Annotated in this window: 47 protein-coding genes and 1 pseudogene; 16 read left to right on the top strand and 32 right to left on the bottom strand. The window is 52.3% G+C overall.

Features of this window, described 5'->3' with window-relative positions; all coding sequences use genetic code 11:
- Positions 1–254: 254 nt before the first annotated feature.
- From hemG to pepQ, 4 genes are read right to left on the bottom strand one after another with little or no spacing between them, the layout of a single operon-like run.
- Complete coding sequence (hemG, locus tag FC814_RS14295; RefSeq protein WP_000853955.1) at positions 255–800, bottom strand: menaquinone-dependent protoporphyrinogen IX dehydrogenase; 546 nt, start codon at positions 798–800, stop codon at positions 255–257.
- Positions 801–811: 11 nt separating this feature from the next.
- Positions 812–2,263 (bottom strand): Trk system potassium transporter TrkH, encoded by a 1,452-nt coding sequence (gene trkH / locus FC814_RS14290; RefSeq protein WP_000545681.1) that lies wholly within the window; start codon positions 2,261–2,263, stop codon positions 812–814.
- A 38-nt stretch (positions 2,264–2,301) separates the two neighbouring features.
- Positions 2,302–2,916 (bottom strand): IMPACT family protein, encoded by a 615-nt coding sequence (locus FC814_RS14285; RefSeq protein WP_001353706.1) that lies wholly within the window; start codon positions 2,914–2,916, stop codon positions 2,302–2,304.
- Entirely contained in the window at positions 2,916–4,247 is a 1,332-nt protein-coding gene (gene pepQ / locus FC814_RS14280; protein WP_137326084.1) for a Xaa-Pro dipeptidase, read from the bottom strand. Before pepQ ends, FC814_RS14285 begins: the two co-directional genes overlap by 1 nt.
- A gap of 189 nt (positions 4,248–4,436) precedes the next feature.
- Here pepQ and fadB point away from each other — a divergent pair, with 189 nt between their 5' ends.
- Positions 4,437–6,626: a fatty acid oxidation complex subunit alpha FadB gene (fadB, locus tag FC814_RS14275; RefSeq protein WP_137326083.1), complete on the top strand. Its 2,190-nt coding sequence runs from the start codon at positions 4,437–4,439 to the stop codon at positions 6,624–6,626.
- 9 nt (positions 6,627–6,635) lie between these two features.
- Positions 6,636–7,799, top strand: coding sequence for an acetyl-CoA C-acyltransferase FadA (fadA, locus tag FC814_RS14270; protein WP_137326082.1), 1,164 nt, complete (start codon positions 6,636–6,638; stop codon positions 7,797–7,799).
- Positions 7,800–7,982: 183 nt separating this feature from the next.
- Here fadA and fre read toward each other — a convergent pair whose 3' ends face one another.
- Together fre and ubiD are read right to left on the bottom strand one after the other, a co-directional pair.
- Positions 7,983–8,684: an NAD(P)H-flavin reductase gene (gene fre / locus FC814_RS14265; RefSeq protein WP_000209826.1), complete on the bottom strand. Its 702-nt coding sequence runs from the start codon at positions 8,682–8,684 to the stop codon at positions 7,983–7,985.
- A 45-nt stretch (positions 8,685–8,729) separates the two neighbouring features.
- Positions 8,730–10,223 carry a 4-hydroxy-3-polyprenylbenzoate decarboxylase gene (ubiD, locus tag FC814_RS14260; protein ID WP_000339815.1) on the bottom strand — a complete coding sequence of 498 codons (1,494 nt, stop codon included), beginning with the start codon at positions 10,221–10,223 and terminating at the stop codon, positions 8,730–8,732.
- A 166-nt stretch (positions 10,224–10,389) separates the two neighbouring features.
- Here ubiD and rfaH point away from each other — a divergent pair, with 166 nt between their 5' ends.
- Positions 10,390–10,878: a transcription/translation regulatory transformer protein RfaH gene (rfaH, locus tag FC814_RS14255; RefSeq protein WP_001192393.1), complete on the top strand. Its 489-nt coding sequence runs from the start codon at positions 10,390–10,392 to the stop codon at positions 10,876–10,878.
- On the opposite strand, the gene tatD is transcribed toward rfaH, so the two are convergent.
- The 9 genes from tatD to udp all read right to left on the bottom strand — a co-directional run bounded on the left by tatD (position 10,875) and on the right by udp (position 18,777).
- Positions 10,875–11,657 carry a 3'-5' ssDNA/RNA exonuclease TatD gene (gene tatD, locus FC814_RS14250; RefSeq protein ID WP_137326081.1) on the bottom strand — a complete coding sequence of 261 codons (783 nt, stop codon included), beginning with the start codon at positions 11,655–11,657 and terminating at the stop codon, positions 10,875–10,877. The two genes, rfaH and tatD, sit on opposite strands and share 4 nt — an antisense overlap.
- Positions 11,658–11,698: 41 nt before the next feature.
- The gene (gene tatC, locus FC814_RS14245) at positions 11,699–12,469 is read right to left on the bottom strand and encodes a Sec-independent protein translocase subunit TatC (RefSeq protein ID WP_000109945.1); all 771 of its coding nucleotides are present in this window, start codon (positions 12,467–12,469) and stop codon (positions 11,699–11,701) included.
- Between the two features lie 2 nt (positions 12,470–12,471).
- On the bottom strand, positions 12,472–12,987 hold the full coding sequence (gene tatB / locus FC814_RS14240) for a Sec-independent protein translocase protein TatB (protein ID WP_000459594.1): 516 nt from the start codon (positions 12,985–12,987) through the stop codon (positions 12,472–12,474).
- Positions 12,988–12,990: 3 nt separating this feature from the next.
- Positions 12,991–13,260, bottom strand: coding sequence for a Sec-independent protein translocase subunit TatA (gene tatA / locus FC814_RS14235; protein WP_001295260.1), 270 nt, complete (start codon positions 13,258–13,260; stop codon positions 12,991–12,993).
- Between the two features lie 78 nt (positions 13,261–13,338).
- On the bottom strand, positions 13,339–14,979 hold the full coding sequence (ubiB, locus tag FC814_RS14230; RefSeq protein WP_137326080.1) for a ubiquinone biosynthesis regulatory protein kinase UbiB: 1,641 nt from the start codon (positions 14,977–14,979) through the stop codon (positions 13,339–13,341).
- The gene (gene ubiJ / locus FC814_RS14225; RefSeq protein ID WP_137326079.1) at positions 14,979–15,584 is read right to left on the bottom strand and encodes a ubiquinone biosynthesis protein UbiJ; all 606 of its coding nucleotides are present in this window, start codon (positions 15,582–15,584) and stop codon (positions 14,979–14,981) included. The genes ubiB and ubiJ overlap by 1 nt, the downstream gene beginning before the upstream one ends.
- Positions 15,585–15,597: 13 nt before the next feature.
- Positions 15,598–16,353, bottom strand: coding sequence for a bifunctional demethylmenaquinone methyltransferase/2-methoxy-6-polyprenyl-1,4-benzoquinol methylase UbiE (gene ubiE / locus FC814_RS14220; protein WP_000227958.1), 756 nt, complete (start codon positions 16,351–16,353; stop codon positions 15,598–15,600).
- Positions 16,354–16,447: 94 nt separating this feature from the next.
- Complete coding sequence (gene rmuC / locus FC814_RS14215) at positions 16,448–17,875, bottom strand: DNA recombination protein RmuC (RefSeq protein ID WP_000347689.1); 1,428 nt, start codon at positions 17,873–17,875, stop codon at positions 16,448–16,450.
- 140 nt (positions 17,876–18,015) lie between these two features.
- Positions 18,016–18,777 (bottom strand): uridine phosphorylase, encoded by a 762-nt coding sequence (udp, locus tag FC814_RS14210; protein ID WP_000045177.1) that lies wholly within the window; start codon positions 18,775–18,777, stop codon positions 18,016–18,018.
- A 261-nt stretch (positions 18,778–19,038) separates the two neighbouring features.
- On the opposite strand from udp, the gene FC814_RS14205 reads away from it, so the two are divergent.
- Complete coding sequence (locus FC814_RS14205; RefSeq protein ID WP_010353608.1) at positions 19,039–19,854, top strand: dienelactone hydrolase family protein; 816 nt, start codon at positions 19,039–19,041, stop codon at positions 19,852–19,854.
- A 39-nt stretch (positions 19,855–19,893) separates the two neighbouring features.
- Here the strand turns inward: FC814_RS14205 and metE are convergent, their stop codons facing one another.
- Positions 19,894–22,155 (bottom strand): 5-methyltetrahydropteroyltriglutamate--homocysteine S-methyltransferase, encoded by a 2,262-nt coding sequence (gene metE / locus FC814_RS14200; protein WP_137326078.1) that lies wholly within the window; start codon positions 22,153–22,155, stop codon positions 19,894–19,896.
- Positions 22,156–22,272: 117 nt separating this feature from the next.
- Here metE and metR point away from each other — a divergent pair, with 117 nt between their 5' ends.
- Positions 22,273–23,226, top strand: a complete 954-nt coding sequence (gene metR, locus FC814_RS14195; RefSeq protein ID WP_000573621.1) for an HTH-type transcriptional regulator MetR — start codon at positions 22,273–22,275, stop codon at positions 23,224–23,226.
- On the opposite strand, the gene bioP is transcribed toward metR, so the two are convergent.
- The 3 genes from bioP to pldB form a co-directional block, all read right to left on the bottom strand.
- Positions 23,114–24,013: a biotin transporter gene (bioP, locus tag FC814_RS14190; protein ID WP_137326077.1), complete on the bottom strand. Its 900-nt coding sequence runs from the start codon at positions 24,011–24,013 to the stop codon at positions 23,114–23,116. The two genes, metR and bioP, sit on opposite strands and share 113 nt — an antisense overlap.
- A gap of 75 nt (positions 24,014–24,088) precedes the next feature.
- Entirely contained in the window at positions 24,089–24,889 is an 801-nt protein-coding gene (yigL, locus tag FC814_RS14185) for a sugar/pyridoxal phosphate phosphatase YigL (RefSeq protein WP_000285344.1), read from the bottom strand.
- A gap of 7 nt (positions 24,890–24,896) precedes the next feature.
- Entirely contained in the window at positions 24,897–25,919 is a 1,023-nt protein-coding gene (gene pldB, locus FC814_RS14180; protein ID WP_137326076.1) for a lysophospholipase L2, read from the bottom strand.
- 110 nt (positions 25,920–26,029) lie between these two features.
- Here pldB and rhtB point away from each other — a divergent pair, with 110 nt between their 5' ends.
- Positions 26,030–26,650, top strand: coding sequence for a homoserine/homoserine lactone efflux protein (gene rhtB / locus FC814_RS14175; RefSeq protein ID WP_000142514.1), 621 nt, complete (start codon positions 26,030–26,032; stop codon positions 26,648–26,650).
- A 60-nt stretch (positions 26,651–26,710) separates the two neighbouring features.
- Here rhtB and rhtC read toward each other — a convergent pair whose 3' ends face one another.
- The 3 genes from rhtC to pldA form a co-directional block, all read right to left on the bottom strand.
- Complete coding sequence (gene rhtC, locus FC814_RS14170; RefSeq protein ID WP_000928828.1) at positions 26,711–27,331, bottom strand: threonine export protein RhtC; 621 nt, start codon at positions 27,329–27,331, stop codon at positions 26,711–26,713.
- A gap of 63 nt (positions 27,332–27,394) precedes the next feature.
- Entirely contained in the window at positions 27,395–29,224 is a 1,830-nt protein-coding gene (gene recQ / locus FC814_RS14165; protein ID WP_137326085.1) for an ATP-dependent DNA helicase RecQ, read from the bottom strand.
- A gap of 132 nt (positions 29,225–29,356) precedes the next feature.
- Positions 29,357–30,226 (bottom strand): phospholipase A, encoded by an 870-nt coding sequence (pldA, locus tag FC814_RS14160; RefSeq protein ID WP_001259600.1) that lies wholly within the window; start codon positions 30,224–30,226, stop codon positions 29,357–29,359.
- Positions 30,227–30,388: 162 nt separating this feature from the next.
- On the opposite strand from pldA, the gene yigI reads away from it, so the two are divergent.
- Positions 30,389–30,856 carry an acyl-CoA thioesterase YigI gene (yigI, locus tag FC814_RS14155; protein ID WP_001277144.1) on the top strand — a complete coding sequence of 156 codons (468 nt, stop codon included), beginning with the start codon at positions 30,389–30,391 and terminating at the stop codon, positions 30,854–30,856.
- Between the two features lie 198 nt (positions 30,857–31,054).
- Positions 31,055–31,942 carry an EamA family transporter RarD gene (rarD, locus tag FC814_RS14150; protein ID WP_137326075.1) on the top strand — a complete coding sequence of 296 codons (888 nt, stop codon included), beginning with the start codon at positions 31,055–31,057 and terminating at the stop codon, positions 31,940–31,942.
- Positions 31,943–31,988: 46 nt separating this feature from the next.
- On the opposite strand, the gene FC814_RS14145 is transcribed toward rarD, so the two are convergent.
- The 3 genes from FC814_RS14145 to ysgD all read right to left on the bottom strand — a co-directional run bounded on the left by FC814_RS14145 (position 31,989) and on the right by ysgD (position 34,071).
- Positions 31,989–32,288, bottom strand: coding sequence for a hypothetical protein (locus FC814_RS14145; protein ID WP_000427365.1), 300 nt, complete (start codon positions 32,286–32,288; stop codon positions 31,989–31,991).
- A 624-nt stretch (positions 32,289–32,912) separates the two neighbouring features.
- A complete protein-coding gene (corA, locus tag FC814_RS14135; protein ID WP_000947145.1) occupies positions 32,913–33,863 on the bottom strand; it encodes a magnesium/cobalt transporter CorA in 951 nt (316 codons plus the stop codon).
- A gap of 151 nt (positions 33,864–34,014) precedes the next feature.
- On the bottom strand, positions 34,015–34,071 hold the full coding sequence (gene ysgD, locus FC814_RS23195; RefSeq protein WP_211180520.1) for a protein YsgD: 57 nt from the start codon (positions 34,069–34,071) through the stop codon (positions 34,015–34,017).
- Between the two features lie 161 nt (positions 34,072–34,232).
- Here ysgD and FC814_RS14130 point away from each other — a divergent pair, with 161 nt between their 5' ends.
- Positions 34,233–34,997 (top strand): phosphodiester glycosidase family protein, encoded by a 765-nt coding sequence (locus FC814_RS14130; RefSeq protein WP_000951199.1) that lies wholly within the window; start codon positions 34,233–34,235, stop codon positions 34,995–34,997.
- A 136-nt stretch (positions 34,998–35,133) separates the two neighbouring features.
- On the opposite strand, the gene uvrD is transcribed toward FC814_RS14130, so the two are convergent.
- The 6 genes from uvrD to FC814_RS14100 form a co-directional block, all read right to left on the bottom strand.
- On the bottom strand, positions 35,134–37,296 hold the full coding sequence (gene uvrD / locus FC814_RS14125) for a DNA helicase II (protein ID WP_137326074.1): 2,163 nt from the start codon (positions 37,294–37,296) through the stop codon (positions 35,134–35,136).
- Positions 37,297–37,379: 83 nt separating this feature from the next.
- Complete coding sequence (yigB, locus tag FC814_RS14120; protein WP_001213580.1) at positions 37,380–38,096, bottom strand: 5-amino-6-(5-phospho-D-ribitylamino)uracil phosphatase YigB; 717 nt, start codon at positions 38,094–38,096, stop codon at positions 37,380–37,382.
- On the bottom strand, positions 38,096–38,992 hold the full coding sequence (gene xerC / locus FC814_RS14115) for a tyrosine recombinase XerC (protein ID WP_105290666.1): 897 nt from the start codon (positions 38,990–38,992) through the stop codon (positions 38,096–38,098). Before xerC ends, yigB begins: the two co-directional genes overlap by 1 nt.
- Complete coding sequence (locus tag FC814_RS14110; RefSeq protein WP_000812782.1) at positions 38,989–39,696, bottom strand: DUF484 domain-containing protein; 708 nt, start codon at positions 39,694–39,696, stop codon at positions 38,989–38,991. The genes xerC and FC814_RS14110 overlap by 4 nt, the downstream gene beginning before the upstream one ends.
- Positions 39,693–40,517, bottom strand: a complete 825-nt coding sequence (dapF, locus tag FC814_RS14105) for a diaminopimelate epimerase (protein WP_001160645.1) — start codon at positions 40,515–40,517, stop codon at positions 39,693–39,695. The genes FC814_RS14110 and dapF overlap by 4 nt, the downstream gene beginning before the upstream one ends.
- 36 nt (positions 40,518–40,553) lie before the next feature.
- A complete protein-coding gene (locus FC814_RS14100; protein WP_000799886.1) occupies positions 40,554–40,757 on the bottom strand; it encodes a lipoprotein in 204 nt (67 codons plus the stop codon).
- A 197-nt stretch (positions 40,758–40,954) separates the two neighbouring features.
- Here FC814_RS14100 and FC814_RS14095 point away from each other — a divergent pair.
- Together FC814_RS14095 and cyaY are read left to right on the top strand one after the other, a co-directional pair.
- Positions 40,955–41,131 (top strand): annotated as a pseudogene (locus FC814_RS14095) (DKNYY family protein); the annotation flags it as partial.
- A gap of 47 nt (positions 41,132–41,178) precedes the next feature.
- Positions 41,179–41,499 (top strand): iron donor protein CyaY, encoded by a 321-nt coding sequence (gene cyaY / locus FC814_RS14090; protein WP_000999935.1) that lies wholly within the window; start codon positions 41,179–41,181, stop codon positions 41,497–41,499.
- Between the two features lie 39 nt (positions 41,500–41,538).
- On the opposite strand, the gene cyaA is transcribed toward cyaY, so the two are convergent.
- Positions 41,539–44,085, bottom strand: coding sequence for a class I adenylate cyclase (gene cyaA / locus FC814_RS14085; RefSeq protein ID WP_137326073.1), 2,547 nt, complete (start codon positions 44,083–44,085; stop codon positions 41,539–41,541).
- Between the two features lie 385 nt (positions 44,086–44,470).
- On the opposite strand from cyaA, the gene hemC reads away from it, so the two are divergent.
- The 5 genes from hemC to FC814_RS14060 form a co-directional block, all read left to right on the top strand.
- Positions 44,471–45,412, top strand: coding sequence for a hydroxymethylbilane synthase (gene hemC, locus FC814_RS14080; protein WP_137326072.1), 942 nt, complete (start codon positions 44,471–44,473; stop codon positions 45,410–45,412).
- Complete coding sequence (gene hemD / locus FC814_RS14075; RefSeq protein WP_000026036.1) at positions 45,409–46,149, top strand: uroporphyrinogen-III synthase; 741 nt, start codon at positions 45,409–45,411, stop codon at positions 46,147–46,149. Before hemC ends, hemD begins: the two co-directional genes overlap by 4 nt.
- 21 nt (positions 46,150–46,170) lie before the next feature.
- Complete coding sequence (gene hemX / locus FC814_RS14070; RefSeq protein ID WP_000139132.1) at positions 46,171–47,346, top strand: uroporphyrinogen-III C-methyltransferase; 1,176 nt, start codon at positions 46,171–46,173, stop codon at positions 47,344–47,346.
- 2 nt (positions 47,347–47,348) lie between these two features.
- Positions 47,349–48,545, top strand: coding sequence for a protoheme IX biogenesis protein HemY (gene hemY, locus FC814_RS14065; protein ID WP_000921807.1), 1,197 nt, complete (start codon positions 47,349–47,351; stop codon positions 48,543–48,545).
- Positions 48,546–49,019: 474 nt separating this feature from the next.
- Positions 49,020–49,086, top strand: a 67-nt coding sequence (locus FC814_RS14060) for an IS1 family transposase (RefSeq protein WP_096257578.1), incomplete at its 3' end; no start/stop codon positions are given.

The following is a 49,086-nucleotide window of genomic DNA, read 5'->3' as shown; positions in this document are numbered from 1 at the left end:
GTCTGATAAATTGTTAAAGAGCAGTGCCGCTTCGCTTTTTCTCAGCGGCGCGGGGTGTGCATAATACGCTTTCCCGCCACAGAGTCAAGCATTTTTTGCTTTTCTCTGTTGAGATCCTCAGGAGAACCCCGCTGACCCGGCGGCGTGTTTGCCGTTGTTCCGTGTCAGTGGTGGCGCATTATAGGGAGTTATTCTGAGCTGACAAGAGGAAATTTAAAATAATTTTCCGAATGCGCGTTTTTTATTCTTTATGCTTATTTCAGCGTCGGTTTGTCGGTTAAATGGGCGATTTCTCGGGCGAAATTCGCCACTTGCTCCCAATCGGTGTAGACAACTTCTTTGCGCGTATCCGTTTCTCCGCCTGACATCTTCATAATCAGCTTGATCATAAAGCGGTCGTACCAACGATAGCGTGGATAACGCAGCGCCCCGGCAATGACTGCACAGCGATCGGGACGCCATTGCGAGTTCATCAGAAACTTCCGCGCGTAGCTATTGGTCTGCACAGTACGCTTCTCCGGTTTGCGCGCCACCAGATTCACGGAGTAAAAGGCGCTCGGCATCGAGTTCAGCTGCGTCGCATGTTTTTTGACAAATTCCTGGAACGCAGAATGGTAGTGACCGTAGCGAATAGAAGCGCCAATAACCACGCGATCGTAGTTTTCCCACTGTGGCTCTTCAATGCGGTGCACATTAGCGACATCCGCCTGGATCCCCAGTTCTTTCAATTCCGAAGCCAGGTAGGAGGCAATCTCGCGCGTTTGTCCGTCCCTTGTTGAGAAAAGAATTAATGTTTTCACGTATTACTCCATCATTCACGCCAGAAAGTCGGGGTAAAGAGCACCAGCAATGTAAAGACCTCCAGACGACCAAACAGCATGTTGGCTATCAGGATCCATTTAGCCACCGGGTTCATACTGGTAAAGTTATCAGCAACCACGCCAAGCCCTGGCCCCAGGTTATTCAATGTCGCAACAACCGAGGCAAAGGCAGAAAAGTCATCCACGCCCGTGGCGATAATCGCCAGCATACTGACAATAAACACCAATGCATAGGCGGAGAAAAATCCCCAAACGGCTTCGAGGATACGTTCCGGCAGTGCGCGATTCCCCAGCTTAATGCTGTAGACGGCGTTCGGATGCACCAGTCGTTTCAGCTCACGGTTCCCCTGCTTGAACAGCAGCAGGATGCGGATCACTTTCAGGCCACCGCCCGTTGACCCGGCGCAACCACCGATAAAAGCAGAGCATAACAGCAGTACTGGCAAGAAGAGCGGCCAACGGGCAATGCTGTCTGTCGTAAATCCGGCAGTCGTCGCCATCGACACCACCTGGAAAAATGCCTGGTTAATCGTCATCAGCGCCGAACTGTAGACATTATGAAACCACAGAACGAGTGTACAAATAACCACCAGCGTAAACTGTACGCCGATAAACATGCGAAATTCCGGATCGCGCCAATAAACCTTCAGACTGCGCCCACTTAACAGCGAAAAGTGCAGACCGTAGTTACAGCCGGAGATTAGCAGGAAGATAGCAATGATGGTGTTAATCGTCGGGCTGTCGAAATAACCGACGCTGGCATCATGTGTCGAGAAGCCGCCGATGGCGATAGTCGCAAAGCTATGGCCGATGGCATCAAAGGCATTCATTCCGGCAAACCACAGCGCCAGCGCACAGGCGACGGTCAGCAAGACATAAATCAGCCACAAGGTTTTCGCCGTTTCCGCAATACGCGGGCGCATTTTGTTATCTTTCAGCGGGCCGGGCATTTCCGCGCGATAGAGCTGCATCCCACCAACGCCGAGGATAGGCAGTATCGCTACTGCCAGCACGATGATCCCCATCCCGCCAAACCATTGCAGCATCTGGCGATAAAAGAGGATAGCGTGAGGGAGTGAATCCAGCCCCACCAGCGTAGTGGCCCCGGTGGTGGTCAGGCCGGAGAAAGATTCAAAAAACGCATCGGTAATCGTAAGGTTCGGGCTTTCCGAGAAGATAAAAGGGAGCGCACCGACGCTACCCAGCACCGTCCAGAACAGCACCACAATCAGAAACCCTTCACGGGATTTCAGTTCGCCCTTCTCTTTACGGTTCGGCCACCACAGCATAGAGCCAATGGCGAGGGCGACAAAAAAGGTCTGGGTAAAAGCGCGGCCCGCCCCATCCCGGTAGATGAGTGCTACCAGCCCAGGGATAATCATCGTCCCTGAAAATAAGATGACCAGTAGTCCAACGATTCGGGTAATGGCGCGAAAATGCATCTCTGCCGCTTCCTTAGTTCTGCAAAATGAAGTGGGGATTATTCTTCAATCGCTAACAATTGCAATGAACCACGGCTAAAATCCGCCAGCTTTGCGGAAAATTCAGCCACTTTCGCCGCCGGAAGCGCCACCCGCAGCAGAACGAATGCCTGATAGTCACTGTTGATAATTTTGCCGCCACACTGCCCCAGCAACGCTTCAATGCCGGTTAACTGACTATATTCACATTGCAAAGTATATTCGGTTAATGGCGTCTTGCGTTGGGTCGTTAGCTGGCGCAGCGCCTGATTCACGCCACCGCCATACGCTTTCACTAACCCACCAGTGCCCAGCAAGATGCCGCCGTAGTAGCGCACCACCACAGCGGTAATTTCCCCGACGCCGCTGCCCATTAGTTGGGCGAGCATCGGTTTACCTGCCGTTCCTGCCGGTTCTCCATCATCAGAGAAACCCAGTTGTTGAGAATCATCCGGTGCGCCAGCTACCCACGCCACGCAATGGTGGCGGGCATCGGGGTGCTCTGCCCTTACCGATTCAACAAACGCTTTCGCCGCCTCGACGCCATCGGTATGTGCCAACAGCGTAATGAAGCGGCTCTTTTTGATCTCTTCAACAACCGTGACCGGTGCCGCAGGGATTAACCAGCTTTCCATCACGCCAGTTTCAGATCCCGGGTCATGTTTTCCACGTTGTTTTCGTGGATCACCACGTTGTCTTCGATACGAATGCCGCCGAACGGTTTCAGTGCTTCAATTTTCTGCCAGTTGAAATGTTTGCTGAACTGCCCTTCACGCCACGGCGCCAGCAACGATTCGATGAAGTAGATACCCGGTTCGATGGTTAAAACCATGCCTGGCTGGAGAATACGGGTGCAGCGCAGGTACGGATATTTTGCCGGTGCCGCGAGGTGCGTACCGCTATCATCCTGCATAAAACCGGCTACATCATGCACCTGCAGACCAAGCGGATGGCCAATACCGTGCGGCATAAACGGTCCGGTGAGATCGTTTTCGACCATCGCTTCTTCACTCATATCGGTGATGATTTGATGTTTACGCAGCAGTTTGGCGATGCGTTGATGGAACTGGATGTGGTAATCCACATAGCTGACGCCCGCTTTCATGGTGGCGATCAGTGCCAGTTGTTCATCATTAACGTCTTTCACCAGCTGTGCATAGTCGTTGTCGCTTTTTGCCGACCAGGTACGGGTCAGGTCAGCCGCATAGCCGTTATATTCTGCCCCGGCATCCAGCAGGAAGCTGCGCATCTCTTCCGGCGCCTGATGATCCAGTTTGGTGTAATGCAGCACCGCTGCGTGTTCGTTAAGCGCCACAATGTTGCTGTAAGGTACGTCGGTATCACGATGACCGGTCGCGGTCAGATAGGCAATATTGATATCGAACTCGCTCATGCCAGAACGGAAGGCTTCTTCTGCCGCGTGATGACCGTTGACTGCCATTTTCTGCGCTTCACGCATACAGGCCAGTTCGTACTCGGTTTTAAAGGAGCGGTAATAATGCAGGTAGTCGATAACCCCTTTCGGGTTAATGTTACTGGCCTCAATGCCCAGTTGCAGCGCACGTTCCGGCACAGGGCCGATATAACCGATATTGCCGCGCGCAGCGGGCAGCAGGCTACCAATGCCATCGGCTTTCGGCAGCGCGATCACTTCCACATCCTCAGTCCAGAAAGAGGTCGGCAGCGGTTCGACGTTGTGCCAGTAATCAACCGGCAGATAAAACCACAGTTTCGGCTTGTTCACGCCATCCACCAGCAGCCAGCAGTTTGGCACCTGAGTTACCGGCACCCACGCTTTGAATTGCGGGTTCACTTTAAACGGATAGGGATGATCGTCGAGAAAAACGTTGAATAGCTCGCCGGAGTGAATAAGTAATGCATCCAGCTTGAAACGCGCCAGCGCATCGCGAGTCCGTTCCTGTAAGGTAGCCATATGATTTTTATAGAGCGAGGCCAGTGATTCCATTTTTTACCCTTCTGTTTTTTTGACCTTAAGTCTCCGCATCTTAGCACAACGTTAATACAGAGCGTGATTTCTGCCGAGCGTGATCGAATCGGCATTTCTTTAATCTTTTGTTTGCATATTTTTAACACAAAATACACACTTCGTTTCATCTGGTACGACCAGATCACCTTGCGGATTCAGGAGACTGACATGCTTTACAAAGGCGACACCCTGTACCTTGACTGGCTGGAAGATGGCATTGCCGAACTGGTATTTGATGCCCCAGGCTCAGTTAATAAACTCGACACTGCGACCGTCGCCAGCCTTGGCGAGGCCATCGGTGTGCTGGAACAGCAATCAGATTTAAAAGGGCTGCTGCTGCGTTCGAACAAAGCAGCCTTTATCGTCGGTGCTGATATCACCGAATTTTTGTCCCTGTTCCTCGTTCCCGAAGAACAGTTAAGCCAGTGGCTGCACTTTGCCAATAGCGTGTTTAATCGACTGGAAGATCTGCCGGTGCCGACCATTGCTGCCGTCAACGGCTATGCGCTGGGCGGTGGCTGCGAATGCGTGCTGGCGACCGATTATCGTCTGGCGACGCCGGATCTGCGTATCGGTCTGCCGGAAACCAAACTGGGCATCATGCCGGGCTTTGGCGGCTCCGTGCGTATGCCACGTATGCTGGGCGCTGACAGTGCGCTGGAAATCATTGCCGCCGGTAAAGATGTCGGCGCGGATCAGGCGCTGAAAATCGGTCTGGTGGATGGCGTAGTCAAAGCAGAAAAACTACTTGAAGGCGCAATGGCGATTTTACGCCAGGCCATTAACGGCGACCTCGACTGGAAAGCGAAACGTCAACCGAAGCTGGAACCGCTAAAACTGAGCAAGATTGAAGCCACCATGAGCTTCACCATCGCTAAAGGGATGGTCGCGCAAACGGCGGGGAAACATTATCCAGCCCCCATCACCGCAGTAAAAACTATTGAAGCGGCTGCCCGTTTTGGCCGTGAAGAAGCCTTAAACCTGGAAAACAAAAGTTTTGTCCCGCTGGCGCACACCAACGAAGCTCGCGCACTGGTCGGCATTTTCCTTAACGATCAATATGTAAAAGGCAAAGCGAAGAAACTCACCAAAGACGTTGAAACCCCGAAACAGGCCGCCGTGCTGGGCGCAGGCATTATGGGCGGCGGTATCGCTTACCAGTCCGCGTGGAAGGGCGTGCCGGTTGTCATGAAAGATATCAACGACAAGTCGTTAACCCTCGGCATGACCGAAGCCGCGAAACTGCTGAACAAGCAGCTTGAGCGCGGCAAGATCGATGGTCTGAAACTGGCTGGCGTGATCTCCACAATTCACCCAACGCTCGACTACGCCGGGTTTGACCGTGTGGATGTTGTGGTAGAAGCGGTTGTTGAAAACCCAAAAGTGAAAAAAGCCGTGCTGGCAGAAACCGAGCAGAAAGTTCGCCCGGATACCGTGCTGGCTTCTAATACTTCAACCATTCCTATCAGCGAACTGGCCAATGCGCTGGAACGCCCGGAAAACTTCTGCGGGATGCACTTCTTTAACCCGGTGCACCGGATGCCGTTGGTGGAAATTATTCGTGGTGAGAAAAGCTCCGACGAAACCATCGCGAAAGTCGTCGCCTGGGCGAGCAAGATGGGCAAGACGCCGATTGTGGTGAACGACTGCCCCGGCTTCTTCGTTAACCGCGTACTGTTCCCCTACTTCGCCGGATTCAGCCAGTTGCTACGCGACGGCGCGGACTTCCGCAAAATCGACAAAGTGATGGAAAAACAGTTCGGCTGGCCAATGGGTCCGGCATACCTGCTGGATGTCGTGGGGGTTGATACCGCGCACCACGCTCAGGCCGTGATGGCAGCAGGCTTCCCGCAGCGGATGCAGAAAGATTATCGCGATGCCATCGACGCGCTGTTTGATGCCAACCGCTTTGGTCAGAAGAACGGCCTCGGTTTCTGGCGTTATAAAGAAGACAGCAAAGGTAAGCCGAAGAAAGAAGAAGACGCCGCCGTTGACGACCTGCTGGCAGAAATCAGCCAGCCGAAGCGCGATTTCAGTGAGGAAGAGATTATCGCCCGCATGATGATCCCGATGGTCAACGAAGTGGTGCGCTGTCTGGAAGAGGGCATTATCGCCACTCCGGCAGAAGCGGATATGGCGCTGGTCTACGGCCTGGGCTTCCCTCCGTTCCACGGCGGCGCGTTCCGCTGGCTGGACACCCTCGGCAGCGCGAAATACCTCGATATGGCACAGCAATATCAGCACCTCGGCCCGCTGTATGAAGTGCCGGAAGGTCTGCGTAATAAAGCACGTCATAACGAACCGTACTATCCCCCGGTTGAGCCAGCCCGTCCGGTTGGCGACCTGAAAACGGCTTAAGGAGTCACAATGGAACAGGTTGTCATTGTCGATGCAATTCGCACCCCGATGGGCCGTTCGAAGGGCGGTGCTTTTCGTAACGTGCGTGCGGAAGATCTCTCCGCTCATTTAATGCGTAGCCTGCTGGCGCGTAATCCGGCGCTGGAAGCGGCTGCTCTCGATGATATTTACTGGGGCTGTGTGCAGCAAACGCTGGAGCAGGGTTTTAATATCGCCCGTAACGCGGCGCTGTTGGCAGAAGTGCCGCACTCTGTCCCGGCAGTTACCGTCAATCGCTTGTGTGGTTCATCCATGCAGGCACTGCATGACGCAGCACGAATGATCATGACCGGCGATGCGCAGGCATGTCTGGTTGGCGGCGTGGAGCATATGGGCCATGTGCCGATGAGTCACGGCGTTGATTTTCACCCCGGCCTGAGCCGCAATGTCGCCAAAGCGGCGGGCATGATGGGCTTAACGGCAGAAATGCTGGCGCGTATGCACGGTATCAGCCGTGAAATGCAGGATGCCTTTGCCGCGCGATCACACGCTCGCGCCTGGGCCGCCACGCAGTCGGGGGCATTTAAAAATGAAATCATCCCGACCGGTGGTCACGATGCCGACGGCGTCCTGAAGCAGTTTAATTATGACGAAGTGATTCGACCGGAAACTACCGTGGAAGCCCTCGCCACGCTGCGTCCGGCGTTTGATCCAGTCAGCGGTACGGTAACGGCGGGTACATCTTCTGCGCTCTCCGATGGCGCAGCTGCCATGCTGGTAATGAGTGAAAGCCGCGCCCGTGAATTAGGTCTTAAGCCGCGCGCCCGTGTGCGTTCGATGGCGGTTTTTGGTTGTGATCCGTCGATTATGGGTTACGGCCCGGTTCCGGCCTCTAAGCTGGCGTTGAAAAAAGCGGGGCTTTCTGCCAGCGACATCGGCGTGTTTGAAATGAACGAAGCCTTTGCCGCGCAGATCCTGCCGTGTATTAAAGATCTGGGACTGATGGAGCAAATTGACGAGAAGATCAACCTCAACGGTGGCGCGATCGCGCTGGGTCATCCGCTGGGTTGTTCCGGTGCGCGTATCAGTACCACGCTGCTGAATCTGATGGAACACAAAGACGTTCAGTTTGGTCTGGCGACGATGTGTATCGGTTTGGGTCAGGGTATTGCGACGGTGTTTGAGCGGGTTTAACCACTTGCCGGATGCGGCGTGAACGCCTTATCCGGTCTACCGATCCGGCACCAATTGTAGGCCTGATAAGACGCGACAGCGTCGCATCAGGCACTGTTTGCCGGATGCGACATAGATCTAAATGCCACTGATAAAGTTTTAGTTGCCGTTCTTCCCGCCTGTCAGGGGCGGGTTTTTTATGGCTTAGATAAACGCAAACGCATCGCCAAACAGGCGATCTTCCCGCGCATTACGCTCACTGCAAAACAGGTCACGGGCTATTTTCGCCATCTCAAAACGTCCGGCAATGTAGATATCATGCTCTGCCAGCGTACCGTGATCCTGCAATACCGCCGTTAACACTGTGCCAGTACGCCCACGCCAGCCCGCTTCCGGTTGTTCAACCACCGGCACCACTTGCAAACCTGGATGCTTAAGCGAAAGCGCCTCAAGCTCGCAGAGATCATAAAGATGCTGCTCTTCACGCCCGCCCCAGTAAATGGTGATATCACGATTGGGATTACGCGCCAGCGCCGTCAGCAAAATCGAGCGCGCATAAGAGAAACCGGTGCCGCCCGCAATCAGAATCATTGGTCGTTCTTCATCATCGCGCAGCCATGCCTCACCGTGCGGAATATCGACCACGATTTGATGATCTTTAAGAATGCGATCCATGACTGCTTTCGCGTAAAGGTTGATTTCAGAAGCGCCAATATGCAGCTCAATGAAACCTTTTTCATCCGGCGTCGAGGCCATTGAGAACGGGCGTTTATCGCGCTCGTCCATCACTACCATCAAATACTGACCAGCACGAAAAGAAAAGGCCGCGTCTGGCACGATTCGGACACGATATACAGTATCCGTGATAGCTTCTACCGAGGTCACTTTACAGCTTAAGGTTGTCATGCGCTTTCTCTGTCGGATCGATAAATAGGGCAATACAAACGCGCCTCAGGCGCTTTTACCGTTGTTAAAAATAGCCAGCTCATCCCAGATTGCGTCAATACGCGCGACAACGTCCGGATCTTTTTTGATAGGACGCCCCCACTCGCGCTGGGTTTCCCCTGGCCATTTATTCGTGGCATCCAGCCCCATTTTTGAACCCAGCCCGGAAACAGGCGAGGCAAAATCCAGATAATCAATGGGCGTGTTTTCAACCAGCACCGTATCCCGCGCTGGGTCCATACGGGTAGTAATCGCCCAAATCACATCGTTCCAGTCGCGTGCGTTGACATCATCATCGCAAACGATCACAAATTTGGTGTACATAAACTGGCGTAAAAACGACCAGACGCCCATCATGACGCGCTTCGCGTGCCCGGCGTATTGCTTTTTGATCGTCACGACCGCCAGACGATAAGAGCAACCTTCCGGCGGAAGGTAGAAATCGACAATTTCCGGGAATTGTTTTTGCAGAATTGGCACGAACACTTCGTTCAACGCCACGCCCAGTACCGCAGGTTCATCCGGCGGACGACCAGTATAGGTGGAGTGGTAAATCGCATCTTCACGCTGAGTAATATGCGTCACAGTAAATACCGGGAAACTATCGACTTCGTTATAGTAACCGGTGTGGTCGCCATACGGCCCTTCTGGCGCCGTTTCGCCTTGTTCGATATACCCTTCCAGCACAATTTCCGCACTGGCGGGCACTTCAAGGTCATTGGAGATACACTTCACCACTTCGGTCTTGGTGCCGCGCAGCAATCCGGCAAACGCATACTCTGAAAGTGTATCCGGAACGGGGGTGACTGCACCGAGAATAGTAGCGGGATCAGCACCCAGCGCCACAGAAACCGGGAAACGTTCACCCGGATGCGCCGCACACCACTCCTGGAAATCCAGCGCACCGCCGCGATGCGACAACCAGCGCATAATCAGTTTATTTTTACCAATCAACTGTTGACGATAAATACCCAGATTCTGCCGCTCTTTGTGCGGGCCACGCGTTACGGTCAACCCCCAGGTAATCAGCGGAGCGGCATCTTCCGGCCAGCAGGTCATAATGGGAATACGGTTAAGATCGACATCCTCGCCGGAGACGATTTTTTGCTGACAAGGCGCACCACGTAACCGTTTCGTTGGCATGTTCAACACCTGCTTAAACTGCGGCAGCTTATCAAACAGGTCGCGGAAACCTTTTGGCGGCTCCGGCTCTTTCAGAAACGCCAATAATTTACCGACTTCACGCAGCGCCGAAACATCTTCCTGCCCCATGCCCATCGCTACACGCTTAGGCGTACCGAACAGGTTACACAGCACCGGCATTGAGTACCCTTTAGGGTTTTCGAACAACAGCGCAGGCCCACCGGCGCGCAAAGTGCGGTCAGCAATTTCAGTGATTTCCAGATGCGGATCCACCGGGAGCGTGATACGTTTTAGCTCACCCTGCTGTTCAAGCAGCGTCAAGAAGTCGCGTAAATCGTTATATTTCATGGCGTCCATTGTAGCCTCTTAATCTGCGCCCATTATACGGCGTTCATCTTCGCGATGCTGTAAATTTGTTAAATTAGCGTGAACTCAGGCGCTATAACGCAAACCGGGGAATATAATTAACTTAACGCATCGCTTTTGCTATTCTTGCGCCCCGATTAAACGGATAAGAGTCATTATGCAATCCTGGTATTTACTGTACTGCAAGCGCGGGCAACTTCAACGTGCCCAGGAACACCTCGAAAGACAGGCCGTTAATTGCCTGGCGCCGATGATCACCCTGGAAAAAATCGTGCGTGGCAAACGTACCGCAGTCAGTGAGCCGTTGTTCCCCAACTACCTGTTTGTGGAATTTGATCCAGAAGTGATTCATACCACTACCATCAACGCTACACGTGGCGTCAGCCACTTCGTGCGCTTTGGTGCATCGCCAGCGATAGTCCCATCGGCAGTGATTCATCAGCTGTCGGTGTATAAACCGGAAAACATTGTCGATCCGGCAACACCATACCCAGGTGATAAGGTGATTATTACCGAAGGCGCATTCGAAGGTTTTCAGGCCATTTTCACCGAGCCTGACGGCGAGGCACGCTCCATGCTATTGCTTAATCTTATCAATAAAGAAATTAAGCACAGCGTGAAGAACACCGAGTTCCGCAAACTCTAGAACGCAATCCCAAACAGTGTTTTGACATTCGCATCTGTGGTAGCCGCCAGCCACGCAGCATCCTCCCCTCGCCAGTATGCAATACGTTGCAGAATATGGGGCAGATACGCAGGCTCGTTACGCCGTGACGATGGCTTTGGCGTGAGATCGCGCGGGAGCAAATACGGCGCATCGGTTTCGATCAGCAATTTCTCCGCAGGAATAAGTGGCAACAGATCACGCAATTCCTGCCCTCGTCGTTCATCGCAAACCCAACCTGTAATGCCGATATAAATTCCACGCGCCACGCACGCCTGCATCTCTTCGCGTGTGCCGGTAAAGCAATGAAGAACCGCACCAGGAAGTTTATCCAGCCACGGCTCCAGCAATGTCATAAACCGCTCGTGGGCATCGCGACAGTGCATAAATACCGGCATGTTTAATTCTGCGGCAATACGTAGCTGGGCAACAAAAGCACGTTCCTGCTCTTCCGGCGTAGAAAAGTTGCGGTTAAAGTCGAGCCCACACTCACCAATTGCCACCACTTCTGGCAGCGCGGCCAGCTCAATAATCTCTTCTTCAGTCTCAGCTTGCCACTGGCTGCTGTCATGAGGATGCACGCCCGCCGTTGACCAACAGCGTGGATACTGACGCGCCAGTTTTTGCGCCTGCTGGCTTTCGCGCAGGTTAGTGCCGGTGATAAGTAGCCCATCAACTCCCGCGCCAAAAGCGCGCTCTACAACATCATCACGGTCTTTCGCAAATTGCGAACTGGTCAAATTAACGCCGATATCAAACATCCTGCACTCCATATGACAACCGCCCTGACGGGCGGTTGAATTTATTCTTCAGTTTTTTCGCTTTCAGCGTCGTTTTCTTCTTCCCGGTTTCGGCCTTTACCAACGTAAAAGCGTGAGAAGAAGACACCGATTTCAAACAGGCAGTACATCGGAATCGCCAACAGCGTTTGCGAGAAGACATCCGGCGGCGTCAGCAGCATCCCGACGACGAATGCGCCAACCAGCACATACGGGCGTTTTTTGCGTAAGTCTTCTGGCGAGGTGATCCCCATCCAGCACAGCAGCACAATGGCAACCGGCACTTCAAACGAAACACCAAACGCCATAAACAACGCCATAACGAAGCTTAAGTAGCTGGCGATGTCGGTGGATACCTGTACCCCTTCCGGCGCAGTATTGGCGAGGAAGCCAAATGCCAGCGGAAAGACCACGAAGTAAGCGAACGCCATGCCGATATAAAACAGCAGAGAGCTGGAAACCAGCAGGGGCACCACCAGGCGACGTTCGTGCTTATACAACGCCGGGGCGATAAACGCCCACACCTGATAGAGAATCACTGGCGCTGACAGAATCAGCGACACCATAAAGGTCAGCTTGATCGGCGTAAAGAACGGCGAGGCCACATCGGTGGCGATCATCGTTGAACCTTGCGGCAATTGCTTGATCAACGGCGCGGATACCAGGTGATAGATATCATTGGCGAAATAGACCAGGCACAGAAATATCACGATCACCGCGATAATGCAGTTCAGCAGACGCTTACGCAGCTCAATCAGATGCGTGATAAGCGGTTGAGTATCTTCTACAGACATGTTTACGGTTTATCACTCGACGAAGGGGAAGGTGCAGCGGTTTTTGGTTCAGCGTCCGCAGCAGGTTTTACCACCGGCTCTGGCGTGGTTTCTGGCTTCTGTTCCGGCGAACTGGCCTGCGTTTGTGCAGCGGCAGGCGTTACGCCTTCATGCGCAGCTTCATTATCTTTCACCACCGGGTTATGGATGGTGTGCGCTTCATCGCTCGCCTTTTCAGGATCGTTTGCAACATAGGAACGCTTCATCGATTCCGCAGCCTGGCGTAGTTCATCCATTGACGCTTTCAGTTCAGGCGTCAGGTTGGTCAGGCTTGCCTTTTCAACCTTTTTCAGGCTGTCCTGAAACTCCTGGAGTTTTAACTCCTGAGTCAGTTCGTTCTGCACCGTTGTCGCCAGTGAACGCAACGCGCGAATCCAGCCCGCTACCGTTTTTACCGCCACAGGCAGTCGTTGCGGCCCCAGAACGACGAGGCCGATGATGAACACCAATAGCAGTTCGCTAAAACCGATATCAAACACGGATTACACCTGCTCTTTATCGTGGCGCTTTGCGTCTTCTGTTTTAGCCTGTTCCTGATTCGTATCCGCCTGCTTATCGGCGATAGTTTTCGCAGTAAAATCAGCATCCTGACTGGTTTTATCCTGCTTTGGTTCATCATCGCTCATTGCTTTTTTAAAGCCTTTGATCGACGCACCAAGATCGGAACCGATGGAGCCGAGCTTTTTGGTGCCAAAAAGCAGTACAACGATGACGGCAATAATCAATAACTGCCAAATACTGATACCACCCATACATGTTCCTCTGTGGTAGATGATGATTAAACAAGGCCGCATTATACGTTACACGGCCCGCCTTGAGCGATGAAAAAATCAGCGTGTTTTGCGCCAACCGACAAACCAGGCGATCAAACCACCTGCCATTAACCAGCCGGGCATCAGCCCCCATTCAGGTCGGTTGACCAACAAGAATGTGCCGCTTAATACTAACGTCGCGCCAATTCCAAGAAAATAACGCGATTGTCCCTGACGTACATGATTTGACTGAAGCTCGCGGGCAATCTTATCAACACTGTGCTGTAAATACTTGCCCTGGCGCAAACTGTCGTAAACCAGTTCAGGCAGTTCTGGCATTTTTTCGACCCAGAACGGCGCTTTTTCTTTAAATGCTCTCACCAGCGCAGGAATACCGACCTGATCTTTAATCCACGACTCCAGGAAAGGCTTCGCCGTTTTCCATAAATCGAGCTGCGGATAAAGCTGGCGTCCTACCCCTTCGATGTAGAGCAAGGTTTTCTGGAGTAACACCAGTTGCGGCTGTACTTCCATATTGAAGCGACGCGCCGTATTAAACAGATTTAACAGCACATGTCCAAACGAAATTTCGGCCAGGGGTTTCTCAAAGATTGGTTCACAGACAGTACGAATAGCAAATTCGAACTCTTCAACGTTGGTATCTGGCGGCATCCAGCCAGAATCAACGTGCAGCTCTGCCACTTTGCGATAATCGCGGTTAAAGAAGGCGATAAAGTTTTCTGCCAGATAGCGTTTATCTTCTTTGTTTAGCGAGCCAACAATCCCGCAATCAATGCCGATATATTTCGGGTTTTCCGGGTGTTCATAGCTTACGAAGATATTGCCAGGGTGCATATCGGCATGGAAAAAGCTGTCGCGAAAGACCTGAGTGAAGAACACCTGCACGCCGCGTTCTGCCAGCAATTTCATGTTGGTGCCGTTTTTCTCCAGCGCCGCAACATCAGACACCGGAATGCCGTAAATGCGCTCCATCACCATCATCCCTTCACTGCAATAGTCAGGGTAAACCTCCGGGATGTAGAGCATTGGGCTATTTTCGAAATTACGCCGAAGCTGAATGGCGTTGGCAGATTCCCGCAGCAAATTCAGTTCATCAATCAACGTCTTTTCGTACTCGCGTACCACTTCGGTTGGACGCAGACGGCGACCATCCGGCAGTAAACGCGGCACCCAACGCGCCAGACGATAGATGAGTTTCAGATCCGCTTTTATGACCGGCAAAATATCCGGGCGAATGACTTTAATCACCACCTCTTTGCCATTCGATTTCAGCCGCGCAGTATGTACCTGTGCAACGGAAGCCGATGCCAGCGGCTTAATGTCAAAATCATCAAACCACGCTTCCACCGGCAGACCGCCCATAGCCGCTTCAATTTGTGCTTTCGCCAGTTCGCCGTCAAAAGGCGCGACTTTATCCTGCAAGAGCGCCAGTTGGTCAGCAATATGCGGCGGAAAAAGGTCACGGCGGGTCGATAGCATCTGTCCAAACTTGATCCATACCGGACCCAGTTCTTGCAGCGCCAGTCGCAGTCGTTCACCTAATGGTTTGTCTTTATGCCGATTCGGCATCCAGAATAACGAGTATCGCCATAACCGCAACGGCAAAGTGATACGCATTTTAGGGATTAGTTCATCAAGTCCGTAACTTAAAAAAGTGCGAATGATGAAATACAGGCGCCGTACTTCACCTGGCGTCATTAAACTGCCTCCAGTTTTTCCAGCCGTTTGGTTAGCGCATCGACAGCACGCTCAACGGCGGATGTCTCTTCCGCAAACCAGGCCACTTCAAGCGGACCAGGTGCCATACGCCACTCTTCAGTAATGGCTTCAGCCACGTAGCGTTGCTGGCGTTTAATACCGTGATGCAGGAACTTCACGCCACCACGCAGGGCTTTGCTGATGCCTTCGGCGGCGATATCACCCGTATAAGGTGCCAGCAGTTCAGCAGGGTCGAACTCCGCCAGATCTGCCAGCGCAACAAAGTTTTGCACCACCTGAATATCGCCCTGCACTTCCAGCTCACCACTGCGAATCAGTGCAGCAAGCTGCTGGCGATCGCGAAGTTTCGGCAACACACTGGCGTAGGCGATAACGGTGCAGTCAGCATCGCCTGCCCATTCGCCCAGTACATCAACCTGGCGTTCGCTGAACACCAGAATCAATGACGTCGAAAAGCCTTTTACCTCCACGCGCAGCACTTTGCCCAGCAGACGCGACCGGGCGGTTTTCAGCGCGGGTGAGCGATACAGGAAGGTGTTGAGCAGACTTTCGATTCCTGCCGTCACTAAAGGTTTAAAAGGCATTTCCGGTCTCCTGTCAGAACTTATAACCACGATGCAGCGCCACAACGCCAGCCGTCAGGTTGTAATAATCGACACTTTCGAATCCGGCATCTTGCATCATGGCTTTCAGAGTATCCTGATCGGGATGCATACGGATGGATTCAGCCAGATAACGGTAGCTGTCGGCGTCATTCGCGACCAGCGAGCCAATACGCGGCAGAACATGGAAGGAGTAAGCGTCATAAGCTTTGCTTAATGGTTCGATAATCGGTTTCGAGAACTCAAGCACCAGCAGGCGGCCGCCGGGTTTCAGCACGCGATACATTGAACGCAGTGCTTTATCTTTATCGGTGACGTTACGCAGACCAAACGAAATGGTGATGCAATCAAAGGTGTTATCCGGGAACGGCAGCGCCTCGGCGTTCGCCTGAACATACTCAACGTTGCCAATCACGCCGATATTACGCAGTTTCTCGCGCCCCATTTTGAGCATGGATTCATTGATATCGGCGAGGACTACCTTGCCAGTTTCACCGACCAGGCGGGAGAATTTCGCTGTCAGGTCGCCGGTGCCGCCAGCCAGATCCAGCACAGTTTGCCCACGGCGTACGCCGCTGCAATCGATCGTGAATCGCTTCCACAAACGATGAATACCAAATGACATCAAATCATTCATGACATCGTATTTCGATGCCACGGAATGGAAAACGTGGGCGACCATATCCGCTTTTTGCTCTTTCGCGACGGTCTGAAAACCAAAGTGCGTCGTTTCTTGTGACTTATCCACCATCTCAATGCCTGCTCATCAAAAAATTGTTCCAGAAGTGTAACAGATTGGGCGTCGATGCCCTAGATTTCTACCCGGCGTAACTACCCCCAATGGGCTAGCGCGACTGCTGATTATATTCATCATCGCGTTGATAAGCTTCATCATTCGGCTGCCCCGGAACCGACCGCAGTCGATACTCTTCATCCTGACTCACCGCCTGTTCAGCCAAATCCGGATTAATCTCGCGTTTAATTTCTACCCCTAAACCGCGAAACGCTTCTGCCTGCGCCAGCACATTTCCGCGACCTGAAGAGAGTTTTTTCATTGCCTGACGATAGTTATCCTGCGCTTTGTCCAGACTTTGACCGATCGCTGACATATCATCGACAAACAAACGCATCTTGTCGTACAGCTTGCTGGCGCGATCGGCGATTTGCTGGGCGTTGCGACTTTGATGCTCATAACGCCACAGGTTGGCGATAGTACGCAACGCCACCAGCAGCGTGGTCGGGCTAACCAGCATGATATTGTTTTTCAACGCTTCTGTTATCAGCTCCGGCTGGCGATCAAGCGCCAGTAAAAACGCAGGTTCGACGGGGATAAACATCAGCACGTAATCCAGCGTTCTTAGCCCTGGTAGCTGTTGATAATCTTTACGCCCCAGCAAGCGGATATGGTTACGTACCGACGCGATATGCTCCTGCAATGCGCTTTCGCGAGTGTAGTCGTCTTCTGCATTGAAGTAGCGTTCATAGGCGACCAGCGTCATTTTGGCGTCGATCACCACATCTTTCCCCTGCGGTAGCCGCACGATGACATCCGGCTGCATCCGCGAGCGGGCGTCATTTTCGATGCTGACCTGGGTTTCATATTCATACCCTTCGCGCAGACCGGAAGCCTCCAGCACGCGCGTCAATACCACTTCGCCCCAGTTGCCCTGGGTTTTATTGTCACCTTTCAGCGCACGCGTCAGGTTGATTGCCTCCTGGGCCATTTGCGCGTTGAGCTGCTGGAGATTGCGAATTTCGTGGGTCAGGGTATGGCGTTCTTGTGCTTCTTTACCGAAGCTGTCCTGAACCTGACGGCGAAAACCGTCCAGTTGTTCACGCAGCGGCGACAACAGGCTGTTCAGGCTCTGACGGTTTTGCTCATCAACCCGGCGATTGCTGTGCTCAAAAATACGGTTGGCGAGGTTTTCAAATTGCTCGCTCAAACGCTGCTCGCTGTTAATCATCTGGCGAATTTTATCGTCAGCGTGTTGCTGTGCGGCCTCCATCCGCGTGGTCACTTCACGCAGATCAGCCTCCAGAGAGGTGTTAATACTTTGCAGGCTGCGCACTTCGTTATTGAGCAATTCACACTCTGCGCGCCAGTGCTCGCTTTGGGTAATTTGTTGTTTTGCCGCGCTTAACTCCGCGACCATCTCTTCACGTTCAGCTAATTGCTCGGCTTTTTGCTGCGCGTGCTGATAACTGGCAAACAGCCAGCCGATGGCCACACTGACCAGCGCAATAATGGCATAAACAATGATTGAGAAATCCACAAAGCCTCCTGACGCAACAACTTACCCGCACAAAATAGAATTGTGCTGTACAAACGTCCAGTTGGAAAGGCATTTCCTGCGAGGCGCTACGCAAAAATACAAAAGGCCGAACGCGTCGGCCTTCAGACAGGAGAAGAGAATTACAACAGACGGCGCGCCGCTTCCACCACGATTTTCACCGCATGGCTTTCAGTTTGTTTCATCGTCTCAGCATTCGGGATCTCTTGCTGGGTACGGTTAACGATAACGCCCGCCACCATACCAGCACGCAGGCCCTGGCTTGCACACATGGTCAGCAGAGTCGCAGATTCCATTTCATAGTTCATCACGCCCATCGCCTGCCACTCTTCCATAGAACCTTTAAAGTGACGGACTACGCGACCAGAGTAAGTATCGTAACGTTCCTGACCTGGATAGAAGGTATCAGAAGAAGCAGTCACGCCAACGTGAGTCGTCGCGCCAATGGATTTCGCTGCTTCAACCAGCGCAGTCGTACATTCGAAATCAGCGACAGCCGGGAACTCCAGCGGTGCGAAGTGCAGGCTCGCGCCATCCAGACGAACAGACGCCGTGGTAACCAGTACATCACCAACATTAATATGCGGCTGAATAGCGCCAGTTGTACCGATACGCAGGAAGGTGCGAATGCCCAGCTGTGCCAGTTCTTCAACGGCAATAGAAGTAGACGGGCCGCCGATACCGGTAGAGCAGACAATAACAGGTTTACCATCCAGCTCTGCACGCCAGGTGGTGAATTCGCGGTGAGATGCCAGCTTAACCGGCTTATCCATCAGCGCGGCGATCTTTTCCACACGATCCGGGTCGCCAGGGACGATGGCAAGCGTAGCCCCTTGTAAATCGTTTTTAGTGAGGCCGAGATGAAAAACATCAGACTTGGACATATACAACTCCTCTGTGAATCGGTTTAGTCAGAAGAAGCAAAAAGGTACTTTACCGAAGGGATTAAGATTTTTTCGTGATAGTCATCACTATGATACAAATGTGTTGCATACATTTACTCATCAAAAGTGACTTAAATCACATAATTTACTCTTAAGTCAGTAAGGCCGCTTAAAAGATGAGCCATTTGAGGCAATGTGAATTGTTGCACGCTGACTATAGTTAACATTGCGCAAAATTTTTATAAGGGTACGGAGAATACCATGACAACAACACAACACTCTGGATTTGCACCTGCTGCATCCCCCCTCGCCTCGACCATCGTTCAGACTCCGGACGATGCGATTGTGGCAGGGTTCACCTCTATCCCTTCACAAGGGGATAACATGCCTGCTTATCATGCCCGTCCAAAACAGAGCGATGGCCCACTACCAGTGGTCATTGTAGTGCAGGAAATTTTTGGCGTGCATGAACATATCCGTGACATTTGTCGCCGTCTGGCGCTGGAGGGGTATCTGGCTATCGCACCAGAACTCTACTTCCGCGAAGGCGATCCTAATGATTTCGCCGATATTCCCACGTTGCTCAGCGGTCTGGTAGCAAAAGTGCCTGACTCACAGGTGCTGGCCGATCTCGATCATGTTGCCAGTTGGGCGTCCCGCAACGGCGGCGACGTCCATCGCTTAATGATTACCGGATTTTGCTGGGGCGGGCGTATCACCTGGCTATATGCCGCGCATAACCCGCAATTGAAAGCGGCGGTGGCGTGGTACGGCAAGCTGACAGGCGATAAGTCGCTGAATTCACCGAAACAACCTGTTGATATCGCAACCGATCTTAACGCGCCGGTTCTCGGCTTATATGGTGGTCAGGATAACAGCATTCCGCAGGAGAGCGTTGAAACCATGCGCCAGGCGCTGCGGGCAGCAAACGCGAAAGCGGAGATTATCGTGTACCCGGATGCCGGTCATGCATTTAACGCCGATTATCGCCCGAGCTATCATGCCGAGTCTGCGAAAGACGGTTGGCAGCGTATGCTGGAATGGTTTAAGCAGTATGGTGGGAAGAAGTCGCTGTAATGAGAAAAGACCGGGTGGTATTACCACCCGGTTTGGAGTTTATCCCCGACGCAAATTCTGTGCCGCCTGCACCATGTTCGCCAGTGCCGCGCGGGTTTCTGGCCAGCCGCGCGTTTTCAGGCCGCAGTCCGGGTTGACCCACAGGCGCTCTGCCGGAATGCGTTTTGCCGCTTTCTTCAGCAGGGCTTCAATCCATTCCACGCTCGGTACGTTTGGCGAGTGAATGTCATAGACGCCTGGACCGATTTCATTCGGATAATCAAACTCTTCGAATGACTCCAGCAACTCCATGTCGGAACGCGAGGTTTCGATAGTGATGACGTCAGCATCCAGCGCCGCAATCGAATCCATGATGTCGTTGAACTCGCAATAACACATGTGAGTGTGGATCTGCGTTTCATCCTTCGCCACGGCGGCGTTGATACGGAAAGCTTCCACGCCCCACTGGAGATAGGCGTCCCAGTCGCTGCGACGCAGCGGTAAACCTTCACGCAGCGCCGGTTCATCAATCTGGATGATGCCAATTCCAGCGGCTTCCAGATCGGCTACTTCATCACGCAGCGCCAGCGCAATCTGTTTGGCGATGGTTTCACGGCTGACATCTTCGCGCGGGAACGACCAGCAGAGAATGGTCACCGGGCCAGTCAGCATCCCTTTCACTGGTTTGTCGGTCAGCGATTGTGCATACTTCGCCCACTCAACGGTGATCGGCGCCGGACGGCTAACGTCACCAATGACAATCGGCGGTTTAACGCAGCGGGAACCGTAGCTCTGTACCCAACCGTTTTGCGTAAAGACAAAACCGTCGAGGTGTTCACCAAAGTATTCCACCATGTCGTTACGCTCGGCTTCACCGTGCACCAGCACATCCAGACCTAAACGTTCCTGCTCAACAATGGCCTGTTTGATATGTTCCGCAATACCCGTGCGGTAGTTGTTGGCGTCGAGATTACCCTTTTTGAAATCCAGACGCAGGGTACGAATTTCCGTGGTTTGCGGGAAGGAACCAATCGTGGTGGTCGGCCAGGCTGGCAGTTTAAAACGCGCACGCTGGGCTTCAGCACGCACTTCATAAACGTTCGCACGCTGGCTGTCCTGGGCGGTGATCGCCGCCAGTCGTTTTTCTACCGCCGGGTTATGCACACGGGTTGAGTGACGACGCGCCTGAATCGGGGCACTCCACTCTGCCAGAGCTGCCGTGTCACCACTGTTCAGCGCATCGCGCAGCAGCGCCAGTTCATGGCATTTTTGCAGAGCGAAGGCAAACCAGCTTTTCACTTCTACATCAAGACGCGTTTCCACGCTCAGGTCGATAGGGCTATGCAGCAGCGAGCAGGAAGATGCCACCCACAAATCACGTTTGCCGACAATGTCCTTAATTTGCGCATATTTCTCGGTGAGATCGGCGCGCCAGACGTTACGACCATTGACCAGTCCGGCAGACAGCAGCCAGTCAGAAGGCAGGCGCTTGTGCAGTTCTGCTACGTCATCTTTGCCATGAACGAGGTCGACATGTAGACCCTGAACAGGCAGCGCAGTAATCGTGTCGAGGTTTGGCGTTACACCTTCAAAATAGGTGGTCAGCAGCAGTTTCACCTGCCCCTGGAGTGCATCGTAAGCAGGTTTATACGCATCCAGCCACGCCTGCGGCAGTTCCAGCACCAGCGCCGGTTCATCAATCTGTACCCACTCAATACCACGTTTGGCCAGTTCTGCCAGAACCTGCTGATAAACCGGCAGAATGTCGTTCAGCAGGCTCAGGCGGTCAAACTGTTCACCTTTCACCTTACCCAGCCACAGATAGGTAACCGGCCCCAGAAGCACAGGTTTCACCTTGTGACCCAACGCCAGCGCCTCGTCTACTTCATCCAGCAGCTGCGTCCAGGTCAGTTTGAACTGTTGGCCTTTAACGAATTCCGGCACCATGTAGTGATAGTTGGTGTTAAACCATTTGGTCATTTCTGCCGCCGCCGCAGGTTCACCTGTTGGCGCACGACCGCGACCAATACGGAACAGAGTGTCGATATCCACCGAACCGTCTTTATTCTGATGACGCGCCGGAACGTTACCCAGCAGCAGGCTGGTGGTCAGAACATGATCGTACCAGGCAAAATCGCCCACCGGCAGCAGGTCGATACCTGCCTGCTTTTGTTGATCCCAGTGACGAGCACGCAATTCACGCCCTACTGCCAGTAATTCTTCACGCGTGGAGTTCCCCGCCCAATAACTTTCTTGCGCTTTTTTCAGCTCGCGACGCAGGCCAACGCGAGGGAAACCGAGGGTGTGATTAAGAATTGTCATTATATGCCCCTTATGGAATTTTTAGTATTTAGCCGTCCAGATGTTTACACATCCATAATTGGCGGTTACTGTATATTCCTCAAGCGCAAATTATTCATGCCGAAGTGAAGGACTTTCATGATCGAAGTAAAACACCTGAAAACGCTACAAGCGTTGCGGAATTGCGGCTCGCTCGCAGCCGCTGCGGCGACGTTGCATCAGACGCAATCCGCCCTGTCTCACCAGTTTAGCGATCTGGAACAACGCCTTGGCTTCCGGCTATTTGTGCGTAAAAGCCAGCCGCTACGTTTTACGCCGCAGGGAGAAATCCTGTTGCAACTGGCAAACCAGGTACTGCCGCAAATCAGTCAGGCACTGCAAGCCTGCAATGAACCGCAGCAAACGCGCCTGCGTATTGCCATTGAGTGCCATAGCTGTATTCAGTGGCTGACGCCTGCGTTAGAAAATTTCCATAAGAACTGGCCGCAGGTCGAGATGGATTTTAAATCGGGCGTGACGTTTGACCCGCAGCCCGCGTTGCAGCAGGGCGAGCTGGATCTGGTGATGACCTCCGATATTCTGCCGCGCAGTGGCCTGCATTATTCGCCGATGTTCGATTATGAGGTGCGTCTGGTGTTAGCACCTGACCACCCACTGGCGGCGAAAACGCGAATCACACCGGAAGATCTCGCCAGCGAAACGCTGCTGATTTATCCGGTGCAGCGCAGCCGACTGGATGTCTGGCGCCATTTTCTTCAGCCGGCAGGCGTCAGCCCGTCACTGAAAAGCGTCGATAACACCTTATTGTTGATTCAGATGGTTGCCGCGCGGATGGGTATTGCCGCTCTGCCGCATTGGGTGGTGGAGAGTTTTGAGCGCCAGGGTCTGGTGGTGACCAAAACCCTGGGCGAAGGCCTGTGGAGCCGACTGTACGCCGCCGTGCGCGATGGAGAGCAGCGTCAGCCAGTTACGGAAGCGTTTATTCGCTCAGCGCGCAATCACGCCTGCGATCATCTGCCGTTTGTGAAGAGCGCGGAGCGACCCACTTACGATGCACCCACAGTGAGGCCAGGATCACCAGCGCGCCTGTAATAAATGTTGGCCAGTGCGGCTGTTGGTGCCAGATAGCCAGGTTAACCAGCAGCCCTGCCGGAACGTGCATATTATTCATAATGCCCAGCGTTCCGGCGTCCACCTGCGTCGCGCCGTAGTTCCACATAAAGTAGCCAATCCCGGAAGCCACCACGCCAAGAAACACCAGAATGCCCCATTGCAACGTGGTTTGCGGCATTTTCTGCGCATTTCCCAGCAAGAACCATGCAACCACCGCCACCAGGAACGCGCCAAGATAGAACCACGCAAAGGCGTTATGCTGCGGCATCGGGCGAGTTTCCATCAGGCGTTTGTAACCCACCATGCCAATCGCGAAAGTGATATTGGAGAGTTGCACCAGCAGCAGGCCAGTCCAGAAATGGTCAGTGACCTGATCGTAACGAATAATTCCGGCACCAATCACCGCCAGTAACGCGCTGAACGCATAACCCCAGCGCAGACGACGTCTGCTCATAATGTCATAAATCAGCGTGATGTAGAGCGGCGTCAGCACGGTAAACAGCAGCAGTTCAGAGACCGTCAGGTAGAGATAGGCACGAAAACTGAGCATATACATAATGCCAAGCTGCATCGCGCCCACCAGCATATACAGGCCAATGGTTTTCAGGCTATTGCCACGGGTACGCAGGAACGGCAGGAAAACGAGCGCCGCCAGCCCAACGCGTACCAGCACCGAAAAATAGCTGTCGACGTGCCCCGCAAGGTACTCGCCATAAAAGCTAAAGGAGAAGGCCCACAGAATCGTGGTGATGATAAGTAGCGCCACAATGGAAAACTCTTTGATTAACGAGTATCCATTGTAGCGAATTATTAGGTTGACAACTGACCAAATAAAGAACGATTACGATAAATAGAGCTTACGCAGATAATGCGGCACCGCGTCTTCGGCGTTAGTGCCAATCACTTCCAGCTCCGGATGCAGATCTTTCAGGCGCTGGTGCGCACTGCCCATAATGCAGCCTTTCCCCGCCATCGACAGCATTTCGGCGTCGTTCATCCCGTCACCAAACGCAATGCAATCCTTCAGACTGTAGCCCAATTTCTTCGCCACCGCTTCCAGCGCATGACCTTTAGAAACGCCGCCAGCCATCACTTCCAGACAAGTCAAAGTAGAGAAACTGACGTTGACGCGATCGCCCCAGCGAGCATTGATTGCTTGCTCCAGCGGTAACAATTTTTCATGGGAGTCGCAGGTGAAGAACACTTTGCTGACGCCTTCCGGCTCCAGCAAACCCGGCTCATACAGCGCATATTTAAATACTGCTTCTTTAAAAAAGCGCATCTCCTCCGGACGGTGGCGATTCATAAACCATTCATCATCACGATAAACATTAGTAATGATGTCCGGGTTGTCGTTGACCACGCCAAACAGGTCGCTGGCAATGTCATGATCCAGGTTATGCGCGAAAATCAGATTGCCATCCAGATCGTGCACGCGCGCGCCATTGGAGGTAATCATGTAAGACTTAATCTCCAGATTATCGCGAATTTGCCCCACGTCGACGTGGTGGCGACCCGTCGCAAACACAAAGTTGATGCCACGCGCGGTGAGCAGTTTCAGGGTTTCTTTGGCGTAAGGGGATAACGTATGGTCGGGAGAAAGTAACGTACCATCTAAATCAGACGCAACAACCTGATACATAAGAAATTTAAACCTCTATAGAGCGATTTCCGCTGGGTGAGTTATGCCGGTTGAAAAATTCAACGATGGCGTGGAGCGCGACTGAGCGCATTGCGTCCTTTTCAAAAAGGATCTCATGGTACGCACCTTTAATTACCAGCGGTCGCTCCCCTTCTACAGGATGACCCGCTGTGGCGCGGAGTTCACAAAAACGGTCGTGCATACGGTTATCCACCACGCGTTCCTCTTCAGCCTGCAAGAGAAGCGTTGGCGTGGCGTCATCACCCGCACCGGCTAACACCTGTTCGCCGGCCAGAATACTTTCGCGTACCCAATGGTAGGTCGGCCCACCGACGCGAATCGTTGGGTCATCAGCATAGAAACGTAAATTACGTCGATATCGTTGCCTGCTGTGGGTCAGTACATTGATGGTAAACGGCAGCGCGCGCCAGCGCCCGGTGCCAATCGCATAGCCATCACGAAAACGTGGATGCGCTTCTGCCCAGTTAAGGATCTGCCGCGCCATAAATGATGGCATACGAATCACAATCCCAAACATTGGCGCAGTTAGCGCAATGGCATCGCACACACCAGGGTGACGTTGCAGAAACAGCGTGGAGATTGCACCGCCCATCGAGTGCGCCAGTATATAGCGTTTACGCCACGGACCAGGCTGAACTTCTTGTTGCCAGAACGCCGCCAGATCATCAACATAATCATTAAAGCGATTAACATGACCAAGATGCGGATCGGCTAACAGCCGACCGGAACGCCCCTGACCGCGATGGTCGATGATTAACACATCAAACCCCAGATGGAACAGGTCGTAGGCCAGCTCCGCATACTTTACATAGCTCTCAATACGCCCCGGACAAATGACGACCACCCGATCATGTTGTTGAGCGCGAAAGCGGACAAAACGCACCGGAATGTCATCCACGCCGATAAACTCTGCTTCGTCCCGCTGACGCCAGAAGTCAGTCAGTGGCCCCATCGTAAAAGCAGCAAACGCTTTTTCTCTTGTTTCCCAGTCTTTTTGCTGCTGAAACATCGGGTAATCTGCCTCTTAAACCACGTAAAATCGTTTTTTTAAGCGTGCCTGACACAACGCTGCGACAGTAGCGTATTGTGGCACAAAAATAGACTATCCGGGAGATTCCCATGACCTTTGAATGGTGGTTCGCCTACTTACTGACATCGATCATTTTAAGCCTCTCGCCAGGCTCTGGCGCAATCAACACCATGACCACTTCGCTCAACCACGGTTATCGCGGCGCGGTGGCGTCTATTGCAGGGCTTCAGACCGGACTGGCGATTCATATTGTGCTGGTTGGCGTGGGTTTGGGGACACTATTTTCCCGCTCGGTTATTGCTTTTGAAGTGTTGAAGTGGGCAGGCGCGGCTTACCTGATTTGGCTGGGAATACAGCAGTGGCGCGCCGCTGGTGCAATTGATCTTAAATCGCTGACGCCTACCCAATCGCGCCGCCACCTGTTCCAGCGGTCAGTGTTTGTGAATCTTACTAATCCCAAAAGTATTGTGTTTCTGGCGGCGCTATTTCCGCAATTCATCATGCCGCAGCAACCGCAACTGATGCAGTATATTGTGCTCGGCGTCACCACTATTGTGGTCGATATTATTGTGATGATCGGTTACGCCACCCTCGCCCAACGAATCGCTCTCTGGATTAAAGGGCCGAAGCAGATGAAGGCGCTGAATAAGATATTCGGCTCGCTATTTATGCTGGTGGGGGCGCTGTTGGCATCGGCAAGACATGCCTGAAAATAATGTCGGATGCGGCGTAAACGCCTTATCCGACCAACTCTGATGATGCGTCTGGCATCAACGCGAAATAATCAAATGAATGCCAAATCCGGCAAATAACGCTCCGGCAAAACCGTCGATCCACTTCGCCAGACGTTGATAACCCCTGCGCATTTGCGGTAGAGCAAACAGGCTGGCAACAACGGTAAACCACGCCAGCGTTTCGATAATAATCAACGCAAAAATGCCCCAGCGTTCGGTGGTGCCGACGTTATCGCCAACAAACAGCGAGAACACCGAGCCAAAGTAGATAATCGCTTTCGGATTGGCGAGATTGGTCAGCAAGCCTTTCAGGAAACTGCGCCCGCTTTTCGCCAACTCAACCTGTGGCGCAGGCGCAGAAACAGCCTCTTTTTTCAGCGCACCGCGCAGCATCTGGTAACCCATCCAGCAAAGATACAGACCACCGCCAACCATAATTAGCGTATGCAGCCAGGCCATTTTTTCGATAATCAGATGCAGGCCAAGCAGCGCGATTCCTGCCCAGACCATTACGCCGCAGGTAATGCCCAGCACGCCCATCATCGCTTCTTTACGGGAACGACTAACGGCGGTCTGAGAGACAAAAAAGAAATCGGGGCCGGGGCTCATAAGCGCCACAATGTGCACCATGGCAACGGTGAGAAATAACATCAACATACATTTGACTCGCGGGGAAAACGTTTACGGAGTGTTCATCCTGGCACTTTTTTATGCCGTTGACTACTCTTCGTCATCGCCGTCGACATGAGCGCGGATCAGCGTCATAAACGGTTTACCAAAGCGTTCCAGCTTGCGCATCCCGACACCGTTTACACTCAACATTTCGCTGGCGGTGATCGGCATTTGCTCTGCCATCTCAATCAGTGTCGCATCGTTAAACACCACATACGGCGGAACATTGCTTTCATCGGCAATCGATTTACGCAGTTTGCGTAATTTGGCGAACAGTTTGCGATCATAATTGCCGCCGAAGGATTTCTGCATCGCTTTCGGTTTGAGTGCCACAATACGCGGCACGGCGAGTTGCAAAGAGGATTCGCCACGCAGCACCGGACGCGCGGCCTCTGTCAGTTGTAGCGCAGAATGCTGGGCGATATTTTGCGTCACCAGACCGAGGTGAATCAGTTGGCGGATCACGCTCACCCAGTGTTCATGACTTTTATCACGCCCCATGCCGTAAACTTTCAGTTTGTCATGGCCATAGTCGCGGATACGCTGATTATTAGCGCCGCGAATCACTTCCACCACATAGCCCATACCAAACCGCTGATTCACACGACCAATGGTAGAAAGCGCAATCTGCGCATCGTTTGAACCGTCGTACTGTTTCGGCGGATCAAGGCAGATATCGCAGTTCCCACACGGTTCCTGACGCCCTTCGCCAAAATAGTTGAGCAGCACCAGACGACGACAAGTTTGCGCTTCGGCAAACGCCCCCATCGCATTGAGTTTATGGCGCTCGATATCCTGTAGCTGCCCCTGCGGCTTCTCTTCCAGACAGCGGCGCAACCACGCCATATCTGCCGGATCGTAAAACAGCATTGCTTCCGCAGGTAGGCCATCACGCCCGGCGCGACCTGTTTCCTGATAGTAGGATTCAATATTGCGCGGAATATCAAAATGCACCACGAAGCGGACGTTAGGTTTGTTGATGCCCATACCGAACGCCACGGTCGCCACCACAATTTGCAGGTCATCGCGCTGAAATTTTTCCTGCACGTCGGCGCGGACATCGTTTTCCAGCCCTGCGTGATACGCCGCTGCGCTAATCCCCTTGCTTTGCAGGCGCGCGGCGGTGTCTTCTACTTTCGCACGACTATTACAGTAAATAATCCCCGACTTACCGCGTTGTTCCTGCACGTAACGCATCAGTTGATCGAGCGGTTTGAACTTCTCCATCAACATATAGCGAATATTCGGGCGGTCAAAACTACTGATTTGAATCAGCGGATCGTTAAGCCCCAGCAGGCGCACGATATCCTGGCGGGTGGTGTCATCGGCAGTAGCGGTTAGCGCCATAAACGGCAGCGTCGGGAAACGCTGGCGCAACTGGCCGAGCGCGGCATATTCCGGGCGGAAATCGTGACCCCATTGGGAAATACAATGCGCTTCATCAACGGCTAATAAGACAGGATTCCAGTGCGCCAGATGCTCAAGGAAGTTATCCAGCATCAGGCGTTCCGGCGCGATATATAGCAGGCGAATTTGCCCGGTACGGCAGCCTGTCATCACTTCAAGCTGCTGCTCGCGGTTCTGCGTCGAGTTAAGGCACGCCGCCGCCACACCGTTGGCTTGCAGTTGATCCACCTGATCTTTCATCAACGAAATTAGCGGTGAAACAACGACAGTAAGACCGTTCAATAACAACGCAGGGATTTGATAGCACAGGGATTTTCCGCCGCCAGTTGGCATGACGACGAGGCAATCGCGACCGGAAAGTACGGTGTCGATAATTTCTTCCTGACCAGGGCGAAACTGTTGGTAGCCAAAGGTTTCTTGTAAAACCTGTTTAGCTCCGAACTCCAGATTCAACACTTCCGCCTGCGCCACATTCACCCCAATTGCCTGAAATAAAAACAGGCGCTATTTTCAGCGCCTGCGCAAGAAACTGCAATGCTTTTAGTTTCTGAGAGGGTAATACTGGATGCTGGATTCCAGATTTGCCAACCACTCAACCGTTCATCAAAACAAGTCGTTTAGCATAACCCCCACACCGACGCGGGTCTGGTTAAAGTTATAGTCGATGAGCGATTCGCCGTAACCGCTGTAGACTTGGGTATAAAGTCGCACATGTTTGGTGATCGGGTAACTTAAGCCTAACTCCGCACCACCGTAACCGGTGTTCCAGTTGTACTGTCCTTTCGCGCTCAATACGGCATCACCCAGGTGGTAGCCGATTTTAAGCTGGTAGTACCCCATATATTTGGTGATATCCGGGTTATCGTCTGTATTACCCACTACATACCACGGTTTGACTTCCACCAGCCAGTTGCCGTTTTCTGCCATCAGGCGGGTATAGATACGGTTCCAGCTACGGGACGTCGGGTCAGATCGCCCGTTTGAATCGTGGTTGTAGCCCATTTCCACATCGCGCAGTGTCCAGCCAGCAAAGCGGTAATCGGTAGCAAAACCGAGGAATAATTGCGGTTCGTAATTAGTTTCACGAAACGGCGATGACTCTTCGCTATTAGAAAGCTGCCACCAGGATTTCTGGGTGTAAGACGCACCCAGTACAGAGTTTGCTCCCAAAATCCCACGCCAAAGCGGAAACGCCAGACTTAACTGGAACTTTACTTCATCCTTACGCGCGTTTTCTGCCCAGTCGTAACTGGCAATCGCTTCTTTATTCAGATCGCTGGTCTGGGTATAGATGATGTAGTTGGTGTCATAAGGATAAAGGGTGAAAGGATTATCATGTTCCTGCAACATATTGGCGATAATACTACCGCGCACAACAGGCGCATCATGCACCTCTTTCACCGTTGCCTCTTGTGCATGTACCGCCAGCGGCAGCATATATACAGGCAACAACCAGCCCAGAAGAGTCCGCATCGGTCATGTTCTCCGTGACGAATTATTGATTAGATGAATATTTCTGCAGGCTATTCTACATACTTAACTCAATTGCCGTTAGTTATCCCTTCCTAAAGTAGAAACCAACAACAAAGAAGCATAAAATCAACATTTCATTAACCATTGAAGTGTAAGGATGATATGTCTGCCGTACTGACCGCTGAACAAGCCCTGAAATTAGTGGGTGAAATGTTTGTCTATCACATGCCGTTTAACCGGGCATTGGGGATGGAACTGGAGCGTTACGAAAAAGAATTTGCGCAGCTGGCCTTTAATAATCAGCCAATGATGGTCGGTAACTGGGCGCAAAGTATTTTGCACGGCGGGGTGATTGCGTCGGCGCTGGATGTCGCCGCTGGCCTGGTATGTGTAGGCAGCACTTTAACGCGTCACGAAACCATTAATGAAGATGAACTGCGTCAGCGGCTATCGCGGATGGGAACCATAGATCTTCGCGTCGATTATCTGCGTCCAGGCAGGGGTGAGCGTTTTACAGCCACCAGTAGCCTGTTACGTGCGGGTAATAAAGTCGCCGTCGCCCGTGTCGAACTGCACAATGAAGAACAGCTTTATATTGCCAGTGCTACCGCCACCTATATGGTAGGTTGAAAATCTAACAGCAGGTAAACTGCTTAAACTGATGACAAACGCAAATTGCCTGATGCGCTACGCTTATCTGGTCTACCAGAGAAATGCAATGTATTGAATTTGCATTCTTTTGTAGGTTGGGTAAGGCATGAACAAAGCGCACTTTGTCAGCCATCTGAGCAGGTAAACTGCAATTAACAACAAAAAATGAGTTTTCCAATGGATACAAAACAAACGCGGCAGGGCGTATTACTCGCTCTTGCCGCTTATTTTATTTGGGGTATTGCACCTGCGTACTTCAAACTGATTTATTACGTACCTGCTGATGAGATCCTGACGCATCGTGTAATCTGGTCGTTTTTCTTTATGGTGGTGTTGATGAGCATCAGCCGCCAGTGGTCCTATTTAAAAACCCTGATTCAGACGCCGAAGAAAATATTTATGCTGGCAGTCTCTGCTGTGCTAATTGGTGGCAACTGGTTACTGTTTATCTGGGCAGTGAACAATCACCATATGCTGGAGGCCAGCCTTGGATACTTTATTAATCCACTGGTGAATATATTGCTGGGGATGATTTTCCTCGGCGAGCGATTCCGCCGGATGCAATGGCTGGCAGTGATTCTGGCGATTTGTGGTGTGCTGGTCCAGCTCTGGACTTTTGGTTCGCTGCCAATCATCGCGCTGGGACTGGCATTTAGTTTTGCCTTCTACGGCCTGGTGCGCAAGAAGATTGCGGTAGAAGCACAAACCGGCATGTTAATTGAAACCATGTGGTTGCTGCCCGTGGCGGCGATTTACCTGTTTGCTATTGCCGACAGCTCAACCAGCCATATGGGGCAAAACCCGATGTCGCTAAATTTACTGCTGATCGCCGCCGGTATTGTCACTACCGTACCGCTGTTGTGTTTTACCGCCGCCGCCACGCGCCTGCGTCTCTCAACGTTAGGCTTTTTCCAGTATATTGGCCCGACGCTGATGTTCCTGCTGGCTGTGACGTTTTATGGTGAAAAACCGGGTGCCGATAAGATGGTGACTTTCGCCTTTATTTGGGTGGCGCTGGCAATTTTTGTGATGGATGCGATTTATACGCAGCGTCGAAAAAGTTAAGCATTAAAGTGGGTAGGCCATTTAAAAAGCCTACCCGCTGACTTATCTATCTTTTTTTGAAAAAAATTAAGATAAGAAAAAGAACAATGTTTGTTACAGGAAATATACCCAAAACTCCCCAGTACTTACTCCATCCTAGAGACATTGTATATCTACCAAGGATTTGACAAAACCCAAAACTTAACCCTACGCCTATACTTCTTAAATTTAATGTCGTAGTTAGGCTTAAAATAAATAGAACGAAGATGGCAATAACCCACCACAATAACCACGCCTTAACAAAATCAGATTTTTTGCTGTAAGGTTCTTTACCCAAGAACAACTGCCAAAAGTTACCATTTTCCATATGGAATCCATTCACCAAAAATATTATTAACAGAAAAAAATAGCATTTAATGATATTTAATTAAATCTATATCATGCTCTGAATGAAACTCACGCATCCTAAACCAGTACTGTAGCGTTATCAACATAAGAACTGATGAACATTATATAAAGTTACTTTTCAAAAAAATGAATATATACTAAAACAATTACCTATATAAACGAAAATATAACAATGATTAAATCATTTATTGAAACTATATTATACCCATCACGGGATGAACGTTTATCACGCCTGAAATTTATTATTTATACCTTAATATCCTGGATAACATTAATAACGCTGAATGATATCAACCTGATGTTGAGTTTTGTGTTGGTCATCGCCAACACATATATAAACATTAATATTGGGGCTAAAAGAATAAGAGATACTGGGTGTAAGGCAATCTATTTCGTATTGATTTCATTGAGTTTGACACTGTTTTCTATTGTTCATGCTGTAATAGAAGGGGTGAGTTGTGATTCATTAAGCGTCCAACTCAACGTGGCATGGATATTATTCACAACAATTATGTTATCTGCGATTCCCTCGGCTAAAATGTCGCTGTCAGCACACTAACTTACTCACAGCGACATCGTATAGTTACAACCAGTTCTTCCGCTTAAAGTACAGATATGGTGCCAGGCCCGCGAGGATCATAAAGATAATCGCGCCTGGGTAGCCGAAGCTCCACTTCAGTTCCGGCATAAACTCAAAGTTCATCCCGTAGCTGGAAGCAACCAGCGTTGGCGGCAGGAACACGACGGATACCACCGAGAAGATTTTGATGATGCGGTTCTGCTCGATGTTGATAAAGCCCATCGCCGCCTGCATCAGGAAGTTTACCTTCTGGAACAGGGATTCGTTATGCGGCAGCAGGGATTCGATATCTCGCAGAATTTCACGCGCCTGCTCCAGTTGCCCGCCAGGTAAACGCGCCTTGCGCACCAGGAAGTTGAGCGCGCGCTGGGTATCCATCAGACACAGGCGAACTTTCCAGCCGATATCTTCCAGTTCCGCCAGCGTGGAGAGCGCCTCGTCGTACTCATCGCCCTGATGCCCTTCCATAATCACCCGGCTCAACTGCTCCAGGTCGCTATAGATATTTTCAATTTCATCTGCTAACTGTTCGATTTTGGTTTCGAACAGATCCAGCAGCAGCTCGTAGGCGTTACCGTCAACCATTGACTGGCTACGGGCGCGCATACGATACAGACGGAATGCAGGCAGCTCACGCTCACGCAGGGTAAACAGGCGACCATCGCGGATAGTAAATGCCACAGTGGAGTTACCGGCGTGATCTTCCGCATCTTCAAAGAAGAAGAAGGAGTGAATATGCAGGCCGTCATCGTCTTCAAAGAAACGCGCCGATGCTTCGATGTCTTCCAGTTCCGGGCGAGTTGCCAGGCTCTGACCAAGTTCAGATTGTACGCGCAGTCGCTCGTCGTCATCCGGTTCGACAAGATCAATCCATACTGCATCTACAAGGGGTTGTGACTCTTCGACTTCCAGCCGGGTCAGTCGGTTATTTTCCAGTTGAAATGCGCTCAGCATGACCGGGACTCCCAATGCTTAAAATATCGGACAGTTCGGTGGGCACACAGAAACAAATTGGGTTTCAGACCATTAAACAGCCTGACTCAGCGCGACGGGAAAAATTGAGGTCGCTGACAACCGCTAAGGCTATCAGCAAAAAGGGATAGCCTTAGGAGTTGATCCTGGATGACAGGATAGTGAGCCAGTATCTACTGGGTGTGTCCAAGGCGAATGTCCTCTTAGAGTGATCGTGCGCGCATGTTACGCCAGCAAAATTTTGCCGTCAACACGCAACGGAACACCACAGAACAATAGTTGAACTTCGCGCTTTTTGGTACTCGTCAAGGTCGTTAACAGGATAAAAAAATCACACATCCAGGACCTATAATGGCGCATCGGCTACTCATTGGTAAAGGAATGATCACCTTGAATCTCAAACGGATTTTACCCGCCCTCGTCTTACTCCCCTTATTTGCTGTTGCCGCTGATGACTGCGTACTCTCTGATCCGACGCTGACCGTGCAGGCGTATACCGTTAATCCTCAAACCGAACGGGTGAAAATGTACTGGCAAAAAGCCAATGGCGAAGCGTGGGGAACGTTACATTCGCTGCTGGCTGATGTTAATAGTCAGGATCAGGTTCAGATGGTGATGAACGGCGGCATCTATGATGAAAGCTATGCGCCGCTTGGTTTGTACATCGAAAACGGTCAGCAGAAGGTGGCGCTAAATCTCGCCTCAGGGGAAGGGAACTTCTTTATCCGTCCTGGCGGCGTGTTTTATGTCGCGGGAGATAAATTCGGCATCGTTCTTCTGGATGAATTTAAAGCAAGTAAAGAAATTCAGTTTGCGGTGCAGTCAGGGCCAATGTTGTTAGAAAACGGGGTCATAAATACACGTATTCACCCGAATGTTGCCTCGCGCAAAATTCGTAATGGAGTAGGGATTAATAAACAAGGGAACGCCGTGTTTTTACTTAGCCAGCAGGCGACAAATTTTTATGATTTTGCCTGCTATGCCAAAGCGAAACTGGACGTAGAGCAGCTGCTTTATCTTGATGGCACGATTTCACATATGTATATGAAAGGCGGGGCAATCCCGTGGCAACGCTATCCTTTTGTCACCATGATTTCCGTCGAGCGGAAAGGTTAGAATGATAGTTTTGTGTCAGATACTTAATATGGTGCTGATGCCGGATGCGGCGTAAACGCCTTATCCGGCCTACCGGGTGCAATTCTCGTAGGCCGGATAAGGTGCGCAGCACCGCATCCGGCAACGTGATCGTAAATTACACCGTCTCCAGCCGGGCGTAAGCTGCCACCAGCCATTTAATTCCCTGGCCCTGGAATGCCACCTGCAAACGGCTATGTTCGCCGCTGCCTTCCATATTGACGATAGTGCCTTCACCAAACTTAGCGTGGCGCACGCGCTGGCCGAGTTTGTAGCCGCTGTCGTTCTCGACCATCGGCGTACCCATACGCTGATGGCTAACCGGGCGGCTTACCGTGGCGCGCAGGCGCACCTCTTCCACACACTCTTCCGGCAGCTCGCCAATAAATCGCGACGGGCGATGGTAAACTTCTTTGCCATACAGACGGCGGGTTTCCGCGTAGGTCAGCGTCAGTTTCTGCATCGCGCGGGTTACGCCAACGTAGGCCAGACGGCGTTCTTCCTCCAGACGCCCGCCTTCATCCAGCGACATCTGGCTTGGGAACATGCCCTCTTCCATACCAACGATAAACACCTGCGGAAACTCCAGACCTTTCGCCGAGTGTAGCGTCATCAACTGCACCGCATCCTGCCAGGTATCCGCCTGCCCTTCGCCCGCTTCCAGCGCCGCATGGGAGAGGAATGCCTGCAGCGGCATTAAATCTTCGTCTTCTTCGTTGTAGCTGAACTGGCGCGTTGCCGTCACCAGTTCCTCTAAGTTTTCGATACGCGTCTGGCCTTTTTCGCCTTTCTCCTGCTCGTACATGGTGCGCAGGCCGGAGTCTTTAATTACCCGGTCAGTCTGTACATGCAGCGGCATATCGGCGGTTTCTTGCGCTAAGGCGTCGATCAGTTCCATAAACCGCTGTAAGGCGCTGGCAGCACGTCCGGCGAGGGCTTTTTCCTGCAACAGTTCACGACATGCCTGCCAGAGTGTTAACTGGCGATCGCGCGATGTCTGACGTACCACGTCCAGCGTCCGGTCACCAATACCCCGTGTTGGCGTATTGACCACGCGCTCAAACGCCGCGTCATCGTTGCGGTTGGCGATCAGGCGCAGATACGAGAGCGCATCTTTGATTTCCTGACGTTCGAAGAAGCGCATACCGCCATAAATACGATACGGCATACTGGCCTGCAATAAGGCTTCTTCCAGTACACGCGACTGGGCGTTGCTACGGTAGAGAATGGCGCACTCAGCGAGCGCCCCGCCGTTGTCCTGCCAGGTTTTGATGCGGTTAACCACAAAACGCGCTTCGTCGAGTTCGTTAAAGGCGCAATAGAGGGAAATCGGCTCACCGTCCGCGCCATCAGTCCACAGTTTTTTACCCAGACGCCCGTTGTTGTTTTCAATCAGGGCGTTGGCGGCACTCAGAATGTTGCTGGTTGAGCGGTAGTTCTGCTCCAGACGAATAGTTTCGGCACCGGGGAAATCATTGAGGAAACGCTGAATATTCTCTACCTGCGCCCCACGCCAGCCGTAGATTGACTGGTCGTCATCACCAACAATCATCACTTTGCCGGTATCGCCCGCCAGCAGACGGATCCACGTGTACTGAATGTTGTTGGTATCCTGGAATTCATCCACCAGAATGTTGGTAAAACGTTCGCGGTAGTGTTGAAGGATATGTGGCTTGTTAAGCCACAGTTCGTGGGCGCGAAGCAATAGTTCGGCAAAGTCCACCAGGCCCGCGCGGTCGCACGCTTCCTGATACGCCTGATAAACCTTCTGCCAGGTCTGCTCCACCGGATTACCGTAGCTTTGAATATGATGCGGGCGCAGCCCTTCATCTTTCTGGCTGTTGATGTACCACATTGCCTGACGCGGCGGCCACTGCTTCTCATCGAGGTTCATCGCCTTGATCAAACGCTTAAGCAGACGCAATTGGTCTTCGCTATCGAGGATCTGAAAATCCTGCGGTAGATTGGCGTCCATATGGTGCGCACGTAGCAGGCGGTGCGCCAGCCCGTGGAAAGTACCGACCCACATGCCGCCCTGGCTGGTGCCCATCAGTTGCCCGATACGATGACGCATCTCCGCCGCCGCTTTGTTGGTAAACGTCACCGCCATAATCGAGTACGGCGAGCAGTTTTCCACGCTCATCAGCCAGGCGATACGATGCACCAGTACGCGCGTCTTACCACTGCCCGCGCCCGCCAGCACCAGAAGGTTGCTGCGTGGCGCGGCCACCGCTTCGCGCTGTTTGTCATTAAGGCTGTCGAGCAGGTAAGAAACGTCCATTGGCACCGCCGCGTAAAAATAGGTTGGGCGGAGAAGCGCAACGCCCTCCGCCAAAAAGCTGGGTATATATACAGATTTGCTGATTATATCAGCGAGGTCAGAGATGCCAACCGGGAAATTTCCAGATGCGGGAGTAAACGGCTGTCCCAGGTTTGCATCAGGCAGCCATTTTCCGGCCTGATCCAACAGGCCTGCATTCCGCTGCGGATCGCCCCACCCACGTCAGTGGTGAGATCGTCCCCAACATGTAAGATCTCGCCGATCGGCACATTGAGTTTTTCTGCCGCCAGAAAGTACATATCGCTGAACGGTTTCGAGCGCCCGTGCGGGCCAGCGCGCAGCACAAACTCAAAGTAGTCGCCCAGACCAAACAGTTCCGGCTGCGCGTTACCGTTGGTGATCGCTACCAGCGGCCATTTCTTCGCCAGCTGTTTTAAGGTGTCGTGGGTTTGCTGCGGAACATCGATTCGGCTGCGCCATTTGGCAAAGTTGATCATCGCCGCGTGTGCGCCTGCGCTGGCTTCTTCCGCGCTCAGCCCGGCGTCAAGCATCGCTTGTTCAATCGAGCGAAAACGCCAGCGCGTCACGTCGTGATAAATCTCGGGTTCCGCTTCCCGTACCGCCTGGCGCAGACGTTGCAGATCTTCATTCTGGAAGCTGCGCAGCGCCGGATGATAATTTTGCACAAAAGTCAGCGCCTCCCGCTCGGTGCGCAAAATCACCGGACGGTTGTCGTAAAGGGTATCATCCAGGTCAAAGGTGAGCGCCGAGATGCGCCCCAAAGGCCGGTAAAAACGCATTATTTCCCCCGTTTGGCGCGTGGATGCGCCGCATCATACACCGAGGCAAGGTGTTGAAAATCAAGATGAGTATAGATTTGTGTGGTTGAGAGATTGGCATGACCCAACAGCTCTTGCACACCACGCAGATCACCACTCGACTCCAGCATATGCGTGGCGAATGAGTGACGTAATTTATGCGGGTGAACGTGATTATTCAGCCCCTGTTTTATGCCCCATTCGGCAAAGCGTTTCTGCACATTACGCGCGGAGATACGCTTGCCCAGTTTCGACAGGAAAAGCGCGTCGTCTTCGCTACCAAACAGGTCACGCAAATCAAGCCAGTGCTCAATCCACGCTACGGCGTTGCGACCAATCGGCAGGCGGCGCTCTTTGCTGCCTTTCCCCATCACCCACACTTCGCCGGACTCCAGGTCGAGGTGTTTGATATCCAGCCCCACCAGTTCGGACAGACGCAGACCCGCGCCGTACATCACTTCCAGCATCGCCCGGTCGCGTACAGCGAGGGGATCGTTAATATCAATATCCAGCAGCCGATTCATATCATCGACATCGATATTTTTCGGCAGATGACGCGGCGCTTTCGGTGCCGAAACACCTTTCGCCGGGTTAGCTTTGAGTTCGTTCTGGCTGACCAGCCAGTCAAAAAAGCTACGTAGCGCGGAAAGCCGTAATGCGAGGCTTGCCGCGCCCAGCCCCTTACGGCGACTGCGTACAGCAAAATTGCGCACCATCGTCACATCACATTGCTGCCAGCTTTGTAGGCCGTTTTCGCTGGCAAAATTGATGATCGCCTCAAGCTGGCGCTGGTAGTTAACCAGGGTAATTGGGCTAAGCTGACGCTCTACGCCGAGATAACGTAGGTAGCGTTCCACATCGGTATGTAAATCGGTCATACGCGTTCAATCCAACGCTCCAGAAGCTCCGGCATCATCAGCGCAATTTCATGGAGTAACTGCGTTCCCTGCCCTTGTTGATAATGGTTGGCATCGCGACTGGTGAACAGCACCACACCAAGATCAGCATCACTTCCCAGCATCGACATCGCCACCGACCCCACCGCTTTCGCTTCCGGCAGCACCACCAGCAGTTCCGGCCCGTTAAGCGGCCCCAGATAATGCTGTTCCTGCCCCAGACGCTGAATACGCAGCGGTTCGAAAGCCTGACGGCTTAATGCCAGATGGGTATGGTTCGACGGCGCACCTAAACGCCAGCGATCCGGAAACAGGCGCACACTCGCGCCAGCCAGGCCGAGATCGCGAGCCCAGCGGTGAAAGCGCATTAGCATATCGTCGAGGCTGCTGGCGGCAGTAAGAGTGCGCTGCAAATAAAGTAAGCGATAAAACAGGCCTTCGTTAGCGATAGCCTGTTCCATCAACAGCGCCATGTTCTCTTCCAGAACATGAATATGGTTACGCGCGCGAGCCATATGCCATTCGACGAGTGAAACGGTGCCACGTACCGGATGCGGCACACGAATTGACTCTACTGCGTGCGCATTGCGGATAAAAAACTCAGGATTTTTAATCAGATAATCGACAACCGCCCGGTCATCAAGCTCCGTGAGTGTTTCCTGTAGTTCTTCCCCTGGTTGCTTCATAGATGAATAAATCCGTCGTAAACATGTACTGCCGGACCCGTCATATATAACGGATGACCCGGACCTTTCCAGGCAATATCAAGGCGACCGCCAGGGAGTTCCACACGAACTTCTTCGGCCAGCAAACCTTGCTGAATCCCTACCGCTACCGCCGCACACGCGCCGCTGCCGCAGGCCTGGGTTTCTCCTGCACCACGTTCATAGACACGTAAACGAATATGCTCGCGCTTAACCACTTGCATAAAACCGATGTTGGCACGTTCCGGGAAACGTTCGTGGCTTTCCAGAACAGGCCCCAGTGTTTCTACCGCCGCAGTATCGACATCATCGACCTGAATCACGCAGTGCGGATTTCCCATCGACACCACGCCGCACAAGATTGTCTGCTCGGCGGCGCGCATGATATAGGTCTTTTCCGCTTTGTTGGCGCGAAATGGCACGGCGGAAGGTTCGAAATTTGGTTCCCCCATATTTACCCGTACCAGATCGTCATCAGTGACGGTCAGTACCATCCGACCATTGGCAGTGCTGACGCGAATATCGCGCTTATTGGTCAGCCCTTTCAGGCGTACAAAGCGGGCAAAGCAGCGTGCACCGTTGCCACACTGCGCCACTTCACTACCGTCAGCATTGAAAATGCGATAGTGGAAATCCAGTTCTGGATCGTACGGCGGCTCGACCACCAGTAGCTGATCAAAACCCACACCCAGGTGCCGATCCGCCAGGCGACGAATCAGATCCGGTGAAAAAAAGACATTCTGCGTTACCGCGTCGACGACCATAAAATCGTTGCCAAGGCCATGCATTTTCGAGAACTGCATCATTTACTCCAATCACGCGGGTACAGAAACTGACTTTTAGTAATTCACCTGAGATGGGCCATCGCCAGTGGCGCGGTCGTTTTTATCCGGCAACGTGGATTGTGTTTGCGTATCTACCGGTTTAGTCGGCGGTGGCGCATTTTTATCTGCGGGCGGGAAATAGAGCGGACCTTTCAAACCGCAGCCCGTCAGGCTGAAAAGAGTAAGTAATACAGTGAGTGCTTTAAACACGTTTTTCATTATGGATTGCCTGTAAAGTTCATCGCTTTCTGCTTTCTATCATCGCAGGAGAAGACGTAAAAGCAAGCGTTTAGCGACTCTTTATGAAGTCTGAAAAGTGAGGAATTGCTGCGAGTATAACGCTTACAAGAGAGGATTTATGTTTTGCTGGTAGTTTCGTGATCGGCACCTCGCGCCAGGATGGCTTTATGCACTATCGCAATGTTTATACCTGGACCGATACAGAGGTAAGGGTTACACCCTCCCCCTGCCCGGCGAAAACACACGTCAGAGAGGAAGATGCGCGTGAAATTCAAAACAGAGACATTATTATTCCGATGACGGAGGAATCATGCCGGAACGCAGCAGCAGACGGGCAAACTTTGATGCCCTGACGCCAGGCCGCTATACTGCCGCCATCACGTAAAAACAGGATACAACAATGAACGACAGTGAATTTCATCGCCTGGCTGACCAACTGTGGCTAACCATTGAAGAACACCTGGACGACTGGGATGGCGACAGCGATATCGACTGCGAAATCAACGGCGGCGTACTGACCATTACCTTTGAAAACGGCAGCAAAATCATTATCAACCGCCAGGAACCGCTGCACCAGGTATGGCTGGCAACCAAACAGGGCGGCTACCACTTTGATCTGAAAGGCGACGAATGGATTTGCGATCGCAGTGGCGAAACCTTCTGGGATTTGCTGGAACAGGCGGCGACGCAGCAGGCGGGAGAGAGGGTGAGCTTCCGTTAAGGTTTCATGCCGGATAAGCCTCGCTTTCCGGCATACTCATCACGAAAAATACTGCTGTAACAGCGGCGTGTCATTATCCTGATTGGCTGGCGGCATGTTGCCGATAGATTTGGTACGGAACGGAATGACCTGTTCGCGACCATCGACCTTCACAATCTGATAGAACTGCGGCAGGTTGAAGTTGATGAAACTGGAGCCGTAAGTGAAACGGTCGTGCGATGACGAGTAGAAACGGCTGACGTCACGCACCAGCTCCTCTTTGCTACCTTCGCAGTGGTGATACACCTCAACTCGATTGCTTTCATCGAGAATGTAGATATTAAAACCGTTCTCATCGTGCGTTTCTTCGAAGAAGAACTGGATGATCCCTTCGCTGGCAAAGCCATCCACTACTGCCGGTAATTTGACGTGATTGGTCTCAACCTGCACTGACAAACCATGCAGTTTGTTATGCGAGATCGCGCCATAAAACTCGATAGCATTTTCCAGTTTCTGCACAGACACATTCAGGCGTTCGAAGAACAAGCCCCAGGTTTGACCAGAAACGCGCAGCGCCTTGAAGCGCCCGGTTTCCTGGCGAGTGCTGGAAAGACGCAGTTCGATACACTCAGAAACCAGTTGTTGCACGCGAGTACGGATTAATCCGCGCAGATGCTGACTGTAGCAGAAGACTTCTACGCTATCAGGCGGCGCGGCGTCCTGATGCATTTTGCCAAGAATCGTTTTCAGGGCTTCAATCATCGACTGCTCGCCGTTGAAATGTAGCGTACGCACTTCATTCCACGAGTTGCGATACAACAGATCAACACTACCCACCAGGCATTTTTGTTCTTCGCCAAAGCTGAAGACATCCAGCTTACGGAAATCGAAATGTACTACCTGATTACGAAACGCTGTCGTCGGGTCATATTCCAGGTTGACGATAATCGCCAGATGGCGGATCTCACAAGGACTGTAGAGCGCCTTCGGCGTCGGCGCAGGTAAGCGCAACGGGAAATGGTGCGACACATCAGCCACCATCTCTTGCAACTTAGGCAGATCGACAATGCCGTTGCCTTTAATAAACAAATGCGTTCGTGATGTCAGCAAGCCATTAAACCACGCCCAGGCCACCAGCTTATTCAGATAGCGGTTATATTCCAGCGGCTGATGGCTGATGATCGACTCGATTGTCGGCGCACGATTATACAGATACCAGCCAGAACGATTAGCGCGGCCCGGCGGTACATAAATAAAGGTCAGGTTTGGCTCGGAAAGATCCGGTGAAATCTGCGGGTTTACCAGCGTCACTTTCCCCGGTAATGCTTCAAACGCAGCGTACAGTTTACGCGTCAGCACGCCGATATCCTGCGGGCTGGCGGAAACGCTAAGATTATTGCGACGGGCAAAGCGGATCAGATTACGGTAGCTCTGCATCATTGCATCAAGCAACTCGTTGTGCGCTTCACGCACCTGATCAATCTTCCAGTTGGCGCGATTATCGAGCATCGCCAGACGGGCTTCGTCCCATCCCCACTCTTTTACCAGTTGGCTTAAGACTTCCCGACGCCAGCCTACGCAAGCGCGCTCGCGGCTGAGTTTTTCGCACACTTTTAAATAGAAGCAGCGGCGCACTAAATCCAGACGGGTGAAATCTTCAATTGCCGTCAAATATTCAGTAACGCGTTCCAGCATCATGCAGTACGGATCGAGACCAAATGACACTATCTCGCCGTCGTGCAAACGCTGTTTGATATCTTTCGCCAGCAGGCGTGGGTCTGGATATTCCCAGGAATAAGCTTCCAGCAACAGTGTTTTCAGCACCGCTTTGTACGGAGAATCGATACTTTTGTAGAGTTGCCAAAGGCTGGCACCAAAGTACTCTTCAGCGGAAAGCGAGCTTAAGCCACCGAGATCCAGCCATTCATTTGGCGTTAATACACCCTGCGCGTAGAGCGTCATTACGTAGTCATCGTAATGCTCCTCTTCGTCGCACGGCACCATATTCCACAGAATACGCTTACCGGCGAGACGCACGGCGGTACGATAAAATTCGTCAAGCAGCAGTATATGCTGGGTAGAGCCACAATCTTCCCCCCCCAGACTGCCACTTTCATTATGGCGGAAACGGTTTTCATCAATCAGGAAGAAGCTGACTTCCGCGCCCAGCGAGGCGGCCCAGCTTTCCAGCAGACTGCATTTACGTTGTAGTAACTGGCGCTCTTCGCTATCGAGCCAGGATTGATGGCAGACCCAGATATCCAGATCGGAGGAACAGCTTTGCCCTATAGACGAGGTGCTGCCCATGGTGTATACGCCAGTAATCGGAAGCTCGCCTTTTGGCGGGTCCTGTACTGACATTCCACGATACAGTTCCAGTTCGTTCAGGTAGTGGCGTTGGGTTTCATCAGGCGTGTAAAGGCAAATGCCCCTGGGAACATTACCATCAAGGTAACCCGGCATTAGCGGATGGTGATAGTGCAACAATGTCGGCAGCAGACTGTAGACCTGTTGGAATGCAGGCCCCATAGCAGCAAGCGCGCGATCCACGCGCAATTGATTTATGGCATCCAGTCTCTGTTTCAGAGTCTCAATATAGAGGTACAAGACGTATCGCCTGATTTGCTACCCGTCATGTCTGTGATTCCGCCAACATCAACGGAAACACGCGGCATTCGGGATATTTCGTATGTCAAAGGTAACCGTACCACTTTCCGCGCCTGGTTTTTTTAGTTTCACGACGAAAAAATGGTCTAAAACGTGATCAATTTAACACCTTGCCGGTTGACCGTAAAGAAAGATGCGCTACATACAAGTGTAGCACCGTTTATTCTCTGTAAATTCCTTATTACGACGGCTTGAAGCGCCTGTCAGGAACCACCGCCTGGCTACATTTTACGTTTTACACAGGCATCGACGTTTCACCACAACACTGACATCGCTCCGGCAAGGATGTTAGGATGGACCATGGATGATAATGACGGTAACAAGCATGTTAGACAATGTTTTAAGAATTGCCACACGCCAAAGCCCACTTGCACTCTGGCAGGCACATTATGTCAAAGACAAGTTGATGGCGAGCCATCCAGGGCTGGTGGTTGAACTGGTGCCGATGGTGACGCGCGGCGATGTGATTCTTGATACGCCGCTGGCGAAGGTTGGCGGAAAAGGCTTATTTGTGAAAGAGCTGGAGGTCGCGCTCCTGGAAAACCGTGCCGATATCGCCGTGCATTCAATGAAAGATGTGCCGGTTGAATTTCCGCAAGGTCTGGGGCTGGTCACCATTTGCGAGCGCGAAGATCCTCGCGATGCCTTTGTTTCCGATAACTATGAAAGTCTGGATGCGTTACCCGCAGGCAGCATCGTCGGTACTTCCAGCTTACGCCGCCAGTGCCAACTGGCTGAACGCCGTCCGGATCTCATTATCCGTTCTCTGCGCGGCAATGTCGGTACTCGTCTGAGTAAACTGGATAATGGCGAATACGATGCCATTATTCTTGCTGTGGCTGGCTTAAAACGTTTAGGGCTGGAGTCTCGCATTCGTGCTGCGCTGCCGCCTGAAGTTTCTCTTCCAGCAGTAGGACAAGGTGCAGTAGGCATTGAATGCCGCCTGGATGATTCGCGCACCCGCGAGGTACTCACCGCGCTGAATCACCACGAAACGGCGCTGCGCGTCACCGCCGAACGTGCCATGAATACCCGCCTCGAAGGCGGTTGTCAGGTGCCGATTGGTAGCTATGCCGAACTTATCAATGGCGAAATCTGGCTGCGTGCGCTGGTTGGCGCACCGGACGGTTCGCAGATTATTCGCGGTGAGCGCCGTGGCTCGCCGCAGGCTGCCGAGCAAATGGGCATTTCGCTGGCGGAAGAGCTACTGAATAACGGCGCGCGCGAGATCCTCGCCGAAGTTTACAGCGGAGATGCGCCAGCATGAGTATCCTGGTCACCCGCCCATCTCCCGCAGGAGAAGAGTTAGTGAGCCGTCTGCGCGCACTGGGACAGGTGGCCTGGCATTTTCCGCTGATTGAGTTTTCTCCGGGTCGGCAACTGCCACAACTTGCCGACCAGCTGGCGGCACTGAGCGAAGGAGATCTACTATTTGCCCTTTCGCAACATGCCGTTGCTTTTGCACAGTCGCAACTGCATCAGCAAGGTCTCCAGTGGCCCGCCCTACCCGCTTATTTCGCCATTGGTCGCACTACCGCACTGGCGCTGCATACCGTGAGCGGACACGAAGTTCGTTATCCGCAGGATCGGGAAATCAGCGAAGTCTTGCTACAATTACCTGAATTACAAAATATTGCAGGCAAACGTGCGCTAATTTTACGTGGCAACGGCGGTCGTGAGCTGATCGGGGACACCCTGACGGCACGCGGTGCTGAAGTCATTTTTTGCGAATGTTATCAACGATGCGCCATTCATTACGATGGTGCAGAAGAAGCGATGCGCTGGCAAACTCGCGAAGTGACAACGATCGTTGTTACCAGCGGTGAAATGCTGCAACAGCTCTGGTCGCTGATTCCACGATGGTATCGTGAGCACTGGTTACTACGCTGTCGACTACTGGTCGTCAGCGAGCGTCTGGCGAAACTCGCCCGGGAACTGGGCTGGCAAGATATTAAGGTCGCCGATAACGCAGACAACGATGCGCTTTTACGGGCATTACAATAACTCTCATAACAGGAAGCCATAATGACGGAACAAGAAAAAACCTCCGCCGTGGTTGAAGAGACCAGGGAGGTCGTGGACACCACGCCACAATCTGTCACAGTAGAAAAAAAGAGTAATAACAGTACTGCTCTGATTTTAAGTGCGGTGGCTATCGCTATTGCTCTGGCTGCAGGTGTCGGTTTGTATGGCTGGGGTAAACAACAGGCCGTCAATCAGACGACCACCAGTGATGTTCTGGCTAACCAACTCGCGGCTCTGCAAAAAGCCCAGGAGAGCCAAAAAGCCGAGCTGGAAAGCATCATCAAGCAACAGGCTACACAGCTAGAGCAGGCAAATCGTCAGCAGGAAACGCTGGCCAAACAGCTGGATGAAGTTCAACAAAAGGTCGCCACTATCTCAGGTAGTGATGCCAAGACCTGGCTGCTGGCGCAGGCTGATTTCCTTGTGAAGCTCGCCGGACGTAAGTTGTGGAGCGATCAGGACGTCACTACCGCTGCGGCATTGCTGAAAAGCGCAGACGCCAGCCTGGCGGATATGAATGACCCAAGTCTTATTACCGTTCGCCGGGCAATTACCGATGATATCGCCAGCCTTTCTGCGGTCTCGCAGGTAGATTATGACGGCATCATCCTCAAGCTGAATCAGCTTTCTAATCAGGTTGATAACCTGCGTCTGGCCGATAATGATAGCGACGGTTCGCCGATGGATTCCGATGGTGAAGAGCTTTCCAGCTCCATCAGCGAATGGCGCATCAATCTGCAAAAAAGCTGGCAGAACTTTATGGACAACTTCATTACGATTCGCCGTCGTGATGACACCGCCGTACCGCTGTTAGCACCGAATCAGGATATCTATCTGCGCGAAAATATTCGCTCTCGCCTGCTGGTCGCGGCACAAGCTGTACCACGTCATCAGCAAGAGACTTACCGCCAGGCGCTGGAGAACGTCTCCACCTGGGTACGTGCTTACTACGATACTGACGATGCCACCACCAAAGCGTTCCTCGACGAGGTGGATCAGTTAAGTCAGCAAAATATCTCGATGGATCTCCCGGAAACCCTGCAAAGCCAGGCAATGCTGGAAAAACTGATGCAGACTCGCGTGCGCAATCTGCTGGCGCAACCAGTAACACCAGTAGCGGAGGCTGCACCTGCACCGCAAGCTGATACACCGGCAGCCGCGCCGCAAGGAGAATAACCATGCTAAAAGTGTTATTGCTCTTTGTGTTGCTGATTGCAGGCATCGTCGTTGGCCCAATGATTGCCGGACATCAGGGTTACGTACTGATCCAGACGGATAACTACAATATCGAAACCAGCGTCACGGGACTGGCAATCATTTTGATTCTGGCTATGGTGGTGCTGTTTGCTATCGAATGGTTACTGCGACGGATTTTCCGCACAGGCGCGCACACTCGCGGTTGGTTTGTCGGGCGTAAACGTCGCCGCGCGCGTAAACAGACCGAACAGGCGCTGCTGAAACTGGCGGAAGGTGATTATCAGCAAGTCGAAAAGCTGATGGCGAAAAATGCCGATCATGCTGAGCAACCCGTAGTGAACTATTTGCTGGCTGCCGAAGCCGCGCAACAGCGTGGTGATGAATCGCGCGCCAATCAGCATCTGGAACGCGCGGCGGAACTGGCGGGCAATGATACCATTCCGGTAGAAATCGCCCGCGTTCGCCTGCAACTGGCGCGTAATGAAAACCATGCAGCACGCCACGGCGTGGATAAGTTGTTGGAAGTAACGCCACGCCATCCAGAAGTATTACGTCTGGCTGAACAGGCTTATATCCGCACGGGCGCATGGAGTTCGCTACTGGACATCATCCCATCAATGGCGAAAGCCCACGTTAGCGATGAAGAACACCGCGCCGCACTGGAACAACAGGCATGGATTGGTCTGATGGATCAGGCGCGGGCTGATGACGGTAGTGAAGGCTTGCGTAACTGGTGGAAAAATCAAAGCCGGAAAACGCGTCATCAGGTGGCGTTGCAGGTGGCAATGGCGGAACATCTTATTGAGTGTGATGACCATGACACCGCCCAGCAAATTATCATCGACGGCCTGAAACACCAGTATGACGATCGTTTGCTGCTGCCGATCCCACGCCTGAAAACCAACAATCCAGAACAACTGGAAAAAGTGCTGCGCCAACAGATCAAAAACGTGGGCGATCGCCCGCTGTTATGGAGCACATTGGGTCAGTCGCTGATGAAACATGGCGAATGGCAGGAAGCATCCCTCGCCTTCCGTGCGGCGCTGAAACAACGCCCGGACGCCTATGATTATGCATGGCTTGCCGACGTGCTGGACAGACTGCACAAGCCGGAAGAAGCCGCAGCGATGCGCCGCGACGGTTTAATGCTGACCTTACAGAACAACCCGCCGCAATAGTTCTCTCTCACCCGGAGGCAAGCACCTCCGGAGGCTTTCTGATACATAAAAAAACGCCTGCTCTTATTACGGAGCAGGCGTTAAAACAGGTCTGTATGACAACAAGTGGGTGCTTCACTCAACGTTGTGTCCATGGTGTCTGATGAGGCAAAAGCGACATCTGTCAGTGGACGATAAGCACCGTAAACGGCTCTGCGTCATTCCTAAGTTTATGAGGCACTAAGGCGAACATAAGAGATGGAATGAGCATCTACCCAATTATTATGCCACACTGACCCTGGAAATAACATCCTTTAATACTTGTTATGAGACAATTCTGTACCCTGTTTTCATGCACTTGCAATAATTACATTGGTGAATGTTATCTCAAATCTGGCAGCCGCGATTATATATTTCATGAATAATTAAAGTCGTTAAATGGTGATGCTGCCAACTTACTGATTTAGTGTATGATGGTGTTTTTAAGGTGCTCCAGTGGCTTCTGTTTCTATCAGCTGTCCCTCCTGTTCAGCTACTGACGGGGTGGTGCGTAACGGCAAAA

Source organism: Escherichia sp. MR, assembly GCF_005280595.1.
GTDB lineage: Bacteria > Pseudomonadota > Gammaproteobacteria > Enterobacterales > Enterobacteriaceae > Escherichia > Escherichia ruysiae.
The sequence above is the reverse complement of the archived record's forward strand: the minus strand, read 5'-3'. Positions and strand labels throughout refer to the sequence as shown.

Bases quoted from the DNA above. Each gene is read 5' to 3' on its own strand.
- xerC (WP_105290666.1), bottom strand. From the start codon at position 38,992: ATGACCGATTTACATACCGATGTGGAACGCTACCTACGTTATCTCGGC.
- pldA (WP_001259600.1), bottom strand. From the start codon at position 30,226: ATGCGGACTCTTCTGGGCTGGTTGTTGCCTGTATATATGCTGCCGCTG.
- FC814_RS14285 (WP_001353706.1), bottom strand. From the start codon at position 2,916: ATGGAAAGCTGGTTAATCCCTGCGGCACCGGTCACGGTTGTTGAAGAG.
- fre (WP_000209826.1), bottom strand. From the start codon at position 8,684: ATGACAACCTTAAGCTGTAAAGTGACCTCGGTAGAAGCTATCACGGAT.
- hemY (WP_000921807.1), top strand. From the start codon at position 47,349: ATGCTAAAAGTGTTATTGCTCTTTGTGTTGCTGATTGCAGGCATCGTC.
- pldB (WP_137326076.1), bottom strand. From the start codon at position 25,919: ATGTTTCAGCAGCAAAAAGACTGGGAAACAAGAGAAAAAGCGTTTGCT.
- rarD (WP_137326075.1), top strand. From the start codon at position 31,055: ATGGATACAAAACAAACGCGGCAGGGCGTATTACTCGCTCTTGCCGCT.
- cyaY (WP_000999935.1), top strand. From the start codon at position 41,179: ATGAACGACAGTGAATTTCATCGCCTGGCTGACCAACTGTGGCTAACC.
- ubiE (WP_000227958.1), bottom strand. From the start codon at position 16,353: ATGGTGGATAAGTCACAAGAAACGACGCACTTTGGTTTTCAGACCGTC.
- fadA (WP_137326082.1), top strand. From the start codon at position 6,636: ATGGAACAGGTTGTCATTGTCGATGCAATTCGCACCCCGATGGGCCGT.
- uvrD (WP_137326074.1), bottom strand. From the start codon at position 37,296: ATGGACGTTTCTTACCTGCTCGACAGCCTTAATGACAAACAGCGCGAA.
- yigI (WP_001277144.1), top strand. From the start codon at position 30,389: ATGTCTGCCGTACTGACCGCTGAACAAGCCCTGAAATTAGTGGGTGAA.
- FC814_RS14130 (WP_000951199.1), top strand. From the start codon at position 34,233: ATGGCGCATCGGCTACTCATTGGTAAAGGAATGATCACCTTGAATCTC.
- ubiB (WP_137326080.1), bottom strand. From the start codon at position 14,979: ATGACGCCAGGTGAAGTACGGCGCCTGTATTTCATCATTCGCACTTTT.
- rhtB (WP_000142514.1), top strand. From the start codon at position 26,030: ATGACCTTTGAATGGTGGTTCGCCTACTTACTGACATCGATCATTTTA.
- yigB (WP_001213580.1), bottom strand. From the start codon at position 38,096: ATGCGTTTTTACCGGCCTTTGGGGCGCATCTCGGCGCTCACCTTTGAC.
- udp (WP_000045177.1), bottom strand. From the start codon at position 18,777: ATGTCCAAGTCTGATGTTTTTCATCTCGGCCTCACTAAAAACGATTTA.
- metR (WP_000573621.1), top strand. From the start codon at position 22,273: ATGATCGAAGTAAAACACCTGAAAACGCTACAAGCGTTGCGGAATTGC.
- FC814_RS14205 (WP_010353608.1), top strand. From the start codon at position 19,039: ATGACAACAACACAACACTCTGGATTTGCACCTGCTGCATCCCCCCTC.
- corA (WP_000947145.1), bottom strand. From the start codon at position 33,863: ATGCTGAGCGCATTTCAACTGGAAAATAACCGACTGACCCGGCTGGAA.
- dapF (WP_001160645.1), bottom strand. From the start codon at position 40,517: ATGCAGTTCTCGAAAATGCATGGCCTTGGCAACGATTTTATGGTCGTC.
- yigL (WP_000285344.1), bottom strand. From the start codon at position 24,889: ATGTATCAGGTTGTTGCGTCTGATTTAGATGGTACGTTACTTTCTCCC.
- FC814_RS14110 (WP_000812782.1), bottom strand. From the start codon at position 39,696: ATGAAGCAACCAGGGGAAGAACTACAGGAAACACTCACGGAGCTTGAT.
- tatD (WP_137326081.1), bottom strand. From the start codon at position 11,657: ATGTTTGATATCGGCGTTAATTTGACCAGTTCGCAATTTGCGAAAGAC.
- pepQ (WP_137326084.1), bottom strand. From the start codon at position 4,247: ATGGAATCACTGGCCTCGCTCTATAAAAATCATATGGCTACCTTACAG.
- ubiJ (WP_137326079.1), bottom strand. From the start codon at position 15,584: ATGCCTTTTAAACCTTTAGTGACGGCAGGAATCGAAAGTCTGCTCAAC.
- hemX (WP_000139132.1), top strand. From the start codon at position 46,171: ATGACGGAACAAGAAAAAACCTCCGCCGTGGTTGAAGAGACCAGGGAG.
- rhtC (WP_000928828.1), bottom strand. From the start codon at position 27,331: ATGTTGATGTTATTTCTCACCGTTGCCATGGTGCACATTGTGGCGCTT.
- trkH (WP_000545681.1), bottom strand. From the start codon at position 2,263: ATGCATTTTCGCGCCATTACCCGAATCGTTGGACTACTGGTCATCTTA.
- rfaH (WP_001192393.1), top strand. From the start codon at position 10,390: ATGCAATCCTGGTATTTACTGTACTGCAAGCGCGGGCAACTTCAACGT.
- FC814_RS14100 (WP_000799886.1), bottom strand. From the start codon at position 40,757: ATGAAAAACGTGTTTAAAGCACTCACTGTATTACTTACTCTTTTCAGC.
- FC814_RS14145 (WP_000427365.1), bottom strand. From the start codon at position 32,288: ATGGAAAATGGTAACTTTTGGCAGTTGTTCTTGGGTAAAGAACCTTAC.
- tatC (WP_000109945.1), bottom strand. From the start codon at position 12,469: ATGTCTGTAGAAGATACTCAACCGCTTATCACGCATCTGATTGAGCTG.
- metE (WP_137326078.1), bottom strand. From the start codon at position 22,155: ATGACAATTCTTAATCACACCCTCGGTTTCCCTCGCGTTGGCCTGCGT.
- tatA (WP_001295260.1), bottom strand. From the start codon at position 13,260: ATGGGTGGTATCAGTATTTGGCAGTTATTGATTATTGCCGTCATCGTT.
- ubiD (WP_000339815.1), bottom strand. From the start codon at position 10,223: ATGGACGCCATGAAATATAACGATTTACGCGACTTCTTGACGCTGCTT.
- hemD (WP_000026036.1), top strand. From the start codon at position 45,409: ATGAGTATCCTGGTCACCCGCCCATCTCCCGCAGGAGAAGAGTTAGTG.
- fadB (WP_137326083.1), top strand. From the start codon at position 4,437: ATGCTTTACAAAGGCGACACCCTGTACCTTGACTGGCTGGAAGATGGC.
- hemC (WP_137326072.1), top strand. From the start codon at position 44,471: ATGTTAGACAATGTTTTAAGAATTGCCACACGCCAAAGCCCACTTGCA.